Annotated in this window: 47 protein-coding genes, 4 tRNA genes and 1 pseudogene (2 of these 52 running past the window's edge); 29 read left to right on the top strand and 23 right to left on the bottom strand. The window is 59.4% G+C overall.

Annotated elements, in window-relative coordinates:
• From K0P33_RS20285 to K0P33_RS20265, 5 genes are all read left to right on the top strand, one after another.
• On the top strand, positions 1–5 hold the end of the coding sequence (locus K0P33_RS20285; RefSeq protein WP_242150829.1) for an FAD/NAD(P)-binding oxidoreductase. 1,240 nt of this gene lie to the left of the window's left edge; 5 of the gene's 1,245 nt are visible here — the last part of the coding sequence; its start codon lies beyond the left edge, outside the window; it ends in the stop codon at positions 3–5.
• A complete protein-coding gene (locus tag K0P33_RS20280) occupies positions 6–812 on the top strand; it encodes a sulfite exporter TauE/SafE family protein (protein WP_242150826.1) in 807 nt (268 codons plus the stop codon). It abuts the gene before it with no gap.
• Between the two features lie 115 nt (positions 813–927).
• Positions 928–2,406 carry a DASS family sodium-coupled anion symporter gene (locus K0P33_RS20275; RefSeq protein ID WP_242150823.1) on the top strand — a complete coding sequence of 493 codons (1,479 nt, stop codon included), beginning with the start codon at positions 928–930 and terminating at the stop codon, positions 2,404–2,406.
• A 148-nt stretch (positions 2,407–2,554) separates the two neighbouring features.
• Positions 2,555–4,201, top strand: a complete 1,647-nt coding sequence (locus tag K0P33_RS20270) for an MFS transporter (RefSeq protein WP_242150819.1) — start codon at positions 2,555–2,557, stop codon at positions 4,199–4,201.
• On the top strand, positions 4,198–5,352 hold the full coding sequence (locus K0P33_RS20265; RefSeq protein WP_094951351.1) for an HlyD family secretion protein: 1,155 nt from the start codon (positions 4,198–4,200) through the stop codon (positions 5,350–5,352). Before K0P33_RS20270 ends, K0P33_RS20265 begins: the two co-directional genes overlap by 4 nt.
• A 74-nt stretch (positions 5,353–5,426) precedes the next feature.
• On the opposite strand, the pseudogene K0P33_RS20260 reads toward K0P33_RS20265, so the two are convergent.
• The 4 genes and pseudogenes from K0P33_RS20260 to K0P33_RS20245 form a co-directional block, all read right to left on the bottom strand.
• Positions 5,427–6,283 (bottom strand): annotated as a pseudogene (locus K0P33_RS20260) (aldose 1-epimerase).
• Between the two features lie 13 nt (positions 6,284–6,296).
• Entirely contained in the window at positions 6,297–7,172 is an 876-nt protein-coding gene (locus K0P33_RS20255; RefSeq protein ID WP_242150817.1) for an SMP-30/gluconolactonase/LRE family protein, read from the bottom strand.
• Between the two features lie 30 nt (positions 7,173–7,202).
• The gene (locus K0P33_RS20250; protein WP_242150813.1) at positions 7,203–8,027 is read right to left on the bottom strand and encodes an NAD(P)-dependent oxidoreductase; all 825 of its coding nucleotides are present in this window, start codon (positions 8,025–8,027) and stop codon (positions 7,203–7,205) included.
• 199 nt (positions 8,028–8,226) lie between these two features.
• Positions 8,227–9,489, bottom strand: a complete 1,263-nt coding sequence (locus K0P33_RS20245; protein WP_242150809.1) for an OprD family porin — start codon at positions 9,487–9,489, stop codon at positions 8,227–8,229.
• 398 nt (positions 9,490–9,887) lie between these two features.
• On the opposite strand from K0P33_RS20245, the gene K0P33_RS20240 reads away from it, so the two are divergent.
• Positions 9,888–11,195: an IS4 family transposase gene (locus K0P33_RS20240; protein WP_242149530.1), complete on the top strand. Its 1,308-nt coding sequence runs from the start codon at positions 9,888–9,890 to the stop codon at positions 11,193–11,195.
• 1,030 nt (positions 11,196–12,225) lie between these two features.
• Here K0P33_RS20240 and copD read toward each other — a convergent pair.
• The 3 genes from copD to K0P33_RS20225 are packed head-to-tail and all read right to left on the bottom strand — an operon-like array spanning position 12,226 to position 13,914.
• On the bottom strand, positions 12,226–13,083 hold the full coding sequence (gene copD, locus K0P33_RS20235) for a copper homeostasis membrane protein CopD (protein WP_242150806.1): 858 nt from the start codon (positions 13,081–13,083) through the stop codon (positions 12,226–12,228).
• A gap of 3 nt (positions 13,084–13,086) precedes the next feature.
• Entirely contained in the window at positions 13,087–13,452 is a 366-nt protein-coding gene (copC, locus tag K0P33_RS20230; protein WP_094953587.1) for a copper homeostasis periplasmic binding protein CopC, read from the bottom strand.
• Positions 13,453–13,470: 18 nt separating this feature from the next.
• Positions 13,471–13,914 (bottom strand): GNAT family N-acetyltransferase, encoded by a 444-nt coding sequence (locus K0P33_RS20225; protein WP_242150803.1) that lies wholly within the window; start codon positions 13,912–13,914, stop codon positions 13,471–13,473.
• A gap of 143 nt (positions 13,915–14,057) precedes the next feature.
• Here K0P33_RS20225 and K0P33_RS20220 point away from each other — a divergent pair, with 143 nt between their 5' ends.
• Positions 14,058–14,678 carry a TetR/AcrR family transcriptional regulator gene (locus tag K0P33_RS20220; RefSeq protein WP_094953585.1) on the top strand — a complete coding sequence of 207 codons (621 nt, stop codon included), beginning with the start codon at positions 14,058–14,060 and terminating at the stop codon, positions 14,676–14,678.
• A gap of 118 nt (positions 14,679–14,796) precedes the next feature.
• Here the strand turns inward: K0P33_RS20220 and preA are convergent, their stop codons facing one another.
• The 3 genes from preA to hydA form a co-directional block, all read right to left on the bottom strand.
• Complete coding sequence (preA, locus tag K0P33_RS20215; RefSeq protein WP_094953584.1) at positions 14,797–16,071, bottom strand: NAD-dependent dihydropyrimidine dehydrogenase subunit PreA; 1,275 nt, start codon at positions 16,069–16,071, stop codon at positions 14,797–14,799.
• Positions 16,071–17,438 carry an NAD(P)-dependent oxidoreductase gene (locus tag K0P33_RS20210; RefSeq protein WP_242156083.1) on the bottom strand — a complete coding sequence of 456 codons (1,368 nt, stop codon included), beginning with the start codon at positions 17,436–17,438 and terminating at the stop codon, positions 16,071–16,073. The genes preA and K0P33_RS20210 overlap by 1 nt, the downstream gene beginning before the upstream one ends.
• A 164-nt stretch (positions 17,439–17,602) precedes the next feature.
• Entirely contained in the window at positions 17,603–19,042 is a 1,440-nt protein-coding gene (hydA, locus tag K0P33_RS20205; protein ID WP_094953583.1) for a dihydropyrimidinase, read from the bottom strand.
• Between the two features lie 590 nt (positions 19,043–19,632).
• On the opposite strand from hydA, the gene K0P33_RS20200 reads away from it, so the two are divergent.
• The 7 genes from K0P33_RS20200 to K0P33_RS20175 all read left to right on the top strand — a co-directional run bounded on the left by K0P33_RS20200 (position 19,633) and on the right by K0P33_RS20175 (position 27,232).
• Positions 19,633–21,120 (top strand): NCS1 family nucleobase:cation symporter-1, encoded by a 1,488-nt coding sequence (locus K0P33_RS20200; protein ID WP_242150800.1) that lies wholly within the window; start codon positions 19,633–19,635, stop codon positions 21,118–21,120.
• Positions 21,121–21,262: 142 nt separating this feature from the next.
• On the top strand, positions 21,263–22,546 hold the full coding sequence (locus K0P33_RS20195) for a Zn-dependent hydrolase (protein ID WP_242150797.1): 1,284 nt from the start codon (positions 21,263–21,265) through the stop codon (positions 22,544–22,546).
• A 1,579-nt stretch (positions 22,547–24,125) separates the two neighbouring features.
• Positions 24,126–24,761, top strand: a complete 636-nt coding sequence (locus K0P33_RS20190) for a LysE family translocator (RefSeq protein WP_242150794.1) — start codon at positions 24,126–24,128, stop codon at positions 24,759–24,761.
• A gap of 13 nt (positions 24,762–24,774) precedes the next feature.
• The gene (locus tag K0P33_RS20185) at positions 24,775–25,548 is read left to right on the top strand and encodes a 2OG-Fe dioxygenase family protein (protein ID WP_242150791.1); all 774 of its coding nucleotides are present in this window, start codon (positions 24,775–24,777) and stop codon (positions 25,546–25,548) included.
• Positions 25,535–26,482, top strand: a complete 948-nt coding sequence (locus K0P33_RS20180; protein WP_176462950.1) for a diiron oxygenase — start codon at positions 25,535–25,537, stop codon at positions 26,480–26,482. Before K0P33_RS20185 ends, K0P33_RS20180 begins: the two co-directional genes overlap by 14 nt.
• Positions 26,439–26,747 (top strand): 2Fe-2S iron-sulfur cluster binding domain-containing protein, encoded by a 309-nt coding sequence (locus K0P33_RS31440; RefSeq protein ID WP_094951473.1) that lies wholly within the window; start codon positions 26,439–26,441, stop codon positions 26,745–26,747. Before K0P33_RS20180 ends, K0P33_RS31440 begins: the two co-directional genes overlap by 44 nt.
• Positions 26,744–27,232: a GNAT family N-acetyltransferase gene (locus tag K0P33_RS20175; RefSeq protein ID WP_094951474.1), complete on the top strand. Its 489-nt coding sequence runs from the start codon at positions 26,744–26,746 to the stop codon at positions 27,230–27,232. Before K0P33_RS31440 ends, K0P33_RS20175 begins: the two co-directional genes overlap by 4 nt.
• A gap of 64 nt (positions 27,233–27,296) precedes the next feature.
• On the opposite strand, the gene K0P33_RS20170 is transcribed toward K0P33_RS20175, so the two are convergent.
• From K0P33_RS20170 to K0P33_RS20155, 4 genes are all read right to left on the bottom strand, one after another.
• The gene (locus tag K0P33_RS20170; RefSeq protein WP_094951475.1) at positions 27,297–28,724 is read right to left on the bottom strand and encodes a PLP-dependent aminotransferase family protein; all 1,428 of its coding nucleotides are present in this window, start codon (positions 28,722–28,724) and stop codon (positions 27,297–27,299) included.
• 115 nt (positions 28,725–28,839) lie between these two features.
• Entirely contained in the window at positions 28,840–30,258 is a 1,419-nt protein-coding gene (locus tag K0P33_RS20165) for an efflux transporter outer membrane subunit (RefSeq protein WP_242150785.1), read from the bottom strand.
• Positions 30,242–31,408: an efflux RND transporter periplasmic adaptor subunit gene (locus K0P33_RS20160; protein WP_242150782.1), complete on the bottom strand. Its 1,167-nt coding sequence runs from the start codon at positions 31,406–31,408 to the stop codon at positions 30,242–30,244. Before K0P33_RS20160 ends, K0P33_RS20165 begins: the two co-directional genes overlap by 17 nt.
• On the bottom strand, positions 31,398–34,619 hold the full coding sequence (locus K0P33_RS20155) for an efflux RND transporter permease subunit (protein ID WP_242150779.1): 3,222 nt from the start codon (positions 34,617–34,619) through the stop codon (positions 31,398–31,400). The genes K0P33_RS20160 and K0P33_RS20155 overlap by 11 nt, the downstream gene beginning before the upstream one ends.
• 214 nt (positions 34,620–34,833) lie before the next feature.
• Between K0P33_RS20155 and K0P33_RS20150 the strand changes: the two genes are divergently transcribed.
• Positions 34,834–35,244, top strand: a complete 411-nt coding sequence (locus K0P33_RS20150) for a hypothetical protein (RefSeq protein WP_094951479.1) — start codon at positions 34,834–34,836, stop codon at positions 35,242–35,244.
• On the opposite strand, the gene K0P33_RS20145 is transcribed toward K0P33_RS20150, so the two are convergent.
• Positions 35,241–35,402, bottom strand: coding sequence for a hypothetical protein (locus K0P33_RS20145; RefSeq protein ID WP_176462951.1), 162 nt, complete (start codon positions 35,400–35,402; stop codon positions 35,241–35,243). The two genes, K0P33_RS20150 and K0P33_RS20145, sit on opposite strands and share 4 nt — an antisense overlap.
• A gap of 211 nt (positions 35,403–35,613) precedes the next feature.
• Between K0P33_RS20145 and K0P33_RS20140 the strand changes: the two genes are divergently transcribed.
• Positions 35,614–36,276 carry a peptidase C39 family protein gene (locus K0P33_RS20140; protein WP_242150776.1) on the top strand — a complete coding sequence of 221 codons (663 nt, stop codon included), beginning with the start codon at positions 35,614–35,616 and terminating at the stop codon, positions 36,274–36,276.
• Between the two features lie 136 nt (positions 36,277–36,412).
• Here K0P33_RS20140 and pbpG read toward each other — a convergent pair whose 3' ends face one another.
• A complete protein-coding gene (gene pbpG / locus K0P33_RS20135) occupies positions 36,413–37,336 on the bottom strand; it encodes a D-alanyl-D-alanine endopeptidase (protein ID WP_094951481.1) in 924 nt (307 codons plus the stop codon).
• Between the two features lie 208 nt (positions 37,337–37,544).
• Positions 37,545–38,399 carry a bifunctional methylenetetrahydrofolate dehydrogenase/methenyltetrahydrofolate cyclohydrolase FolD gene (folD, locus tag K0P33_RS20130; RefSeq protein ID WP_094951482.1) on the bottom strand — a complete coding sequence of 285 codons (855 nt, stop codon included), beginning with the start codon at positions 38,397–38,399 and terminating at the stop codon, positions 37,545–37,547.
• A gap of 275 nt (positions 38,400–38,674) precedes the next feature.
• Between folD and K0P33_RS20125 the strand changes: the two genes are divergently transcribed.
• The 4 genes from K0P33_RS20125 (at position 38,675) to K0P33_RS20110 (ending at position 39,154) form a co-directional block, all read left to right on the top strand.
• Positions 38,675–38,751, top strand: a tRNA-Arg gene (locus K0P33_RS20125).
• A gap of 32 nt (positions 38,752–38,783) precedes the next feature.
• Positions 38,784–38,859, top strand: a tRNA-His gene (locus tag K0P33_RS20120).
• 57 nt (positions 38,860–38,916) lie between these two features.
• Positions 38,917–39,001: transfer RNA gene (locus tag K0P33_RS20115), tRNA-Leu, on the top strand.
• 77 nt (positions 39,002–39,078) lie between these two features.
• Positions 39,079–39,154 (top strand) — tRNA-His (locus K0P33_RS20110).
• A 57-nt stretch (positions 39,155–39,211) separates the two neighbouring features.
• Here the strand turns inward: K0P33_RS20110 and K0P33_RS20105 are convergent.
• Positions 39,212–39,577 carry a hypothetical protein gene (locus tag K0P33_RS20105; RefSeq protein WP_242150773.1) on the bottom strand — a complete coding sequence of 122 codons (366 nt, stop codon included), beginning with the start codon at positions 39,575–39,577 and terminating at the stop codon, positions 39,212–39,214.
• Positions 39,578–39,721: 144 nt separating this feature from the next.
• On the opposite strand from K0P33_RS20105, the gene tig reads away from it, so the two are divergent.
• The 6 genes from tig (at position 39,722) to K0P33_RS20075 (ending at position 48,271) form a co-directional block, all read left to right on the top strand.
• The gene (tig, locus tag K0P33_RS20100) at positions 39,722–41,032 is read left to right on the top strand and encodes a trigger factor (RefSeq protein WP_242150770.1); all 1,311 of its coding nucleotides are present in this window, start codon (positions 39,722–39,724) and stop codon (positions 41,030–41,032) included.
• Between the two features lie 91 nt (positions 41,033–41,123).
• On the top strand, positions 41,124–41,759 hold the full coding sequence (clpP, locus tag K0P33_RS20095; RefSeq protein ID WP_094951484.1) for an ATP-dependent Clp endopeptidase proteolytic subunit ClpP: 636 nt from the start codon (positions 41,124–41,126) through the stop codon (positions 41,757–41,759).
• Positions 41,760–41,871: 112 nt separating this feature from the next.
• Positions 41,872–43,155 carry an ATP-dependent Clp protease ATP-binding subunit ClpX gene (clpX, locus tag K0P33_RS20090; RefSeq protein ID WP_017136464.1) on the top strand — a complete coding sequence of 428 codons (1,284 nt, stop codon included), beginning with the start codon at positions 41,872–41,874 and terminating at the stop codon, positions 43,153–43,155.
• Between the two features lie 192 nt (positions 43,156–43,347).
• The gene (gene lon, locus K0P33_RS20085) at positions 43,348–45,744 is read left to right on the top strand and encodes an endopeptidase La (protein ID WP_094951485.1); all 2,397 of its coding nucleotides are present in this window, start codon (positions 43,348–43,350) and stop codon (positions 45,742–45,744) included.
• 148 nt (positions 45,745–45,892) lie between these two features.
• Positions 45,893–46,165, top strand: a complete 273-nt coding sequence (locus tag K0P33_RS20080; protein WP_003174819.1) for an HU family DNA-binding protein — start codon at positions 45,893–45,895, stop codon at positions 46,163–46,165.
• 231 nt (positions 46,166–46,396) lie between these two features.
• Positions 46,397–48,271: a SurA N-terminal domain-containing protein gene (locus K0P33_RS20075; protein WP_242150767.1), complete on the top strand. Its 1,875-nt coding sequence runs from the start codon at positions 46,397–46,399 to the stop codon at positions 48,269–48,271.
• Positions 48,272–48,346: 75 nt separating this feature from the next.
• Here K0P33_RS20075 and K0P33_RS20070 read toward each other — a convergent pair whose 3' ends face one another.
• Complete coding sequence (locus K0P33_RS20070) at positions 48,347–49,522, bottom strand: MFS transporter (RefSeq protein ID WP_242150764.1); 1,176 nt, start codon at positions 49,520–49,522, stop codon at positions 48,347–48,349.
• A gap of 119 nt (positions 49,523–49,641) precedes the next feature.
• Here K0P33_RS20070 and K0P33_RS20065 point away from each other — a divergent pair, with 119 nt between their 5' ends.
• On the top strand, positions 49,642–50,541 hold the full coding sequence (locus K0P33_RS20065) for a LysR family transcriptional regulator (RefSeq protein ID WP_094951488.1): 900 nt from the start codon (positions 49,642–49,644) through the stop codon (positions 50,539–50,541).
• An 89-nt stretch (positions 50,542–50,630) separates the two neighbouring features.
• Complete coding sequence (locus K0P33_RS20060) at positions 50,631–51,437, top strand: DUF2242 domain-containing protein (protein WP_242150759.1); 807 nt, start codon at positions 50,631–50,633, stop codon at positions 51,435–51,437.
• Between the two features lies 1 nt (position 51,438).
• Here the strand turns inward: K0P33_RS20060 and aceE are convergent, their stop codons facing one another.
• Positions 51,439–54,099, bottom strand: coding sequence for a pyruvate dehydrogenase (acetyl-transferring), homodimeric type (gene aceE, locus K0P33_RS20055; RefSeq protein ID WP_242150756.1), 2,661 nt, complete (start codon positions 54,097–54,099; stop codon positions 51,439–51,441).
• 145 nt (positions 54,100–54,244) lie between these two features.
• Between aceE and K0P33_RS20050 the strand changes: the two genes are divergently transcribed.
• On the top strand, positions 54,245–54,715 hold the full coding sequence (locus K0P33_RS20050; protein ID WP_094951491.1) for a MarR family transcriptional regulator: 471 nt from the start codon (positions 54,245–54,247) through the stop codon (positions 54,713–54,715).
• 123 nt (positions 54,716–54,838) lie between these two features.
• On the opposite strand, the gene K0P33_RS20045 is transcribed toward K0P33_RS20050, so the two are convergent.
• The 3 genes from K0P33_RS20045 to K0P33_RS20035 all read right to left on the bottom strand — a co-directional run.
• Positions 54,839–55,840, bottom strand: a complete 1,002-nt coding sequence (locus tag K0P33_RS20045; RefSeq protein WP_242150752.1) for a pyruvate dehydrogenase — start codon at positions 55,838–55,840, stop codon at positions 54,839–54,841.
• Between the two features lie 326 nt (positions 55,841–56,166).
• Positions 56,167–57,201: an AraC family transcriptional regulator gene (locus tag K0P33_RS20040; RefSeq protein ID WP_094951492.1), complete on the bottom strand. Its 1,035-nt coding sequence runs from the start codon at positions 57,199–57,201 to the stop codon at positions 56,167–56,169.
• A gap of 4 nt (positions 57,202–57,205) precedes the next feature.
• A protein-coding gene (locus K0P33_RS20035; protein WP_094951493.1) for a carbon-nitrogen hydrolase family protein crosses the window boundary here: on the bottom strand, positions 57,206–57,539 show its end. 797 nt of this gene lie beyond the right edge of the window; the window shows 334 of its 1,131 coding nt (coding positions 798–1,131); the start codon falls outside the window, past its right edge — the gene reads right to left on this strand; its stop codon occupies positions 57,206–57,208.

Raw genomic sequence — 57,539 nt, 5'->3', positions numbered from 1 at the left:
ATTAAATGCTGCTGGCAAGTCTGTTGGGCGTATTGATGGGCCTGGTCATGGGGCTCACCGGCGCGGGCGGTGGCATCCTCGGGGTGCCGGCGCTGGTGTTGGGCTTGGGCTTGACCATGACCCAGGCGGCGCCGGTGTCGCTGCTCGCCGTGGGCGCGGCGGCAGCGGTGGGTGCAATCGACGGGTTGCGCCATGGCCTGGTGCGTTATCGCGCCGCGTTGCTGATCGCCTTGCTCGGCGCGCTGTTCTCGCCACTGGGGGTGTTCATTGCCCACCAACTGTCGGAGCCCGTGTTGATGGGCCTGTTCAGCGCGCTGATGGTGCTGGTGGCCTGGCGTATGTTGCAGCGCGAAAAGGTCGAGGCCGGGCCGAGTGACCATGGTGCCGCGTCGTGGGGCCAGAAGAACTGCATGCTCGATCAGCAAACCGGGCGCTTTGCCTGGACCGCCAAGTGCAGTACTACGTTAGCCGCGCTGGGTGCGGTGACCGGCGCGGTGTCGGGCTTGCTCGGCGTGGGCGGTGGTTTTCTGATCGTGCCCGCATTCAAGCAACTGACCGATGTGCAGATGCGGGGGATCGTCGCCACCTCGTTGATGGTGATCAGCCTGATCTCGCTCATTGGCGTGGCGGGTGCGATGCATGCCGGTGTGAGTATTGAGCATGTAGGCTGGGTGTTTATCGCTGCGAGCATTGTCGGCATGTTGGTTGGGCGGCGCCTGTGTTCGGTGATCAAGGCGCGAACCTTGCAGGTTGGGTTTGCCAGCCTGTGTGTGGTGGTGGCCGTCGGCATGTTGGTCAAGGCGTTGCTCTGAAACAAGGTCTGAAACAAGGCGGTATGCATGGCCAGGGGACTTGATACCCGTCAACACCGCCTGCGGCATTTTGCGTCATGCTCCGCGCCTGATTTGAAGGCTGACGGAGAGCCCCATGAGCGCGCCCGCAACAACCGCTGCATCATTTAAGTTACCCCTGGGCCTGGTGGTCGCCGTGCTGGTGATGGTCGGTGTGCTGCTGTTGCCGCTGCCGGCTGACTTGCCCGTAGCCGGGCATCGAATGCTCGCGATCCTCGCGTTTGCGGTGGTGGTGTGGATCACCGAGGCGGTGTCCTATGAAGCCAGCGCGATCATGATCACCTCGCTGATGGCGTTTCTGCTGGGCACCGCGCCTTCACTGCAAGACCCGGCGCACCTGATCGGCTCCAGCCCGGCGATCAGCATGGCCTTGACCGGGTTTGCCAACCCGGCGCTGGCCTTGGTGGCGGGCGCGTTGTTCATTGCAGCGGCCATGACCCACACGGGCCTGGACCGACGTATCGCCCTGGTCACCTTGACGCGGGTCGGTACCAGCACGCGCGGCATTTTGCTGGGGGCGATTGCGGTCACCATTCTGTTGAGCCTGGTGGTGCCCAGCGCTACGGCGCGCAGTGCCTGTGTGGTGCCGATCATGATGGGCGTGGTAGCGGCGTTTGGTGTCGACAAACGCTCGAATATCGCCGCCGGGTTGATGATCGTGGTGGCTCAGGGCACCAGCATCTGGAACGTCGGCATCCAGACCGCCGCGGCGCAGAACCTGCTGACCGTCGGTTTCATGGACAAGATGCTCGGTGAGCGGGTGTCCTGGATCGACTGGCTGATCGCAGGTGCACCCTGGGCGCTGATCATGTCGGCAGTGTTGCTGGTGCTGGTGCTCAAACTGCTGCCGCCGGAAAGCGACAGCATCCCCGGCGGCAAGGAGGCGGTGGCCCAGTCATTGGTGGACATTGGCCCCATGACCGGCCCACAGAAGCGCTTGCTGGCGGTGTCCGTGTTGCTGTTATTGGCCTGGGCCACCGAAGGCCGTCTGCACAATTTTGATACCACCTCGACGACGTACGCCGGGCTGGTGGTGCTGCTGCTGCCGGGTATCGGCGTGATGACGTGGAAGGATGTGCAGTCGCGCATCCCGTGGGGCACGGTGATTGTGTTCGGCGTCGGCATCAGCCTCGGTACGGCGCTGCTGACCACCCAGGCCGGGCAGTGGCTGGGCTCGCAGGTGGTCGCACACACAGGCTTGGACCAGGTCGGGCCGCTGGGGGTATTTGCGATCCTGGGCGCGTTCCTGATCGTGATCCACTTGGGCTTTGCCAGCGCCACCGCGTTGACCTCGGCGCTGTTGCCGATCCTGATCGCGGTGTTGCAGACCTTGCCGGGGGAGTTCAACCGTTTGGGCATGACCATGCTGCTCGGGTTTGTGATGAGCTACGGGTTCATCCTGCCGATCAATGCGCCGCAAAATATGGTGTGCCTGGGCACGGGGACATTTACGGCGCGCCAGTTTGCCAAGGTCGGGATTTTGGTGACGCTGATCGGCTATGCGCTGATGCTGGTGTTCGCGGCGACTTACTGGAGCTGGCTCGGCTGGATCTGACCTGTAATGTGCTACGCAAAACAAAGGTGATCTCAAGCGGAAGGGGCGGTGCCCGCTTGAGACATGGCAAGATGAACGTCTCTCAGGTTTACTAGTCCCTGAGTAACGGCTTCACCGACCTTGCACGTCGGCTCATCAAGGTCATCGAATGGATAAATACACTCCCCACACCTGGCAGCCCCACGAGCGCCCGAGCCTGCCCGGCTCGCCGTCGACGCCGCTGCACCCCACGCACAAGCGCTGGCTGTTCGCGTTGGTCGGCGTGCTGGTGGCAATCACCGGTGGGCTCGGCAACGCGCTGGTAATCGCCAACCTGCAATACCTGCAAGGCGCCTTGGGCGCGACCACCGCCGAGATGGCCTGGCTGCCCGCCGCCTATGTAATGACCAATGTGTGCATGAACCTGCTGCTGGTGAAGTTTCGCCAGCAGTTCGGCCTGCGCGCGTTTACCGAAGTGTTCCTGGTGTTGTATGCGCTGGTGACCTTCGGCCACTTGTTCGTCAACGACCTCAGTTCGGCCATCGCGGTACGGGCGGCCCACGGCATGGTGGGTGCGGCGCTGAGTTCGCTGGGCTTGTACTACATGATCCAGGCGTTCCCAGCCAAGTGGCGCTTGAAAGCCCTGGTGCTGGGCCTTGGCACTGCGCAGTTGGCGCTGCCGCTGGCGCGGTTGTTCTCTGAAGACTTGCTGCAAATTGCCGAATGGCGCGGGCTGTACCTGTTCGAGCTGGGCCTGGCGCTGATCTGCCTGGGCTGCGTATTCCTGCTCAAATTGCCGCCGGGCGATCGCTTCAAGACCTTTGAAAAACTCGACTTCCTCACCTTCGGCATCCTCGCCACCGGCGTGGCGCTGTTGTGCGCAGTGCTGTCCCTGGGGCGCATCGACTGGTGGCTGGAAGCGCCGTGGATCGGCGTGGCCTCGGCCTGTTCCCTGGTGTTGATCATGGCCGGCCTGGCCATCGAGCATAACCGTGCCAACCCATTGCTGATGACGCGTTGGCTGGGCAGCGGGGTGATGATTCGCCTGGCGCTGGCGGTGGTGCTGATTCGTATGGTGCTGTCAGAGCAGTCCACCGGCGCTGTGGGGTTCATGCAGATGTTGAACATGAGCTACCAGCAGATGCACACGCTGTACGTGGTGATGCTGGCCGGGGCGATTGCCGGGCTGGTGGTGAGTGCGCTGACGATCAACCCGGCGCACCTGCTGATGCCGCTGATCATCTCCCTGGCGTTGATGGCCACCGGCTCGGTGATGGACAGTTTCTCCAGCAACCTGACCCGCCCGGAAAACCTGTACATCAGCCAGTTCCTGCTAGGCTTTGGCGGCACCTTCTTTCTGGGGCCGACCATGGTGCTGGGCACGAAAAACGTGTTGACCAACCCGCGCAACCTGGTGAGTTTCTCGGTGATGTTCGGTATCTGCCAGAACCTCGGCGGCCTGATTGGCGCGGCCTTACTGGGCACCTTCCAGATCGTGCGCGAGAAGTACCACTCCAGCATGATCGTCGAGCACCTGACCTTGCTTGACCCGCGTGTGGCCGCACGCGTGCAGAGCGGCGGTTCGGCGTATGGCGGCGTGATCGCCGACCCTGAACTGCGCAACCTGATGGGCATTCGCAGCCTGGCCACGGCGGCCACGCGTGAGGCGAATGTGATGGCCTACAACGATGTGTTCATGCTGATTGCGATTATCGCGATCCTCACCATGCTCTGGATCTTCACCCGCAGCCTGTGGCTGATGAGTACTACCAAGGCAGCAGCCCCTCCCGTTCAACCCAGCGGCGTTACTTCATGACCGAACCGACTACCCGTACAACGACTACTACCAACGCCATCGCCTCGACCCCGGAAGGCACCACGCCGCCGGGTGCCTCGGTCACCGAGCCGCGCTCGCTGCGGGTGCGCATCATCTCGTCCCTGGGCTTTGCCGCGATTGCTATCGTCGGCGTGCTGATCGTGCTGTATGCCTGGCAATTGCCGCCGTTCAGCAGCGCGGTGGAAACCACCGAGAACGCGCTGGTGCGCGGCCAAGTGACGATTATCGGCCCGCAACTCGCCGGCTACGTGCACGAAGTGCCGGTGCAGGACTTCCAGTTCGTCAAGGCCGGCGACCTGCTGGTGCGCCTGGATGACCGTATCTACAAGCAGCGCCTCGACCAGGCGCTGGCGCAACTGGCGGTGCAGAAGGCTGCGCTGGCCAATGTGGTGCAGCAACGCAACAGCGCCGAAGCCACCATCAAACTGCGTCAGGCCGCGCTGGTCGACAGCCAGGCCCAGGCGCGCAAAAGCACCGCCGACCTGCGCCGTAACGAAGAGCTGATCAGCGATGGCTCGGTGTCCAAGCGTGAGCTGGACGTGACCCGCGCTGCCAATGCACAGACCATCGCCGCCGTGGCCCAGGCCCAGGCCAACCTCGAAATTGCCCGCCAGGACCTGCAAACGGTGATCGTCAATCGCGGTTCATTGGAAGCCGCTGTGGCGAGTGCCGATGCGGCGGTGGAGCTGGCACGAATCGACCTGTCCAATACGCGCATCATCGCGCCGCGTGACGGCCAACTGGGGCAGATCGGTGTGCGCCTGGGGGCCTACGTCAACTCCGGCGCGCAGTTGATGGCGCTGGTGCCGCCGCAGCTGTGGGTGATCGCCAATATGAAAGAAACCCAGATGGACAATGTGCAGGTCGGCCAACCGGTGACCTTCACGGTGGATGCGCTGAATCACCGCACGTTTCACGGCACGGTGCAGCATATCTCCCCGGCGACCGGCTCGGAGTTCAGCCTTTTGCAGGCGGACAACGCCACCGGCAACTTTGTGAAGATCGCCCAGAGGGTGCCGGTGCGCATTACGGTGAACCCGGAACAAGCTGAGATTGAGCGGTTGCGCCCGGGGTTGTCGGTGGTAGTCAGTATCGACACCGCCGGGCGCCTCAAAAACACTGCGCCCTGACACAACACAGATCACAAAAGTGGGAATGCTCTCTGTGGCGAGGGAGCACGCTCCCTCGCCACAAAAGCCTGCCCCTACAACGGACGGTATTTCAGAGTGAAATCCAGGTGGGTTGACTGGTTTTGTTCCAGCAGTTTGAGACCCGGCCTGCCGGGCAAGTGATGCGCATTCACCGGATGACTCACCGGCTCAACACAAAAGAACCCCAACCCCGGCGGGCAGTACAGCAGGAAATAATCGGCACCTGTGGCCTGGCATTCCAGCGCATAGCCCAACTCCGGCTGCTCGATCCGGCAATGCCCATCCCACTGGCAGAACCCATTGTCCACCAGCCCTTCGGCAGGGTTTTCAAGACCTGAAAGTCCCAAGCCTGCGGCACCGGCGCCAATCCCGTCGGCAACTTGGCCGCATCACTCATCCACACCTGCGCAGCCTTGGCCTGTAAGCGCGTACCCGCTCGACGCGGCAAATAGGGATGCAACCCCAGGCCATGCCACGCCGCCGTTTCGGCCAGATGCGTCACGCGTAATGCGATGCTCAGCTCACCGTCGTGCAACCGAAAACGCTGCTCGGCGCGGTAGGCGAACGGCGTGTCGCAGACCACCTCCAGCACCACTTCGTGCGCCGTCTGGCTAACCACCTGCCACGCCTGCTGCCAGGCTGAACCATGAATCGGCAACGGATCTGTGAGGCTGTTCGGCGCCAGCGCCAGCCAGCCGTGAGGGTTATCGAAACCGCCTTGGGCTATGCGGTTGGACCACGGCACCAGCGGGTAACAGCCCAGCTTGCCCGGCAAGCCGGTGTTCATCGCCTGCTCATCACTGTGCCGCAGCAGTGGCTGCCCGGTGGCGCGCACCGCCCAGTTGACGATGCTGCCACCTACGGCCGGGGCCAGGGTGAGGTGGGCCAGGGTGTCTTTGAGTTCAATCACCACAGCACCGCGGCTAGAGGATGAAGTGGGGTTCGGGCAGCCCTTGGACGCCAGGGTTGAGGGCGAACACGCCGCCTGCCAGCGACTGGTCACTCTTGTCATCACGGATCGAGGTGACGAACAGCGTGTCCAGGCGACTGCCGCCGAAGGCGCACATGCTGGGCTTTTTTACCGGCACGCTGAGGGAGCGGTCCAGGCGACCGTCGGGGGTAAAACGGTGAATCAGCCCGGCGTCGTTGGCGCAGATCCAGTAACAGCCATCGGCGTCGACTGCTGCGCCGTCGGGGCGGCCGGGGAGTGGATGCATATCGACGAACACTCGGCGGTTGGACGGGGTGCCGGTCTCGATGTCGTAATCGAAGGCCCAGATCTGTTGCACCAACGGGTGTGAATCCGAGGCATACATCGTGCGGCCGTCGGGACTGAAGGCCAGGCCATTAAGGGTGATGAACCCGTCCAGCTGGGCATGCGGCGCCGCGCCCGATGCGTAGCGGTACAGCGTGCCCTCGGCCGCATTCAAGCCCATGTTCAGCACCATGCTGCCGGCCCAGAAACGGCCCTGGCGATCACAGCGGCCGTCGTTCAAACGCATGTCCGCGCGTGGGTGCTCAACACTGGCCAGAGGCGTGGTGTCGAGGCTGCCGTCGTGGTGCGGGGTGAGTTGGAAAAAGCCGGTTTCCATTCCGGCGACCCAGTTGCCCGCCGTGGTGCGGGCAATACAGGCGAGCATCTGCGGGGCTTTCCACGCGGCGACGTGCCCGCTGGCGGCGCTCCAGCGTTGCAGGCCGCCGTTGGGAATATCCACCCAATACAGCGCGTTTTCCTCGGGCACCCACACCGGGCATTCGCCCACGGCATTACGGGCGTCGACGATCAATTCAGTCGTCATGGTCACTCATTCCCTTGGGTTGCTGTGTGCTCAGTCACCGAACGGCCCCGCCGCGCAGAATGCGCCGCCCTGATAGACCTTGGCCGGGTCATCGGCGGCGACTGGTGGCAGGGTTTCGACCTGGGCGCGGAACACCTCGGAGCTGTCCTTGGGCGCAAAACCCAGGTGCGCGGCGTAGCGATTGTCCCACCAGGTGTCGAGGTTGTCCGACATGCCATAGACCACGGTATGGCCGACATTCGGCGTGTACAGCGCGCGTTCGAGCAGCTGGGTGAGGTCGTCGAAGCTCAGCCAGGTGTGCATCATGCGGCGGTTCTGCGGCTCGGGGAATGAGGAGCCGATGCGGATGCTCACGGTCTCGATGCCGTAGCGGTCGAAGTAGAAACTCGCCATGTCTTCGCCGTAGGACTTGGACAGGCCGTAGTAGCTGTCCGGGCGGCGCGGCGAGTGGGCGTCAAGCTTTTCACCCTGTTTATGGAAGCCGATCACATGGTTGGAACTGGCGAAAATCACGCGTTTCACGCCGTGGCGGCGCGCGGCTTCGTAGAGATGGAAAATGCCGCAGATGTTGGCGCCGAGCACTTCTTCAAAGGAACGCTCCACCGAAACGCCGCCAAAGTGCAGGATGGCGTCAACGCCTTCCACCAGGTGGTGCACGGCGTGTTTATCGGCGAGATCGCAAGGTTGTATTTCTTCGGAAGCATCGGCAGCCGGGGCCATGTTGGCGATGTCCGACAGGCGCAGCACCTGAGCGTAAGGGCGCAGGCGTTCGCGCAAGACTTTGCCCAGGCCGCCGGCGGCACCGGTGAGCAGCAGGCGGTTGAATGGAACAGGCGTGGTTGGGGAGGTGGTCATGAGGGTTCCATTGTTGTTGTAGGTTGTCGTATGACTTGGCGGAAGTATCGTTAGGGAGTCCCTGGCTTGTCAACGCTCTTCCTGACGAGTGAAGATCAAAATGTGGGAGCGGGCTTGCTCGCGAAGGCGGTGGGTCAGTCGGCTTATCTGGGTCTGATACACCGCCTTCGCGAGCAAGCCCGCTCACACATTGACCGAGTCAGAGCAAGGAAATTGGATAACTGACGAAGATCCGATTCTCATCAAACTCATTGTTGCTGAAGTCCCGACGCATCGTCGAATGCCTCCAGCGCACATTCAAATCCTTCAGCGCGCCACTCTGTACCGTGTAGGCCAGTTCTGATTCGCGGCCCCATTCCTTGCCGTCGGTAATCGCCCCGGTGTGCACATTACTGCCGCTGATATAGCGGTTCATCAGGGTCAGCCCCGGGATGCCGAGCACCACGAAGTTGAAGTCATGGCGCACCTGCCAGGATTTTTCCTTGGCGTTATCGTAGCTGGCGTTGTAGCTGTCGTTGGCCAAGGTGCCGCCGCTGGTGCCGTTGACGCGCATCCACAAGCTGTCGCCGCTGAGTTTCTGCAGGCCGACGTAGAGGGTGTTGCCGTTGTAGCGGGCCGAGAGCAGGGCAGAGAGGGTCTTGTTGTCGAGGTCACCGGCCAGAGCGCTGCCGTCTTCCTTGCCGTTGAAGTAACCGAGGTTGGCGCCCAGGGTCCAGTCGCCCACCGGCTGGCTGTGGGTCAGGTTGAAATACTGCTGCTGGTAGATATCCGCCAACTCGGCGTACCACACGCCGACCTGGGTGCGTTTGTCATTGAAGCTGTATTCGCCGCCGCCGAAGTTGAAACGGTCGGAGGTTAACGCGGCTTTGCCGTTCATGAACATGGCTTGCATGCTCGCGTCGTTACGCGGGCTGTTACCGCGAAACTGCCCGCCGTAGAGGGTCAGGCCGGCGATTTCATTGGAGGTGACCTGGCCGCCACGAAAGGTCTGGGGCAGCGAGCGGCCGTCGTCGGAGCGCAGGATCGGCAACACCGGCATCCACTCGCCGACCTTCAGTTCGGTCTTCGACAGTTTGGTTTTCAGGGCCACGCCCAGGCGCCCGAAATTGTCGGCGGGGCGGCCATCGCTGTGGATCGGCAGCAACTGAGTGCCCCCCGTGCCTTTGCCGCCGTCGAGCTTTTGCGAATACAGGCCCAGCACATCAAGCCCAAAACCCACGGTGCCTTGGGTGAAGCCGGATTTGGCATCGAGGATGAAGTTCTGCGTCCACTCCTCGGCCTTGGCTTGCGGGTAAGTGGGGTTGGTGAAGTTGCGGTTGAAGTAGGCGTTACGCAGGTTCAGCGTGGCCTTGGCGTCTTCGAGAAAACCATCGGCATGGGCGCTGAGGGGAAGGGTGAACGCCAGGCTGCCGAGACCGAGAAGGCCGATACGCGAGGAGGAATTGCGGGCGAATTGACTCACAGTGATGCTCCCTTGTGCTTTTGTTGTTTTTATTATTTGTTATGCGTTGTCGTACAACATTTTGCGGGATGTTTACGGGGTTTTCTTGGGGTGTCAAGCGGAAGTTGTACGACGACAGCGGGCGTTTCGATCAAAAGTGGGCACGGTCAATGTGGGAGCTGGCTTGCCTGCGATAGCCATAGGTATCTACATATTTTTTATGGGTTGAATTCTTTGGTTGTCGCGGGGGTGCTGGGTACATATCCGTTATTTGGGTAACGGCTGCTATGGGTTCCGCTCTTACAGCCATGCCTTTCAAGGTCTTGGTTTAAAACATAAACAAATACTTTAGTCAGGATGACGAAACGATGTGGGAAAAGGTTCTAGAACGGTTTGAAAAGCAGGCGCCGGCCAGTGTCATGACCAAGCTGGTATTGGAGCAGGCCGTACCTGCCGAGTGGGTTGACAAGGTGTTCAATGACCACCGACAACGCCAGTACTCCCGTGAGCTCTTGTTTTCAACCGTTGTAGAGCTGATGTCCCTTGTTTCATTGGGCTTGAGGCCATCACTGCACGCTGCAGCGCGTAAGATGGAGGGCCTTTCGGTGAGCGTTGCGGCGCTCTATGACAAGATCAATCGGACCGAACCCGAGGTGCTTCGAGCCCTCATCTCAGGCAGCGCAGAGCGTTTAGAACCAACCATCAAAACGCTCGGCCACTCATCGATACTACCCGGCTGGCAGTTGCGCATTGTCGATGGCAACCACCTACCGGCCACTGAAAAACGTTTAGGCCCTTTGCGCAGCGAGCGAGCTGCGGCTCGCCCAGGGTTTTCCGTAGTGGCCTACGATCCTGATCTGGATTTAGTCGTCGATCTTCAGCCTTGGGAAGACGCCCATGCCAGCGAGCGGGTCAGTGTTCTACCGCTGTTGGCCCGCGCAAGCGCGGGTCAACTATGGATGGCTGACCGACTTTATTGCACGCTGCCTGTCCTGCAAGCCTGCGAAAACACAGGGGCCTCGTTCATCGTTCGCCAACACAGCAAACATCCACGTGTGATCCAGGAAGGCGACTGGCAAGAGTCAGGGACCGTCGACACCGGAACCGTTCGCGAACAAACCATCGAAGTAAAAGGCGGTCGCCGCTGGCGACGCGTTGAGTTGAGCCTGCAAACGGCAAATGACTCAGGTGATTTGGTGATGTGGTTCTGGAGCAATTTGCCCGACACCATCAGCGCTCGACAAATAGCTGATTTATACCGCCGCCGCTGGAGTATTGAAGGGATGTTCCAACGCCTTGAATCGGTGCTCGACAGTGAGATTAAGAGCCTTGGTAGCCCTAAAGCCGCGCTGCTGGGCTTCGCCTCGGCGGTTCTGGCTTACAACGTTTTGTCGGTTCTCAAACGCAGTGTGGAACAGGCGCACCGCGAAACGCAGCCAGCGAGTTGGGAGGCTTCGATTTACCATTTGGCGGTGCACGTTCGCAGCGGTTATGAGGGAATGCAGATCGCATTACCGGCGGAAAACTTCCCTCTCGAAAAGACCTCGCAAGGGTTGGCAGAGCGGTTACTGGCCCTGGCGAGGTTGATCAAACCTAAGGCCGTCGCGAAAAGCCCGCGCGGCCCTAAAATCGCCAAACCCAAGGAGTGGCTGGAAGGTAAGGCCGCACGGGCTCATGTTTCAACAGCTCGGGTGCTTAAGGCTGCCAAGTCGGATAAACAGACTTAAACACTGCTTTAAACGAACTTTTAAACGCAGACCTTGAAAGGCATGGCTCTTACAGCGGGTCACTTTTGGAAAAGAGCCCCAAAAGTAACCAAAAGGGCTCTTGCCCCACCACTCGGCACCTCGCTTAGGCTCGGTGTGCCCTCACTCCGGCTTTGGAGCGGGGGCCGCCGCCATGGGCCATCCTTGGCCCATCGCGGCTAAACCGGCGTCCTGCCGGTTTACCCCCGCTCCAAAGCCTGCGTTCGGCCAGCGTGGTTTAACGGGGCGCCTAAGATCAAGATCAAGATCAAAAGCAAGAGCACGGCGGCCTAGTAGCCGACCTGAGTGGTTAGATCAAAAGCAAAACCGAGGCGGCCTGACAGCCGACCTGATATTTGAAACTGAACTCAATCTAATGTGGGAGCTGGCTTGCCTGCGATGGCATCGGCTGGTTATGCCTGACACACCGAGGTGCTTGCATCGCAGGCAAGCCAGCTCCCACAGAAAAGCAGAGCACTGCGGTGCTGGCAGTCGAACTCGGTCAAAATTGTGGCAGCGGGCTTGCTCGCTCCCACATTGGGATCTCATTACATCAGCTAGATAGGGTGGTGCTCTGCTTCTGCCTTGCTTTTGCTTCTACCACTCAGGTCGGCTACTAGGCCGCCGTGCTTTTGATTTTGATCTTAGGCGCCCCGTTAACCACGATGGCCGAACGCAGGCTTGAATCCGTGGGTAACCCGGCAGGACGCCGGGTTAGCCGCGATGGGCCAAGGATGGCCCATGGCGGCGGCCCACGGATTCAAGCCGGAGTGAGGGCATGCCGAGCCTAGGCGAGGCACCGAGTGGTGGGGCAAAGACCTTTTGCTTACTTTTGGGTCTTTCCAAAAGTGAGCCGCTGTAAGAGCGGAACCCTAAGCAGCCGTTACCGCAGCAACGGATATGTACTCATATCTACCTAAAAAACCCTAGCGCAACACAAAAAGTTGCGCAGATACCCACGGCCATCGCAGGCAAGCCAACTCCCCCATGGATTGCATTTCAACAGAGATTTTTAGTTGGCCATGACCATCGGCGCAAGTGTGCCAAGCAGCGAAACGGCGGCGACCGCGCAAACACCCAATACCCACTCCAGCATCACACTGGCCTTCAAACTGCCCCGGCGCTCTTCGCATCGTTCAATACGTAGCCGGTTCAGCAACGCCAGCGCCAACATGCCCAGCACCAGCAGCACTTTGATCAACAGAATCAGGGCAAAGCCATTGAACAAGGGCGTGGGCCACAGTTGCCCGGTCAGCACGCGCACGTTGATCAAGCCAGTCACCAGCAACCCCGTGACCAAGCCATAGCCCACGCCGCTGAAGTGCCGGAGGATCGGCTCCAGTGCGAAACGCTCAGGCTGCCTGAGGATCAACACCAGCAACAGCAACCCACCGAGCCAGGCGCCGACGCACACCAAGTGCACCACCTGGTTGAGGATCAGCAACTGCCCGCTCAACCCATTGAGCATGGCGCCGTGGCCGACCGGTGCTAATGTCGCCAGCAGCAGGGCGATCAACGGCAGGCGCAGCGCCGGCCAGGGTTTGATCAGCACGATCACCAGCAACAGGTTCAGCAACAGATGCCAGACCCACACCTGGCCAAAGAAGGTTTTGCCCAGCACCAACTTTACGGTCGCCGGTTGCAAGGCCGCCTCCCAACTGCCGGCCATGCTGGCGGTAATCAATAACAGCCAGGCCACGCCGGAGATCAGCCCCAACCAGGCCAGCATGCGGGTGATGCGGTGCAGTTGCCGGTCCAGCGCGGGGTGCGGTTCAGCGCCCAACAGCCAGGGCCTGAACACACAGGCCCCGAACATCAACAACACGACGATGAAATGCAGGAAGCGGCACAGCACCAGCAGGGTCGCCATGGGTTATTGGCCGACCTTGAAGCTGTATTCACCGTTGCTCTTGTGAGTGTCGACTGACACCGCATTCCACACCACTTTGTAGTTGCCGGCGGCCAGTGGCGCGGCCGGCGTGACTACCAGGGTTTTCTTGTCGGCGTCCGGGGTTTCCAGGCCTTTGATCGCGATTTCGGTGCCGTCCTTGCTCAGGGACACCTTGGTGAAGGTGGCTTCGACGCCTTCGCTGAAGGTCAGGCGCAGGTCGGCGGGCGCGGCGACAGTGCTGTCGGCGGCGGGCGTTTCGCTTTTCAAGTGGGCATGGGCAAAGGCGGCCGAAGCACCCAGCAAGGAGGCGAGCAGGGCGACGGTGGTCAGGGTTTTCTTGATCAACATTGTTCAATACCTTCAGGTTTAGAGAGTCGGTAAAGCCATGTGCAGCAAGGGAAAGGGTCTGCCTTCGCCATCCAGCGGCGAACGCGCGACCTGGATAAAACCATAGTGCAGGTAGAAACCCACGGCCTGCGGGTTTTGTTCGTTGACGTCCACCGTCAGCGTGTCGTGGCGCGCGCGGGCGTGGTCGAGCAATTGGCGGCCGACGCCCTGGCCACGGCGGTCGGGGTCGATAAACAACATTTCCACGTTGTGCCCGCCAGTGCCGATAAACCCGGCGATACCGTTCTGGTCTTCATAGACCCAAACGTCGAGGGCCGGCATCGGCAGGTAGGCGTCGCGCACCACGGGCAGCAAACGTTGAATGTCATCCTCGGGGAGGAAGTCATGGGTGGCCCGTACCGAGCGCTCCCACAGTGCTCCCAGCACTGGGTCGTCGGCGGCCACACGCGGTCGAATAGTCATGGCAATGATCCTTCAAGGGGACCGCGATCCTAACCAATCCGTTTTGCAGGGGAAAGCTTCGCGTAAGAAGTTTCACTATGGGCTGTCGCCGCGATCTAGAGCGGATGGTAGTCTTTAATCCAAGTTGTTGTCAGGGAGCCCTTATGGGCAATCACAAGATCGGAATTCGTCGCGTCAACGTCGAAAAAATCCTGCTGGCGGCGGAGAAAATCTTCGCCGAGAAGGGCTACGGCAGCACCGCCATGGCCGATATTGCTGAAGAAGTGCAACTGCCGCGCTCCAACCTACATTACTACTTCACCACCAAAAGTGAGCTGTACAGCGCGGTGCTGTTCGACTTGCTGGAGCTGTGGAAGCAGGATGCCCTGAGCTTTGAAACCTTCGATGACCCACGGGTGGTGCTCAGCAGCTACATCCGCGCCAAGATGCAGCGCTCGCGTACGCGGCCGTATGGCTCGAAAGTCTGGGCCAACGAAATCATCCACGGCGCGCCGACACTCGGTGAGGCGCTGGATGAAAGCCTGTACGACTGGGCCAAGATGAAGGAAGCGAAAATTCGCCAATGGGTGGAAGATAAACGCATCCTGCCGGTGGAACCGTCGAGCCTGCTGTACATGATCTGGGCGTCGACCCAGCACTATGCGGACTTTGATCACCAGGTGATGATTTTGAATGATCACCAGCCGTTGTCGGACATGCAGTTCGAGAAGGCGATTCAGACGGTGACCGCAGTGATTTTGCGTGGAATTGGGTTGGAGCCTTAACGGTGTGGTGAGGCTTAGGGCCCCATCGCAGGCAAGCCAGCTCCCACAGGGGAATGCATTCCAAGTGTGGGAGCTGGCTTGCCGGGCCGCCGCATCGCTGCGATAGCGGTCTAAAGGACTACACAGCCTCCCGATACGGATTACGCGGATCCTGTGTCCAATTCAAAAACGGCTTGCCCGTCTCCACCGGCACCATCTCGATGCAATCGGCCACCGGGCAGGTGATCTGGCACAAATTGCAGCCCACGCACTCATCGTCAATCACCTCGTATTTATGCGTGCCGTCTGCCTGTTTCAAACTCGAGATGGCCTGGTGCGAGGTGTCCTCACAGGCAATATGGCAACGCCCACAGCCAATACAGGCCTCCTGATCGATCTTGGCGATCACCTGATAGTTGATATCCAGGTACTTCCAATCGGTCGTGTTGCCTACCGCGCGGCCGGAAAACTCCTGCAAGCTTTTGTAGCCTTGGCTGTCCATCCACCGCGACAGCCCATCCTTCATCTCTTCCACAATCCGAAACCCATGCAACATGGCCGCCGTGCACACCTGCACCGCGCCGCAACCCAGTGCGACGAATTCCGCTGCGTCGCGCCAGTTGCCGATGCCGCCAATCCCGCAGATCGGCAGGCCTTGGGTCTGCGGGTCGCGGGCGATTTCCGCGACCATGTTCAGGGCAATCGGCTTGACCGCCGAGCCGCAATACCCGCCATGGGTACTTTGGGTGCCGACCACCGGCAGGGCGACCATGCGCTCCAAGTCCACGCTGGTGATCGAATTGATGGTGTTGATCAGCGACACCGCATCCGCACCGCCGCGATACGCCGCACGTGCCGCCACGCGGATGTCAGTGATGTTTGGCGTGAGCTTGACGATCACCGGCAACGAGCAATAGGTCTTGCACCAGCGCGTCACCTGTTCCACATACTCCGGCACCTGGCCGACGGCCGCGCCCATGCCGCGCTCCGGCATGCCGTGGGGGCAGCCGAAATTCAGTTCGATGCCGTCGCAGCCGGTGGCTTCCACCAGCGGCAGGATGTTTTTCCACGACTCTTCAACGCACGGCACCATCAGCGACACAATCAGCGCGCGGTCCGGCCAATCCTTTTTCACCTGGGTGATTTCCCGCAGGTTGATCTCCAGGGAGCGGTCAGTGATCAGCTCGATATTGTTGATGCCCAGCACTTCGCGGTTGGCGCCGTAGTGCGCTGAGTAGCGTGACGACACGTTGACCGCCGCCGGGTCTTCACCGAGGGTTTTCCACACCACGCCGCCCCAGCCGGCCTCGAAGGCGCGGACTACGTTGTAGGCCTTGTCGGTAGGCGGCGCCGAGGCCAGCCAGAACGGATTGGGTGCTTTGATACCGGCGAATACAATCGAGAGATCGGCCATTACGCAGCCTCCACATTCAGCATGAGTTGGGCGTGCATGGCTTCAGCTGCCAGCTTGCCGTGTTGCACCGCCTGCACGGTGAGGTCCTGGCCGAGGCTGACGCAATCGCCGCCGGCATAGACGCCTGGGATGCTGGTTTGCAGGTGTTCGTCGACAAAGATGCGTTCGCCCACGCGGTGCAGTTGTTGAGCCAGCGGGTCGTGCAGGGCCTCGTTATCGAAACCTTGGCCGATGGCCTTGAAGATCGCATCGGCGGCCAGTTCGAAGGTCTCGCCAGTGGGGTGCAGGCGACCATTTTCCATGCGCGTACGGGCGAAGCGCATGCCGCGCACGCGGCCTAGATCATCCAGCAACACTTCTTCGGGTTGTGCCCAAGTCAGCAGGCGCACCTGGTTGGCCTTGGCAATGTCCTGCTCATGCCCGGTGGCGCCCATGTCGGCCAAGCCGCGGCGGTACACCAGGTTCACATCGCGGGCGCCGAGGCGGGCCATTTGCACGGCCATGTCGATGGCGGTGTTGCCGGCGCCGAGCACAATGCAACGGTCGGCCAGCGGCAGTTGCGTGAGGTCATCGGCCTGGCGCAGTTCGCGGATGTAGTCGGTGGCGGCGAGCAGGCCGGGGGCGTCCTCAAAGGGCAGGCCGAGCTGTTTGCTCGCGGCCAGGCCGAGGCCGAGGAACACGGAGTCGAATTGCTGGTGCAGTTCGCTCAAGGTTAGGTTGTCACCCAGGCGCTGGCCGTGGCGGATTTCAATGCCGCCGATCTGCAGGAGGAAATCCAGCTCCTTCTGGGCAAAGTCATCCACCAGTTTGTACTTGGCGATCCCGTATTCATTCAGGCCGCCGGCCTTTTCCCGTGCTTCAAACATCACCACGTCATGGCCGTGCAAGGCGGCGCGATGTGCACAGGCCAAGCCTGCCGGCCCGGCGCCGACCACGGCGATGCGCTTACCGGTCGGCGCAGCGCGCTGGAACGGGTGCTCGCTGAAGTGCGCGTTGTCGATGGCGTAGCGTTGCAACAGGCCGATCAGCACCGGCGCGCATTCTTCGGCGTTGTTACGCACGCAGGCTTGCTGGCACAGGATTTCGGTGGGGCAAACCCGCGCGCAGCTGCCGCCGAGGATGTTGGCCGAGAGAATCTTCTGCGCCGCACCTTGCACGTTTTCGGTGTGGATATTGCGGATGAACGAGGGGATATCAATCTCGCTGGGGCATGCAGTCACGCACGGCGCGTCGTAGCAGTACAGGCAGCGCGAGGCCTCCAATTGCGCCTGGCGGGCGTTGAGCGGCGGCGCCAGGTCGGTGAAATGGCTGGCGAGTGTCGGCCCATCTTCTTGGGGATGGGGGAGGTGGGTCAGGGTCTGGATCACGGTTTTGGCCTCACGGTTATTGAGGTGTTGCCTCTGATGGGCGATCGTTCCCATGCTCTGCGTGGGAATGCCTCACCGGACGCTCTGCGTCCGCTCTCAGGGCGCGGAGCACCCCCGGCTGCATTCCCACGCAGAGCGTGGGAACGATCATGTGCGCTGTATGTTCAGCGCTTTACAGCAGTGGGCCTGGAATGCTCCGCCCGCTTGCTCAACTGCTCAAACACCGACGGGTACGCCGGGCGTTCTACATACCGCCCGGCCCCACGTTCGGCGCGCAGGTCGCCATCGGCCCAGACCAGTTTGCCCTGGCTGATGGTGTGGCTCGGCACGCCGCGCACGGTCTTGCCTTCGAAGATGTTGAAGTCGACTTTTTGATGGTGGGTCTTGGCCGAAATCGTGCGCGTACCGGCGGGGTCCCACAGCACCAGATCCGCGTCCGCGCCTACGCGGATCGCACCTTTACGCGGGTAAAGGTTGAAGATCTTCGCGGTGTTGGTGGAGGTCAGCGCGACGAATTCCTGCATCGACAGGCGCCCGGTGTTGACGCCTTCGTCCCACAGCAGCGCCATGCGGTCTTCAATGCCGGCGGTGCCGTTGGGGATCTTGCTGAAATCGTCACGGCCGGCGGCTTTTTGCTCAGCGCAGAAGCAGCAATGGTCGGTGGCGGTGGTGTGCAGGTTGCCCGATTGCAGCCCGTGCCACAGCGCTTCCTGGTGCCCGCGTGGGCGGAACGGTGGGCTCATCACGTAGCCGGCGGCGGTTTGCCAGTCGGGGTGTTGGTAAACGCTGTCGTCGAGCAGCAAGTGGCCGGCGAGCACTTCGCCGTACACCGGCTGGCCCTTGCCACGGGCGTAGGTGATCTCATCCAGCGCTTCCTTGGTGGACACGTGCACCAGGTAGAGCGGCGTGCCGATGGTCTCGGCGATGCGAATCGCGCGGCTGGCTGCTTCGCCTTCCACCTGGGAGGGGCGTGACAGCGGGTGCGCTTCCGGCCCGGTGATGCCCTGGGCCATCAGCTTGCGTTGCAGGTGATACACCAACTCGCCGTTTTCTGCGTGCACGGTGGGCACCGCGCCGAGTTCCAGGCAGCGCTCGAAGCTGGCGACCAGCGTGTCATCGGCGGCCATGATCGCATTCTTGTAGGCCATGAAATGCTTGAAGCTGTTGATGCCGTGGTGGCTGACCAACTCGGCCATTTCCTCGCGCACCTGCTCGCTCCACCAGGTGATCGCCACATGAAAACCGTAGTCGGAGGCGGACTTTTGCGCCCAGCCGCGCCACTGGTGAAAGGCTTCCATTAACGACTGCTGCGGGTTGGGAATCACGAAATCGATGATCGAGGTGGTGCCGCCCGCCAGGCCCGCCGCCGTGCCACTGAAAAAGTCTTCACTGGCCACGGTGCCCATGAAGGGCAGTTGCATATGGGTGTGGGGGTCGATGCCGCCGGGCATCAAGTATTGGCCGCTGCCGTCGAGTACTTCAGTGCCGGCGGGAATATCCAGATCCGTGCCAATAGCGCGAATTAGACCGCCTGCGCATAAAACATCGGCGCGGTAACTTTCATCATGGGTAATAACGGTGGCGCCACGGATCAACAGCGACATGTCGAGTTCCTCACAGGCTTGACCGGCTTGTGCCAGTTCTAAGTGTTGTAATGCTGCTTGCCGATAGTTGGTTAAAACCTGTCATCGGTGACAGGAATAGAAACTAGCCCGAGTTTTTCGAATGAGCAAGAAGATTTTTATTAAGCTTATAACGTATTTAACTCTATGATTTAAAACAATAAAAACTGTAAATCACCAAAATGTAGCGACCGCTCACCATTTTGACGCACTTGACAGGTTCTGGTTTTGAGCAACATTTCTTATTGCAAATCAGACGCTTGAGACATGCCTCTTGACGGGGCCGGTAAATAAAAATAATTGTGTTGCACCAGATTGAGTCCTGACGGTTCTGGAACTTGCGCGTTATTTAGCCTGAGTAACGCGCCAAGTACCGAAGGCTCAATCGCAAAGCTGATAAACATCAGCGAGTTATAGATGCGGTGCGGGTTCAAGGTGGGTGGTCGGCACGGTTATTGAGTGCAGTGGCGGCTGGCCGGGCCCGTGATGTCATGTTGTTTACGAGGTACTCCGGCCATTCTGCGCAACGCGTGGGATGAGCAAAAATAATTCGAAAAAACCGTGGAGCGGCCATGCAACAGAACAGATCGCAAGTCATTGAGCGTAACGGCCTGTACGAACTCGACGCCGGCCCCGACGTCCTCGACAGCCCTCGCTATAACCACGACATGGCACCGACCAAGGTGCACGAACGCACCTGGAACAAGTGGCACATCACCGCGCTGTGGGTCGGCATGTCGATCTGCGTGCCCACCTACACGCTCGGCGGGGTGCTGACCGCGTACTTCGGCTTGTCGGTGGGCGAGGCGCTGATGGCGATTTTGCTGGCCAATATCGTGGTGCTGATCCCGCTGACGCTTAACGCGTTCCCTGGCACCAAGTACGGCATTCCGTTTCCGGTACTGTTGCGTTCGTCGTTTGGCATCCTCGGTTCCAACGTGCCGTGCCTGATTCGCGCGCTGGTGGCGTGCGGCTGGTTTGGTATCCAGACGATGTTTGGCGGGCTGGCAATTCACTTGTTCCTGGGCTCGATTTTCGACGGTTGGAAATCCCTCGGCGGCACCGGTGAAGTGATCGGTTTCATGATTTTCTGGTGCCTGAATTTGTGGGTGGTGCTGCGCGGCGCCGAGTCGATCAAGCGCCTGGAAACCTTGTCCGCGCCCTTGCTGGTGGCGGTGGGGATTGGCCTGTTGGTGTGGGCAATGCCGAATGTATCGCTCAGCGAGCTGATGGCGATTCCACCCAAGCGGCCCGAAGGTGCGAGCCTCACCGGGTACTTCATGGCGGGGCTGACCGCGATGGTGGGGTTTTGGGCGACCTTGTCGTTGAACATTCCCGATTTTAGTCGTTACGCCAAAAGCCAGAAGGACCAGATTCTCGGGCAGATTTTCGGCCTGCCGTTGACTATGTTCCTGTTCGCCGCCCTCGGCGTGATCATGACCGCCGCGTCGGTGAAACTGGTGGGCGTCAGCGTCTCCGACCCGGTGACCTTGATCGGGCATATCCAGAGCCCGGTGTGGGTCGCCATCGCCATGCTGCTGATCATCATCGCCACCTTGTCCACCAACACCGCCGCCAACATCGTCTCGCCCACCAATGACTTCCAGAACATTGCGCCCAAGCTGATCAACCGCACCACTGCGGTGATCCTCACCGGCCTGGTTGGGCTGGCGCTGATGAGCCATGAACTGCTGAAAAAACTCGGGCTGATCGTCTCGGACGTGAGCCTGGAGACCGTGTATTCGAATTGGTTGCTGGGCTATTCAAGCCTGCTGGGGCCGATTGCCGGGATCATGGTGGTGGACTACTTCATCACCCGCAAACAGCAGTTGGACCTGGGCGGTTTGTACCGTGATGACGTGTACCCGGCGTGGAACTGGAGCGGCTTTGTCGCCTTCGGCGTGCCGGTGGTGCTGACCTTGTTGTCACTGGGCAGTGATGCGTTCAGCTGGTTCTACAGCTACGGTTGGTTCACCGGTTCGGCGTTGGGTGGCGTGTTGTATTACGGCCTGAATGCCAAGCGCGGCGTCAGCCCAGTCACCGCCAAATCACCTTTGTAAATACGGTCAATGTGGGAGCTGGCTTGCCTGCGATGGCATCACCTCGGTTCGGCAGAAATACCGAGCCGCCCGCATTGCAGGCAAGCCAGCTCCCACCGTTGAGCGAGTCAATTCATAAGAAACGTAGCCTGAGGAGATCCCCATGAACGCTGCCCTGGACGTTCTGCAATCCACCCATCAGCACATCAACCGCGACCGCTTGTGGCAGTCCCTGATGGACCTGGCCAAACTCGGCGCCACGCCCAAAGGTGGTGTGTGCCGCCTGGCCCTCACCGACCTCGACCGCAAAGCCCGTGACCTGTTTGTGAAGTGGTGCGAGGACGCCGGCTGCACCGTGACCATCGACGGCATCGGCAATATCTTCGCGCGTCGCCCAGGCCGTAATCCCAACCTGCCGCCGGTGATGACCGGCAGCCATATTGACACCCAACCCACCGGCGGCAAGTTCGACGGCTGCTTCGGCGTACTGGCGGGTGTGGAAGTGTTGCGCACGCTCAATGACCTTAAGATCGAAACCGAAGCACCGCTGGAAGTGGTGGTGTGGACCAACGAAGAAGGCTCGCGCTTCCCGCCGTGCATGATGGGCTCAGGCGTGTTTGCCGAGAAATTTACCTTGGCGGACACCTTGGCCAAGGTGGACGTGGACGGCGTCAGTGTAGGCGATGCATTGAATGCGATCGGCTATGCGGGCACACGTCCTGTGAGTGGGCATAAAGTCGGGGCTTACTTCGAAGCGCACATCGAACAAGGGCCGATTCTTGAGGACGAGAAAAAAACCATCGGTGTGGTGCTGGGCGCCCTTGGGCAGAAGTGGTTTGACCTAAAACTGCGTGGCGTTGAAGCCCATGCGGGGCCGACGCCGATGCACCTACGCAAGGACGCCCTGGTAGGCGCCGCAGCAGTGGTGGCGGCGGTGAATGCGGCCGCGTTGGGGCATCAGCCGCATGCGTGTGGCACTGTCGGTTGCTTGCAGGCCTACCCCGGCTCGCGCAACGTCATCCCCGGTGAAGTGCGCATGACTCTGGACTTGCGTCACCTGGAACCGGCGCGCTTGGATTCGATGATTGCCCAGGTGCGTAAAGTGATCGACGAGACCTGCGCTAAACACGGTTTGAGTTTTGAAATGGAGCCCACCGCCGACTTCCCGCCGCTGTATTTTGACAAAGGCTGCGTGGACGCTGTGCGGGATGCGGCGAATGGGTTGGGCTTGTCGAACATGGACATCGTCAGCGGGGCAGGGCACGACGCGATTTTCGTTGCCGAACTCGGCCCGGCGGGGATGATTTTTGTGCCGTGTGAGGGAGGTATCAGCCATAACGAAATCGAGAACGCCGCACCGGATGACCTGGCCGCCGGGTGTGCGGTGTTGTTGCGGGCGATGGTGGCCGCTTCGGCTGCGATTGCCAGCGGCAAACTCGCTGCCTGAAACGCGAGATCGTTCCCACGCGCAGTGGGGACGATAATCTGTTTGTGTTGCGCTAAGTTTTTGACGGGTTTTTTAGGTAGATATGAGTACATATCCGTTGCTGCGGTAACGGCTTCGTAGGGTTCCGCCCTTACGGCGGGTCACTTTTGGAAAAGAGCCCCAAAAGTAACCAAAAGGGCTCTTGCCCCACCACTCGGCACCTCGCTTAGGCTCGGTGTGCCCTCACTCCGGCTTGAATCCGTGGGCCGCCGCCATGGGCCATCCTTGGCCCATCGCGGCTAACCCGGCGTCCTGCCGGGTTACCCACGGATTCAAGCCTGCGTTCGGCCATCGTGGTTTAACGGGGCGCCTAAGATCAAGATCAAGATCAAAAGCAAGAGCACGGCGGCCTAGTAGCCGACCTGAGTGGTTGAAGCAAAAGCAGGGCAAAAGCACAGCAGCACACTCTCTGTCTGATGTACCGAGATCCAACTGTGGGAGCGGGCTTGCTCGCGAAGGCGGTGGGTCAGTTACACATGAGCTGACTGACCCACCGCATTCGCGAGCAAGCCCGCTCCCACAATTTTGACCGAGTTTAGCTGCCAGCACCGCAGTGCTCTGCTTTTCTGTGGGAGCTGGCTTGCCTGCGATGCAAGCACCTCGGTGTGTCAGGCATAACCAGCCGATGCCATCGCAGGCAAGCCAGCTCCCACATTAGATTGAGTTCAGTTTCAAATATCAGGTCGGCTGTCAGGCCGCCTCGGTTTTGCTTTTGATCTAACCACTCAGGTCGGCTACTAGGCCGCCGTGCTTTTGATCTTGATCTTAGGCGCCCCGTTAAACCACGCTGGCCGAACGCAGGCTTTGGAGCGGGGGTAAACCGGCAGGACGCCGGTTTAGCCGCGATGGGCCAAGGATGGCCCATGGCGGCGGCCCCCGCTCCAAAGCCGGAGTGAGGGCACACCGAGCCTAAGCGAGGTGCCGAGTGGTGGGGCAAGAGCCCTTTTGGTTACTTTTGGGGCTCTTTTCCAAAAGTGACCCGCTGTAAGAGCGGAACCCTACGAAGCCGTTACCGCAGCAACGGATATGTACCCAGCGCCCCCGCGACCACAAAAGAATTCAACCCATAAAAAGATGTGTAGATACCTATGCTGCGATGGGTCCCTACAGCTCAACGCCGTTGTTGCGTCCGTGCCTCGCCGCAACCATCGACTACCTGATCCACCTCCCTCCACCATCCGACAACCCCCCATCCCCACACTGCGTTGGACCTTCGACCTCAAAAGCCAGTGGAGCCATCACCCGGACGTTCTCACGGACATAGGGTGGCGCTTTCGGGGGCAAGCCTTGCTCCCGATTAGGCCAGAAAAGCCCCCCGCGCTGCCGCCCCCAGACCTCATCGACCCACCCTGGTACAGATTCACAAAAAAACACCATACAGATGGCCTGAAGCGCAACTGTGCACTAAAGAATTAGGTGTTCTGAATCTTAATTGTTCGCTCGCTACAGCCAAGAATAGCCCATGGATTGAGTAAGCGAGATAGTCGAGGCCATGCGCCGGCAACTTCATTCATTAAGAAAATCAAACCAGAGTTAACTTATGACTGTTTATGCGTGGTTGTCGTTCATCCTAATTACTATGGTTCAGGCAGGCTCGCCGGGACCCTCCACGGTATTCCTGGTTAATAATTCAATAAAATATGGGCCGTTAAAAGCGATTGGCGTGCTGACCGGTGATGTGTTCGCCATTTTGATAATGGGGTTGATCTCGTCATTCGGAATTGCCACGTTTTTTGCCAATCATCCCGCCATGTTTAATGGTTTGAAGTTTGCGGGTGCGGCCTACCTTATTTATCTGGGGGTCGGTGCGTTCAAGAAAAGCAGGTCTGCCGCGCCGGCTGCAAGTACCGACGTGCCCACCGCCAAGTTGCCGTCGTTGACACGGCAGTGGGTGCAATCTTTTTTGATCGGGATCAGTAATCCCAAGGCGCTGGTTTATTTTACTGCGTTATTACCGCAATTCGAAAAAAGTGGCGCTCCGGATTTACAGTTCTTTGCGTTTCTCGTTGTGCTCAGTGCTTTGATAAAGTTTTCCATATTGTCGTGTTACGCCGTTGTCGCGATTCGCATCGCTTCGAAATTAACATCGCCTTCCGCCAGTAGAATCGGATCGAAAGTAGTGGCTGTATTCTTCGTGTTTTTTGGTGCGGCATTAGGGCTCTCAATCATCCATTGAAGGATAGGTACATATGAGGTATGAAAACTCGGCAGCAGGTTCACTGTTGGGGATGCACAGCACCTGCGACGTGATTGAACTGCAACTCAAGCACGCCGGCTATTGGGTGGGTAACTATTTCAACTACTTCATCACACTGGCGCATCGGTCTGATGATTGGAGAGCGTTCCTTGACACCTGGGATGGCCTGCCACCGGATGAATTTATGGCGGACGGTGGCAAGTATCGGCGGCGGCGTTTTACCGAGCTTCGTTACAATGTCCAGAGTGATGAGATCGGTATATTGCCGCATAAACCTTTTTTTCAGGATACGTATAATAATGCCCTGAATGGTGGCGTCGATCGGCATTTCGAACCGATCACGCCGTACATCGCCACGCATCCGTTCATAAAACGCATGATCCGGGATTATGTCGCCATCTTTACCCGTTACAGGGATGTGGCGGTTTGGCAAGTGTACGTGCACCAAGTCAGAATCACGTCGTCCCGAGGCGTTGCGGGTTTTCCGACACCCGAAGGTATTCATAAAGATGGCGTGACATTTTCTAGCCTGTTTTGTATCAACCGGACTGAAAACTGCGTCGGTGCCGAAAATTTCATTTATGACAACGATAAGAACGTGCTCGAGCGTTTCACCCTGACGGGTTACGGCGACCTGGTGATATTCGATGATTCCAAGGTGTATCACAGTGTCAGTCAAATGAATGCGTCAGACGATTGCACCGCGTCGAGGGATATGTTGTTTCTGGAATTCACCGCGCAAGGGGGCGAGCATGTTGCGTCATAGTTCTGTGAATATCGAAGAACGCAATTACTCAAAAGAAATGATTGAAAGTATAAGCACTCGTTGGCCGTTCGAAGCCGAGGTCATGCGGTTCAATGAAGTTTCAGCGTGCTCATTCAATATGCATGTCCCGGACTTTATCCCGGAGATGGTGCCCTTTTCGATATTCGACGAGTGGCGAGTATTGGAGCCCCAGGATCAAAGCGATTTGTTGTCGGCGGGTTGGATCATCTACCAAAGCAACACGATTTTCATTGAAACCGACTTGGTCACGCCGGCGTGCATCGAGGTGATCAGGTCGCGACAGGACAACAGTGTCGGCCCCGAGATGGCCCGTTCGATGGCTGAAGCGATGACCGACGAGGGCTACCATACCCTGTTGGCGGTACTCACCTGCGACGCTGTGCGGGCGAATAGACAGCTGCCGTTGTTCCCCACGGACTTTCATCTTGTCAGTGTTATGAGTACGTATATCAATGGCCTTGATTGCGAATGGAAGCGCCGAGTCGCGCGCATCGCGACGGCGTGCTGTACCGAAAACCACATCACCGACTACCTGGACCTGCTGGCCAATGCTTCGTCCATTCAGCCGATGTTTCTGGCGGCAGTGAATGCCCATGCCAAAGATGAGTGGAACCACGGCTCGCAGTTCGCGGTATTGGCCCGGGATATCTATTGGGCGCTTTCCAGCGAAGGCCAGAAGGTATTCAAGGACACCGTTGAGTTGGTCGCGAAGAATTTTTTCCGGGCTGACCTTAACGCGTGGATCACGGTGATTGACCAGTTGGATCGTCCTTCACTGGCGGATGTGCGTACAGCGATCATCAATAATTCGGTTGAGCTGCAAAGGGCCGTTGAGTTTACAAACAATAATCGCGGCCTGATGAAACTGTATGAAAACCTTGAATGGGAGTGGGCCGGCTATGAAAGCAGATAGTTTTATGCTCACGTGCGCGACCCGGCACGAGCCCATCGCCAGCGCGGTATTTTCCCTGGTCAATGCCTGTGAGCGGATGGGCCTTGTGCGCACACGCTGCCGCCAAGGGCGATGCGGTTCTTGCCAGGTGAGGTTGATATCCGGTGAATACAGTGAGTTGACCCCCATGCTGGCGCTCACGGAAAAAGAGCGAGGCGGCAATGCGATTTTGCCTTGTGTGTTGGTTCCGCTTTCGAACATCGAAGTTGAGGCTTGGTACACATGAGTGAGACGGTTTATTTGCGGCGCGATAACTTCATCATTCGTAAAGCGACGATAGACGATGCGGTGGCGATCAGGAAAATGGTGTTCAAGACATTTGTCGAATACGGCATCGCGGCCGATCCCGACGATGACGACCGCGACATCATGTGCTTTGGCGTGCCCAAGGAGAATGTTGTGGAGCTGGTCACGGTGTTTGATGGCATCCCCGTGGGGTCGGCCATTTTGACTGCGTGCGGGGAGGGCAGGGTCAAACTCACCAAGTTTTACCTGGACAAAAACTATCGTCGGTTTGGTGCCGGTGTGGCCATGCTCAACACCGCCGTCGCTGCCGCAAAATCCATGGGCGTTAAGGAGGTGTTCCTGAAAACTCGAGCGCTGTATAAAGAGGCCGTTCAACTGTATGAGTCGACCGGTTGGGTCAGGGGCGAAGATCAGCCTGGCCCAGGCCCTGAGCGCCTTTATTCGATTAAGTTCTCTGAGCAGTGAAAGGCTTTACCCAGCCATGAGCTGAAACAGACAGGCCCTTGAGGGCCTGTTTGTTACGTGCAGGCTAACGCAGCATATGCGAGACGTTCAAGTCGGATACGAGCTGCCCCATCGTTTTTATCGCGTGCTCTGCACGCTCATTCAGCAGGCCGCCGTAATTGATACGAATGCAGTTTTCATATTTACCCGACGAAGAAAATATTTTGCCGGTAGCAATCTGCACGTTGTGCTTCATCAAGCGATCGCTGAGTTCATAAGCCGACACCCCGTCCGGCAATTCAATCCATAAGAAATAGCCGCCTTGCGGCCGGCTGACGCGAATGCTGGAGTTGAAATACTTGGAGATCCAGTTCGTCATCAACTCCCTGTTGGCTTTGTAATTGGTGCGCATACGTCGAAGGTGGATCTGATAGAGCCCTTTGCTCATGAACTCGGCAATTGCCCTTTGATTGGCGGTCGCGGTAGCACCGGAGCTGATGTATTTGGTGTGCAGCACCTTGTCGTAGAATTTGCCTGGCACCACCCAGCCGACCCGCAAGCCGGGCGCCAGTGTTTTTGAAAAAGACCCGCACAGAATGACCTTGCCTTCAGTGTCCAGGGACTTGATGGTTTGCGGGCGCGGATACGAGAACGTCAGGTCGCCATAGGTATCATCTTCGATGATAAAAAAGCCGAAGGTTTTGGACAGCTTTACCAGGGTTTCCTTGCGCTCATTGGGCATTACATAACCCAGCGGGTTATTGCAATTGGGGTTGACCAGTACCGCCCGAATAGGCCATTGCTCGGCGATAAGTTCCAGCGACTCCAGGTCAATGCCCGTCAATGGATGGCTAGGCACCTCGATGACTTTTATACCGCACACCTTGAGTGTCTGGATCGCGCCGTGAAAACTGGGCGACTCCACGACGACGATATCGCCTTGGCTGCAAATAGAGCGTATGGAGCACATGAGTGCTTCCTGGCAACCGGTGGTAATGATGATCTCGTCGGGGCCGATAAGACAGCCGGAATCAATGATCAACCGGCTGATCTGTGTTCTTAACTCCAGGTTGCCCTTGATGTTTTCATAGTTGAGCCCGTCTTTTTGCCAACGCTTCGCTTCGTGGCTCAGGCTTTTCATCAAGGGTTTGAGTGTCGGTGTGTCAACGCTTGGCATGCCTCTGCCCAATTGCAGGACCCCTTCGTCAGGGGTGTTGGCCGTCACCTTGTAGATTTCATCCCATTCCAATATATCCAGGGGGGTTCTTTCGGAAGCACGCATCGTGGGCAATAGATAGACGTGCTGTTTGCGGGTGACGAAATGCCCGGATTTGGGGGCTGGTGACGCCAGCCCTTCCTCCTCCAGGAGTCGGTATGCCTGTTGGACCGTGCCCAGGCTGACCCCGTGTTCTGCGCTTAATATGCGCACGGAAGGGAGTCGCTGCCCTTCCTGGTACATGCCCATTTCAATTCTGCTACGCAGTAAATGGGCCAAATCTGAATACTTTGCCACTGATCCCTCGCCGCTGCTTCGCTACCCTTGCCATGGGCGCATAGTCCTCCGCGGCACCGTCTGTGGCAAGGGCCGCAGCAGCAGTGACGTGCCTGTGGTTGGTAGTGCTTGTGGTTCACGCATTCGGGCGCCAACCGCCGCCCAATGCCGTCACCAACCCCACGCTCGCCTGCAACTGCCGCGTCTGCACGGCCTGCAACGCCCTTTGCGCCTGCAACGCCGCCGTCTGTGCGGTCACCACGTCGAGGTAACTCACGGCCCCCGCTTGATAGCTATTCATCGCCAGCGACTGCGTATGTTGCGCCGCATCCGCCGCCGCCTGTTCATCCTGGGCTTGCTGCTGCAAATCCCTTAGCTGCGCCAGGTTGTCCTCCACTTCGCGCACGGCTTTGAGCACATGGCTGCGGTACTGCGCCGAAGCCTCTTCAAACTCGGCTTTGGCCTGGCGCTCATTGGCACTCAAGCGCCCGCCATCAAAGATCGGCAAGTTCACCAACGGCCCCAGCGCCCAATACCGATTGCCGGCGGACAGCAGATTGCCCACCCCTTGCGTCTGCCCGCCTATCAGCCCGGTCAAGCTGAAGTCCGGATACCACGCCGCTTTGGCCACACCGATATTGGCATTGGCGGCAAACACCCGCCGTTCCGCCGCCGCAATGTCCGGACGGCGTTGCAGCAGGTGGCTCGGCAGCTGCGAAGGAATTCCCGGCAGCGCAATCAACTGTTGGCTCGCAGGCACGCTGAAGTTGCTGGCCGCCACACCCACCAACTCACCAATGGCATGCTCGGTGAGGTTGCGTTGCCCGCGCACTTCATCCAGTTGCGCCTTGGCTTCGGCCAGTTGGTTTTGCGCCCGGGTCAGGTCGAGTTCGGACGCAATCTGGCCTTCGTAACGGCTGCGTGTCAGTTGCAACGCCTGGCTGAAATCATCCAGCGAGCTATTGAGAATCCGGCTCTGCGCATCCAGCCCATTGAGCTGCACATACAGCGTCGCCAACTGATGTTGCAGGCTCAGGCGCGCCACGGCCAAATCATCGCCGGATGCTTGCGCCTGGGCGTCACCCGCCGCGACCTGGTTGCGGATCTTGCCCCACAGGTCCAAGTCGTAGCTCAACGAAAACCCGGCGGTATTGCTGTTGTACACCGACGGCTGCGTGTCCCCACGCAGCGGTCGCGAGTCCGATTGCCGCTGGCGCAATGGCTGTGCACTGGCGGTGATCTGCGGGAACAAACCCGCGTGCAATTGGCTGGCATACGCCTGGGACGCATCGAAATGCGCCAGCGCCGCCGCCAAATCCGGGTTGGCCTTGAGCAACTGCTGTTGCAGGTCATTCAGGTGCGAGTCGTTGTAGAGTTTCCACCATTCGGGCGCGAGTTGGTCGCAGGGTTGCGCGCTGTGCCACGGGCCGTCGCTGGTCTGTTCGCGATAGCCCGCCGGCAGGTCAACCGACGGCACCTTGTAGGTGGGCGCCATCGAGCAGCCCTGCAATAGCAGCAGCACCAACGCCGCCAGGGGTTTAAGCCTTGGGCGCATGTACACCTCCGGCGTCGGCCAGTTGCACGGGGTCGCCTTCGCGCAGGGCGTCCGGCGGGTTGTCGACCACGCGGTCGGCGGGTTTCAGGCCTTGGTCGATCACCAGGCGTTCGCCGAGGTCGAGGCCGATGTGGATGTCTTGCAGGTGCACGTGGTTCTGCGTATCGAGCACCGCGACTTGGGTGCCTTGGGCACGGAAGATCAGCGCGCTGGCGGGGATACTCACGCCGTGGGTGTCCGCCGGAATCGGCAAGGTCGCTTCGGCGTAATCACCGGGCAGCAACTCGCCGTTGGGGTTGTCGACGACGAACTGCGCGAGCAGCGTGCCGGAGCGGCGGTCGATGGCGGTGGAGTCGCCGATCAGGCGCGCCTTGAAGTGCTCGCCGGGGTGTTCGGGCACGGTCAGTTCAGCCTTCAAGCCTGGGTGGATCACCGCCGCGTAGTTCTGCGGCACCGGCACGTAGAGACGCAACTGGTGGGTGTCGGCGATGTTGAACAGTTCCGGGTCGCTGTCGGTGTCGGCCTTGATCAACTGACCGATATCGGTGTTGCGTGCGGTGATGGTGCCGGCGAATGGCGCGCGAAGGGTCTTGTAGCTTTCCAGTGCCGACAGCCGTGCATAGTCGGCCGCGGCCGCTTCGGCATTGGCTTTGGCAGCGGCGGCGTTGGAGGTTTTTTCATCGGCTTCCTGACGCGACACCGAGTGGCTGGCCAACAGGTTTTGCCAGCGTGTGGCGGTGGTCTCGGCCAGGCGTGCGTTGGCCTGTTCCTGCACCAGGCGCGCGTGGGTCTGCGCCAGTTGCTGGTCAAGGTCCGGGGTGTCGATTTCGGCGAGGATTTGCCCGGCTTTGACTTGGGTGCCGATGTCGGCTTTCCAGTCTTTCAAGTAGCCGCTGACGCGGGCGTGAATCGGCGCCTTGCTCCAGGCTTCAAGGTGCGCGGGCAGGCGCAAAGTGTCACCGGCCACGTTCTGTTTCGGCTGGAACACCATCACTTGCGGGACGGCGGCGGTTTCGGTCCAGGCGGTGACCGATTGTTCGTGCATCGTGCGGGCGTGCAGGCCGTTGGCGACCAACAGGGCGGCCAGTGTCAGGCCGCCGATACCCATGAGCATCAGACGCTTGCGCGAGGGTGTGTGATCAGACGACATGTGAAGTTTCTCCAGCAGCTGCGCGAGTAGGGTGACGACCGTGGACCAGGCTGAAGACCACGGGTACAAATAACAGGGTGGCGACGGTGGCGAAGATCAAACCGCCGATCACCGCCCGGCCAAGGGGTGAGTTCTGCTCTTCGGACAAGGCCAGCGGCAACATGCCGATGATCATCGCCAGGGCCGTCATGCACACCGGCCGGAAGCGGGTGTAGCCGGCTTCCATCGCGGCCTTCAACGCGTCGCCATGTTCGGCCAGGCGTTCACGGCAGAAGCTCACCACCAGGATCGAGTTGGCGGTGGCCACGCCCATGCACAAGATGGCCCCGGTCAGCGCGGGCACCGACAGCGAGGTGCCGCTGAGGAACAGCATCCACACGATCCCCGCCAGCGCCGCCGGCAAGGCAGTGATGATCACGAACGGGTCGGCCCAGGACTGGAAGTTGACCACGATCAGCAGGTAGATCAGCACCACGGCGCCGAGCAAGCCGAAGCTCAAACCACTGAAGGCTTCATGCAGCGCATCGATCTGCCCATGCAGGCTGATCACTGCACCTTTGGGGCGCATGGCGGCGGTGTCATCCAGCACCTTTTGCACGTCGCGGGCTACGCCGCCAAGGTCGCGGCCTTGCACGTTGGCGTACAGGTCCAGGGTCGGTTCGATGTTGTAGTGGGTCACCACCGCCGGGCTTTGCACACGAGAGATGGTGGCCACACCGCCGAGGATCTGCGACTGGCCATCGGCACCGGTAACCGGCAGGGCTTCCAGCGACGGCAGGCTGTCGAGGCGGTATTGCGGCGTTGCCGCGACGATCGAATACGACACACCGTTGGCTGGGTTGAGCCAGAAGGTCGGGGCGGTTTGCGAGCTGCCGGCGAGGGAGGCGACCATGCTGTTGGTCACGTCCCGCTCGGTGATACCCAGGCCGTTGGCGCGCATGCGGTCGACGTTAACTTGCAGCGATGGGTAGCCGGTGGACTGCTGGATGCGCAGGTCGGCAATGCCCGGTACGTGTTGCAAGCGACGTTCAAGTTCCACCGCATAGGCGCGGTTTTCTGCATCGCTGCGCCCGGAGATTTTCACGTCCAGCGGGGCTGGCGCGCCGAAGTTGAGGATCTGGCTGCTGATGTCCGCCGGCAGGAACGCAAAGTGGCTGCCGGGGAAGCTTTCCGGCAAGGCTTCACGCAGTTTTTTCACGTAGTCGGCGGTGGGCGCGTGGTCCTTTTTCAGGCTGACTTGAATGTCGCCATCCTGCGGGCCGATGGTGCCGCTGCTGCTGTAGGCCATGTCGATGCCGCTGAGCGGAATGCCGATGTTGTCGACGATGGTGTCGAGTTCTTCGGCGGGGATCACTTCGCGAATCCGCGCTTCAATCCGGTCGAACGCCGCCGCGCTTTCTTCAATCCGCGTGCCCAGTGGCAGGCGCACGTGAAGGGCGAGGGCACCGGCGTCGGTGGCCGGGAAAAAGTCCTGGCCCAGGCTTGGCAACAGCAGGAACGAGGCGAGCACGCAGGCCAGGAAGCCGACGATAAAGCGCTTGCGATTGCCCAGCGCGAGCATCAGCAAGCCATGGTAGGTGTCGCGGATATTCGAGAAGTGGCGCTCGAACCCTTGCTGAAAATTCAGCACCGATTGCAGCACGGCATTGCGTGGTTTTTTGTGCTGCTCACCCTCGTGGTGGTTGATGAATTCATCTTCCGGGTGGTGCCCTGCGCCCGGTTCCGGTGTGTGCGGCTTGAGCAGGAACATCGCCAGCGTCGGCACCAAGGTGCGCGAGAGGATGAACGAGCTGGCCATGGCAAAAATCACGGCCAGGGCCATTGGCCGGAACAGGTAACCGGCGATGCCTTGCAGCAGGAACATCGGCACGAACACGATGCAGATGCACAGCAGCGAGACGAACGCCGGGCCGACGATTTGCGCGGCGCCGTCGAGGATCGCGGTCTTCACCGCCTTGCCTTGTTCCAGGTGCCAGTTGATGTTTTCGATGGTCACCGTGGCATCGTCCACCAGAATCCCCACCGCCAACGCCAGCCCGCCGAGGGTCATCACGTTGAGGGTTTGCCCACTGACCGCCAGCAGCGCAATGGCCGAGAGCACTGCCAGCGGAATTGAGGCGGCGATGATCAGGGTGGAACGCCAGCTGCCGAGGAACAGCAGGATCATCGCACTGGTCAGCAGTGCGGCGATGATGCCTTCTTGGGCCACGCTGCCCACTGATTGTTTGACGAACACCGAGGCGTCACCCAGCAGCGAGGTCTTCAGCGACGGTGGCAGGGTTTCGTTGATGCGCGGCAGCATCTGACGGATACCGTCGATGATCGACAAGGTGGAGATGCTGCCGTTTTTCAACGCTGGCATCAGCACCGCGCGGTGGCCGTCGACGCGCACGATATTGGTCTGTGGCGGCGAGCCGTCACGCACGTGGGCCACTTGGCCGATGGTGATCAGCGCGCCGTCGACGGTCTTGATCGGCAGGTCGTTGAGCTCATCAATCGCCTTGGGGCTGTTGTTGAGCAGGATCGTGTATTCGTAGGGGCCGAGTTTGGCGGTGCCCACTGGGATGATCTGGTTTTGCAGGGCCAGGGCGTTGCCTACGTCTTGGGCCGACAAGCCTTTGGCGGCCAGGGCTTGCGGGTCGAGGTCGAGGGTGATCTGGCGCTGCTTGCCGCCCATGGGCGTGGGCATGGCCAGGCCGGGCAGGGCGCTCAGCGGCAGGCGGATGTTGTTCTGCACCAGGTCGCGGATCTTGGCTTCCGAGAGGCTGGGGCTGGAGAACGCCATTTGCAGGATCGGCACCGTGGAGGCGCTGTAGTTGAGGATCAGCGGCGGCGTGATGCCCGGTGGCATTTGCTTGAGCACGGTTTGTGACACGGCGGTCACTTGCGCGTTGGCGGTGCGGATGTCCACGCCGGGCTGGAAGAAGATCTTGACGATGCCCATGCCGGGCAGCGATTGCGATTCGATGTGTTCGATGTCGTTGACGGTGGTGCTCAGGGAGCGTTCGTAGGTGTAGATCACTCGACCGGCCATGGCGTCCGGCGACAGGCCGTTGTACTGCCAGACCACGGCGACGACTGGGATGCCGATGTCGGGGAAAACATCCGTCGGGGTTTTCAGGGCCGCCATCGGCCCGACGATACAGATGAATATGGCCAACACGATAAACGTGTACGGCTTTTGCAGTGCGGTCTTTACCAGCCCGAGCATGCGTGAACCTCCGAGGGAGCAGAATTGCAAACCCCGGCAGTCTTGCCCGACCCACCTAACACGCGCCTTTCAGCCAGGTGAAGGAACATTTAGTTAACGGCTGAAGATCGTTTCATATGTATTCATTTGTTCTACAAAGGGCTGCTCTCCAAGCTTGTCTCCATCGGACGCGACACATTTGAGATCCGCACATTGTTAATTTTGGAGCCCTGCCATGTCACTGAAACCCCTGTTGTTGATTCCCGCCCTCGGCGCTGTTGTGTTGTTGTCGGCGTGCGCCGGCCCCATCCCCAAAGCGGACCCGAGCGAAGCGTGGATTGGTTTGAAAGAAGAGGCGCCGAACGACCTGATGGCCGAGCGCGTGGATGGCAAGCGGGTGGATGACGGGCGCTTTTTTGAAGTGACGCCGGGGGATCATCGTCTGGATGTGACGTTATTCGAAGAAGAGCCGGGCGACGATAACCAGCAGGACTGCCAGGGCCGGGTCGAGTACAAGCACTTCCAGGCCGGTGAGCACTACACATTGATTGAATCGAGCCTGGGCACCACCGTGCGCGCCGTCCTCAAGGACGGTCACGGCAAGGAAGTCGCGGCGACTCGAGACTTCAATTGCATGCCTGGCTAAGCATGGTGCACCGCGGCCTTATGCGGCTTGGCCGGTGCGCAGGGGTTGACGTGGGGGTGATGGTGCCGCCGGGTCACGCGCATGACCCCCCACAGCATGGCGCCGGCGACCGCCAGCCAACCGCAGACCAACAGGAAAATCGTTGTTGCAAGGCTCATTCGGGCCTCCTTTCGCCCCGCACGGGGCACACACAGTCTTCTCAATGGACAGTCTAGCTACCCGGCGGTTGCCTGCTATTGACCAATGGTCGAGTGCATCCAACTTGTTTGCTCTATCCAGCGCATTTTACTAACGCCTCGGGCTATACCCGCGTGGCTGAGCATCCTATGATCAGGGCCCTTACCGGCAGTTGATCAAGCGAGTAAAACATTGCGGTTACGGTCGAACGTTAAAACCTCCCTGCTGCTGGCGTGCGCCCTGGGGCTCGCGGCGTGTTCCGGGCACCCCTCGAAATTGACGGGCCTGCCGGAGCGTGTCGAACTCAATGGCGTGCCGACCTTTCGCAGCGAGGCTTACCTGAGTGGCCCCTCGGCGTTAGCCAGCATGCTGTCGCAACAAGGCATTGTGATGACACCCGGCTTGCTCGATAAGCCCCTGCAGTTGCCGGGCGGCGAGGCGGACCTTGAGCGCAACATGCAGGTGCTGGCGCGTGAATACGGGCTGATGGTGTATCCACTGGATACCCAGCTGACGGCGGTGCTGGCGCAGGTGGCGGCGGGTTACCCGGTGATGGCGCGGATCAACCCGAGCGTCTGGTCCGGGACGCGCTACGTCGTGGTGGTGGGGTTCAATCAGCAGAAAAGTACAGTGCTGCTGCGCTCAGGCATGGAGCGGCGGCTGTTGATGAGCTTCAGCGATTTTGAGTCGGCCTGGAAGAGCGCCGGCCACTGGGCAATCCTGACCCAGCGCCCGAGCCAATTGCCGGCCAATGTCGATGCGCAGCGCTGGCGCGAGGCAGCCAATGCTACCGCGCAAGCCGGGCAGGAGCAGGCGGCGGCGCAGGCGCTCAAGGTGTTGGCGGAAAGAAAATAATGTGCGAGTGGGCTGGTGTGGGAGCCGGGCTTGCCCGCGATGCCGGCAACTCGGTTTTTCAGGTGGACCTAGTTGATGCCATCGCAGGCAAGCCAGCTCCCACACAAGCCAGCTGCCAGATTAGATCTGCGTTGTTTTAGCGACTTACCTGCGCCGCATTCGGGCGATTCTTCAAGTTCTTATCAGCCTTGTAGCGCAGTGCGACGTCCGGCACCGAACCGCCCTTGCCGGTCTCGACCCAGCTGCGAATGCGGCTGGCATCGGCAAAGTGGGTGAACTTGCCGAAAGCATCCAGGATTACCAGCGACACCGGACGGTTACCCATGCTGGTCACCAGCACCAGGCAGTGGCCGGCTTGGTTGGTGAAACCGGTCTTGGTCAGCTTGATATCCCAGTTGTTGCGGTTGATCAGGTGGTCGGTGTTGGAGAAACCCAAGGTGTAGTTGGGCTTGCGGAACGACACGGTCTTTTCCTTGGTGGTGCTCAACTGGCTCAGCATCGGAAACTTGCGCGCATAGGCCAGCAACTTGCTCAGGTCACGGGCGGTGGACACGTTGTGAATCGACAGGCCGGTAGGCTCGACATAGTGCGTGCTGGTCATGCCCAGCGCCTTGGCCTTGGCGTTCATCGCCGCGATAAACGCTGGGTAGCCGCCCGGGTAGTGGTGGGCCAGGCTGGCGGCGGCGCGGTTTTCCGACGACATCAGGGCAATCAGCAGCATTTCTTTGCGCGGCATTTCACTGCCGATTTTCACCCGGGAGAACACGCCTTTCATTTCCGGCGTGTCCTTGATGTTGATGTCGATGTATTCGTCCATGTTCTGCTTGGCTTCCAGCACGATCAGGCCGGTCATCAGCTTGCTCACCGAGGCGATCGGCACCACGACGTCGGGGTTGCTGGAATAGATGACTTTGTTGGTCTGCAGGTCGACCAGCATGGCGCTGCCGGAAGCGATTTGCAGTTTGGAGGTATCACGCGGCGCCAGGGTGGTTTCGGCGGCGTGCGCAAAGGTGCCTGTGAATGCAAAAAATAGGCTGACGATAGAGAGACGAATTTTCACGCGGATGAACTCGCTAAAATAGTAAGGAAATACCGTTGGGAAACGGGTTATATGACAAATGCCGTTACATTTTATGAGTATGGATGAAGAACTGTCGAATGTTCTTCTAGAACCGGACGAAAGTGCTTAAAAACTAACAAAAAACAGTTTTTTTGCGGGCAATAAAAAGCCCTGCGATAAGGCAGGGCTTTTTCAGTACCGCTGGTTATTAGCCGTGCAGGGTCTCTGCCGCATACAGCGTATTTTCCAACAGGCACGCGCGGGTCATCGGGCCGACACCGCCTGGCACTGGAGTGATCCAGCCGGCGCGGGGCAGGGCGGTTTCGTACACGACGTCGCCAACCAGTTTGCCGTCTTCCTGGCGATTGATGCCGACGTCGATGACGATGGCGCCTTCTTTAATCCACTCACCTTTGACCAAACCGGGTTTGCCGGCGGCGACGACTACCAGGTCGGCGCGGCCGACGTGGCCGGCCAGGTCTTTGGTGAAGCGGTGGGTGACGGTCACGGTGCAGCCGGCCAGCAGCAGTTCCATGGCCATTGGGCGACCCACGATGTTGGAGGCGCCCACCACCACCGCATCGAGGCCGTACAAGTCGACGCCGGTGCTTTCCAGCAGGGTCATGATGCCTTTCGGCGTGCAGGGGCGCAGCAGCGGGATACGCTGGGCCAGGCGGCCGACGTTATAAGGATGGAAACCGTCGACGTCTTTGTCCGGGCGGATGCGCTCCAGCAATTTGGAGGCATCGAGGTGCTCGGGCAGTGGCAGCTGCAGCAGGATGCCGTCGATGCTCGGGTTGTCGTTGAGGCCGTCGATCAGGTCGGTCAAGTCTTTCTGGGTGGTGCCTGTAGGCAAGTCGTAGGCTTTGGAAATAAAGCCGACCTCTTCACAGTCTTTACGCTTGTGCGAGACATAAACCTGAGAGGCAGGATCGCTGCCGACCAGGATCACCGCGAGGCCAGGCGTGCGCAGGCCTTGCTGGCTACGCTCGGTGACTCGTTTGGCGATCTGCTGGCGCAGGCTGGCGGCGATTGATTTGCCGTCGATAAGTTGTGCAGTCATTACGCGTGATTAACCATCGAGAGGGGGAAGAAAAGTGCGCGCATTCTCGCACGCCATGACGTGAGGGCAAAGGCGCTTGGTCTGCAAATTGCCCTAACCCCTTAAATAAAATCAGTTTTTTTCAAAAAAGATTTGACGGGTATCAAGGCCCTCTATACTATTCGTCGCACTTGTCGGGCACAGCCTAGCACTGGTTAAGAAGGTCGAGCAGAATTGTTGTACTGCAAGGCTGGAAGCATTTAGTTTGTAATCTTCAAAGAGTGCAGATTAATAAGGCGCCCGTAGCTCAGCTGGATAGAGCATCCGCCTTCTAAGCGGATGGTCGCAGGTTCGAGTCCTGCCGGGTGCGCCATTAGGCAGCTTTGGCACAAGTAGCGCTAGATGGTGGGCGTAGCTCAGTTGGTAGAGCACGGGATTGTGACTCCCGTTGTCGAGGGTTCGATCCCCTTCGTCCACCCCATATTTTTAAAAGGCGCCAGATTAATCGTCTGGCGCCTTTGCTTTAAGAGCTTCAAGCGCGGATGTGGTGGAATTGGTAGACACACTGGATTTAGGTTCCAGCGCCGCGAGGCGTAAGAGTTCGAGTCTCTTCATCCGCACCAATTAAAACGTTGTGCCGCCGTCAGGTGGTGCAGGGTTCAACAAAGAAGATGTTTGAGTTCTTTGTTAATGCAATATGGTGGGCGTAGCTCAGTTGGTAGAGCACGGGATTGTGACTCCCGTTGTCGAGGGTTCGATCCCCTTCGTCCACCCCATATTATTAAAAAGCGCCAGATCAATGATCTGGCGCTTTTTTTTGTGTCGGATATTTCCTATCGCTTGTGCGGTGGATCTTGACGCCAAGAAAAAACAAGCATTCTCAATGCCTTGGCGTTAGAATCGTTGCCGGTTTTGAGCGTGTAGAACTGATCCGAGGCTATATGAGGGTCAGTGCAGCTATTTAATAGCGAATAACGGCGCAGTACCTGAAAAAGGGCTGTGCCGTTTTTGTTTAAGTGTTTTGAGTTTCGAGGGTGGGGCGTTTCGTCGTATTTGTGTTTCTCGATGCTGCTGCCGTGCCCTACGGCCTTGCCTGCAAGGCCGGTCGCCGAGGGTGTGTGTCCACGCCCTTCTATATAGAAGGGTTGATGCAGAGCCCTGGCGTGATGAGCTGTATTTGCTAACGGGATGAGGTGCATGCGTGCACTTGAACCTATAAATGGTCTGCTGTTTTTCCACCCGTTTTCAGTAGGGTGACTTCTTGAGTTTGACCCACTAGAATGCATGCCCTTGATTCTGGGGTCGGAAACGGCCGGCTAACGTCTGTGCAACGAGGAATATCCATGCAAGTTTCTGTTGAAAAACCTACTGCTATCGAGCGCCGCCTGAGCATCACCGTGCCGGCAGAGCGTATTGAGACTGCGGTCAACAAGCGTCTGCAGCAGACTGCCCAAAAGGCCAAAATCGCTGGTTTCCGTCCAGGCAAAGTGCCAATGAGCGAAATCAAGCGTCGTTTTGGTGCCGATGCGCGTCAGGAAGCGATTGGTGACGTGATCCAGGCTTCTTTCTATGAAGCGGTTGTCGAGCACAAGCTGAACCCAGCCGGCTCGCCTTCGATCGAGCCTAAGTCTCTGGAAGCTGGTAAAGACCTGGAATACGTCGCTGTATTCGAAGTGTTCCCAGAGTTCACCGTTGCCGGTTTCGAAGGCATCGCTGTTGAGCGCCTGAGCGCTGACGTGGCGGATGCCGATCTGGACAACATGCTGGAAATCCTGCGCAAGCAGAACACGCGTTTCGAAGTGGCCGATCGCGCTGCCCAGAACGAAGACCAACTGAACATCGATTTCGTTGGCAAGGTTGACGGCGAAGTATTCGCTGGCGGCTCCGCCAAGGGCACTCAGCTGGTGCTGGGTTCCAACCGTATGATCCCAGGCTTTGAAGATGGCCTGGTTGGCGCCAAAGCCGGCGAAGAGCGCGTTCTGAACCTGACGTTCCCTGCTGACTACCAGAACCTGGACCTGGCTGGTAAAGCCGCCGAGTTCACTGTGACTGTCAACAGTGTGTCCGAGCCTAAGCTGCCAGAACTGAACGAAGAGTTCTTCGCTCAATTCGGTATCAAGGAAACCGGTATCGAAGGCTTCCGCACCGAAGTTCGCAAGAACATGGAGCGCGAGCTGCGTCAGGCCATCAAGTCCAAGGTCAAGAACCAGGTCATGGACGGTCTGCTGGCCGCCAACCCGATCGAAGTGCCTAAGGCCCTGCTGTCCAACGAAGTGGATCGCCTGCGCGTTCAAGCGGTTCAGCAGTTCGGTGGCAACATCAAGCCTGACCAACTGCCGGCCGAGCTGTTCGAAGAACAAGCCAAGCGCCGCGTTGTGCTGGGCCTGGTTGTGGCTGAAGTGGTCAAGCAATTCGACCTCAAGCCTGACGAAGACCGTGTTCGCGAAATGATCCAGGAAATGGCTTCGGCCTACCAGGAGCCTGAGCAGGTTGTGGCTTGGTACTACAAGAACGACCAGCAGCTGAACGAAGTGCGTTCGGTTGTGCTTGAAGAACAAGTTGTGGATACTGTTCTGCAGAAGGCTAAGGTGACCGATAAAGCGGTCTCTTACGAAGAAGCAGTCAAACCGGCGGAAGCAGCACAAGCCGACTGATTGTCCAACTCGTTGGAAATACAACCATAAGCCAGCCTCGCGCTGGCTTATGCGTTTTCAAGACATGACTATTTGGGAGTAACTGCAGAGCATGTTCCTTAATTCCTATATTCAGCAGAACTCTGATGTCCAGGCCGCTGGCGGCCTGGTCCCGATGGTTGTCGAGCAATCTGCTCGTGGCGAACGCGCCTATGACATCTACTCGCGCCTGCTCAAGGAGCGAGTGATCTTTCTGGTCGGCCCTGTAGAGGACTACATGGCCAACCTGATCTGCGCGCAACTGCTGTTCCTTGAAGCGGAAAACCCGGACAAGGACATCCATCTTTACATTAACTCTCCGGGCGGTTCGGTAACGGCGGGCATGTCGATCTACGACACCATGCAGTTCATCAAGCCAAACGTATCGACCACCTGCATCGGTCAGGCCTGCAGCATGGGCGCGTTCCTGCTCACCGCGGGTGCCGAGGGCAAGCGTTACTGCCTGCCTAACTCGCGCGTGATGATTCACCAGCCTCTGGGCGGTTTCCAGGGCCAGGCGTCGGACATCGAGATTCACGCCAAGGAAATCCTGTTTATTCGTGAGCGCCTCAACACATTGATGGCCAAGCACAGCGGGCACACCCTGGAAGAAATCGAGCGTGACACCAATCGTGACAACTTCATGAGCGCCGAAGCTGCGCGCGACTATGGGTTGATCGACGCAGTGATCGAAAAGCGCCCCGCTTAATATAAGCACCTCAAAATAGGGCTGGTCGGCATGTCCGACCACCGGCGGGCTTGAAAAAGCCCGCATAAGCCTTCATCTTGTGTTGCAAGCCTATCGGATTTGGATCGAACGAATGACTGACACCCGCAACGGCGAGGACAACGGCAAGCTGCTCTATTGCTCCTTCTGCGGCAAAAGCCAGCATGAAGTGCGCAAATTGATTGCCGGCCCCTCGGTGTTTATCTGCGACGAGTGCGTCGACCTGTGCAATGACATCATCCGCGAGGAGGTGCAGGAAGCCCAGGCCGAGAGCAGCGCGCATAAATTACCTTCGCCTAAAGAAATCAGCGGCATCCTTGATCAGTACGTGATTGGTCAAGAGCGTGCAAAGAAGGTTCTGGCCGTAGCGGTGTACAACCACTACAAGCGCTTGAACCAGCGTGACAAGAAAGGCGACGAAGTCGAACTCGGCAAGAGCAACATCTTGCTGATCGGTCCTACAGGCTCGGGTAAAACCTTGCTTGCAGAAACCCTCGCTCGTCTGCTGAATGTTCCGTTCACCATCGCCGACGCCACCACCCTCACCGAGGCTGGCTACGTGGGTGAAGATGTCGAGAACATCATTCAGAAACTGCTGCAGAAGTGCGACTACGACGTAGAGAAAGCCCAGATGGGTATTGTCTACATCGACGAAATCGACAAGATTTCGCGCAAGTCCGACAACCCGTCGATCACTCGGGACGTTTCCGGTGAAGGCGTGCAGCAAGCTCTGTTGAAACTGATCGAAGGCACGGTTGCTTCCGTACCGCCACAAGGCGGCCGCAAGCACCCGCAGCAGGAATTCCTTCAGGTTGATACGCGCAACATCCTGTTCATCTGTGGCGGTGCGTTCTCCGGTCTGGAGAAGGTTATTCAGCAGCGTTCCACGCGTGGCGGCATCGGTTTCGGTGCGGAAGTGCGCAGCAAGGAAGAAGGCAAGAAGGTGGGCGAGTCCCTGCGTGAAGTCGAGCCTGACGATTTGGTCAAGTTCGGTCTGATCCCGGAATTCGTTGGCCGTCTGCCGGTCCTGGCCACGTTGGACGAGCTGGATGAGGCTGCGTTGATTCAGATCCTCACCGAGCCGAAAAACGCCCTGACCAAGCAATATGCCAAGTTGTTCGAGATGGAAGGTGTAGACCTCGAGTTCCGTACCGACGCACTCAAATCAGTGGCCAAACGGGCACTGGAGCGCAAGACCGGTGCACGTGGTTTGCGTTCGATCCTCGAAGGCGTGTTGCTCGACACCATGTATGAAATCCCCTCGCAGTCCGAGGTGAGTAAAGTGGTGATCGACGAAAGCGTTATTGAGGGCAAGTCCAAGCCACTGTATATCTACGAAAACAGTGAGCCGGCTGCCAAGGCTGCACCCGACGCGTAAGCGTTTAGTCGTCGCAGTACAAGCAAGGGGCCTTTCGGGGCCCCTTGTTTTTTTGTGGTCGGTTTTTTTCGGCAGTTATTTTAAATTCGCGTTTATTCATGCGTTTAACTGCTGGCATTGAGCTTGTTTTTTTTGCAAGCAGCCCCCATCTTGGTTTCAAGCTTACTTTTCAACTGTCATAGAGGCGAAATCATGAAGACAACCATCGAATTGCCTCTCCTGCCGTTGCGTGATGTCGTCGTCTATCCGCACATGGTTATCCCGCTGTTCGTGGGGCGCGAGAAGTCTATCGAAGCCCTCGAGGCTGCGATGACGGGCGACAAGCAGATCCTGCTGTTGGCCCAGAAGAATCCAGCTGATGATGATCCAGGCGAAGACGCCCTGTATCGCGTCGGTACCATTGCTACTGTCCTGCAATTGCTTAAGTTGCCCGATGGCACCGTCAAGGTGCTGGTAGAAGGCGAGCAGCGCGGCGCGGTGGAACGTTTCATGGAGGTGGATGGCCACCTGCGCGCCGAAGTGGCGCTGATCGACGAAGTCGAAGCCCCTGAGCGCGAATCCGAAGTGTTTGTGCGCAGCCTGCTCTCGCAGTTCGAGCAGTATGTGCAGTTGGGCAAGAAAGTCCCGGCTGAAGTCCTGTCGTCCCTCAACAGCATTGATGAGCCAAGCCGCCTGGTTGACACCATGGCTGCGCACATGGCACTGAAAATTGAGCAGAAGCAAGACATCCTCGAAATCATCGACCTGTCGGCCCGTGTCGAACACGTGCTGGCACTGCTGGATGGCGAGATCGACCTGCTGCAGGTTGAGAAGCGCATCCGTGGTCGTGTGAAGAAACAAATGGAGCGCAGCCAGCGCGAGTACTACCTGAATGAGCAGATGAAGGCCATTCAGAAAGAACTCGGCGACAGCGAGGAAGGCCACAACGAAATCGAAGAGCTGAAAAAGCGTATCGACGCCGCCGGCCTGCCGAAAGACGCCCTGACCAAGGCTAACGCAGAGCTGAACAAGCTCAAGCAAATGTCGCCGATGTCGGCCGAAGCCACCGTGGTGCGTTCCTACATCGACTGGCTGGTGCAAGTGCCGTGGAAGGCCCAGACCAAAGTGCGCCTGGACTTGGCTCGTGCCGAAGATATTCTCGACGCCGACCATTATGGCCTCGAAGAAGTCAAAGAACGCATCCTCGAATACCTCGCCGTGCAAAAGCGTGTGAAGAAGATTCGTGGCCCGGTGTTGTGCCTGGTGGGTCCTCCTGGTGTCGGTAAAACGTCCCTGGCTGAGTCGATTGCCAACGCCACCAACCGTAAATTCGTGCGCATGGCCCTCGGTGGTGTGCGCGATGAAGCGGAAATTCGCGGCCATCGTCGGACTTACATCGGTTCGATGCCGGGAAGATTGATTCAAAAGATGACAAAAGTGGGTGTGCGCAACCCTCTGTTCCTGCTCGATGAAATCGACAAAATGGGCAGCGACATGCGTGGCGATCCGGCCTCGGCATTGCTCGAAGTCCTCGACCCTGAGCAGAACCACAATTTCAACGACCATTACCTGGAAGTCGACTACGACCTGTCCGACGTAATGTTCCTGTGCACCTCCAACTCCATGAACATTCCGCCAGCCTTGCTGGACCGGATGGAGGTGATTCGTCTGCCGGGTTATACCGAAGACGAGAAGATCAACATCGCTGTCAAATACCTCGCGCCCAAGCAAATTTCGGCCAACGGCCTGAAAAAGGGCGAGATCGAATTTGATGTCGAATCGATCCGTGACATCGTGCGTTACTACACCCGCGAGGCCGGTGTACGGGGCCTTGAGCGCCAGATCGCGAAGATTTGCCGTAAGGCGGTCAAAGAACACGCACTGGAAAAACGCTTCTCGGTGAAGGTGGTTGCCGACTCCCTGGAACACTTCCTGGGTGTGAAAAAATTCCGTTACGGCCTGGCTGAGCAGCAGGATCAAGTAGGGCAGGTGACTGGCCTGGCGTGGACCCAGGTGGGCGGCGAATTGCTGACCATTGAAGCCGCGGTGATCCCGGGCAAAGGCCAACTGATCAAAACGGGTTCGCTGGGCGATGTGATGGTCGAATCCATCACGGCCGCGCAGACCGTGGTGCGCAGCCGCGCGAAGAGCCTGGGGATCCCCCTGGACTTCCACGAGAAGCACGACACCCACATCCATATGCCGGAAGGGGCAACGCCCAAAGACGGCCCTAGCGCTGGCGTAGGCATGTGCACGGCCCTGGTGTCGGCATTGACCGGCATCCCTGTGCGCGCCGATGTGGCAATGACCGGCGAAATTACCCTGCGTGGCCAGGTATTGGCCATCGGTGGTCTGAAAGAGAAATTGCTCGCTGCGCACCGGGGTGGAATCAAGACCGTGATCATTCCTGAAGAGAATGTTCGCGACTTGAAGGAAATTCCGGACAATATTAAGGCGGATCTTCAGATTAAACCGGTTAAATGGATTGACGAGGTCCTGCAAATTGCGCTGCAATACGCGCCGGAGCCCTTGCCGGATGTGGCTCCGGAGATTGTCGCTAAGGACGAAAAACGTGAGTCTGATTCCAAGGAAAGAATTAGCACGCATTAATGCGAATAAGCCTGGGGGCTTCCTTGACAGCTTTTTAGAGCCCTTGTTATAAAGCGGCTCTTAAGTGTCTGTAGGCCATTCAGCACTGGTTTTTGCTTTCACCAAAAAACTTAGAATCATACTCAATAGATATATAAGGGGACTTAGAGTGAACAAGTCGGAACTGATTGATGCTATCGCCGCATCCGCTGATATCCCGAAAGCTGCTGCTGGCCGTGCGCTGGACGCAGTAATCGAATCCGTCACTGGCGCTCTGAAGGCCGGCGACTCCGTAGTGCTGGTAGGCTTCGGTACTTTCTCTGTGACTGACCGCCCAGCGCGCACTGGCCGTAACCCACAGACTGGCAAAGCACTGCAAATCGCTGCTGCCAAGAAACCAGGTTTCAAAGCCGGTAAAGCCCTGAAAGAAGCCGTTAACTAAGCTTCGTTCAAGCCTTACCTACCCGGGTCGGACGCAGGTCTGGCCTGGCAGCGGAGCGGCAGCTGACCCAAGTATCCATCGGGTCGCCACGCCGGGGGTGTGGGTTCAAACCCCCGTCCGCTCCGCCAGTTACGAGAAGGCGCATCCTCGGATGCGCCTTTCTTCTATCCGGACTCTACCCACGCTCCACGGTTGCCTAATTCTTGAAGATCAACCGTTTCTGGGGGACGCATGCTGCAGAATATCAGGGACAATTCACAAGGCTGGATTGCCAAAACTATTATCGGGATCATCGTCGCATTGATGGCGTTCACCGGTATCGAGGCTATTTTCCAGGCTTCGACCAACAACACGCAGGACGTGGCCAAGGTCAACGGTGAAGAAATCACCCAAACCGAATTGAGCCAGGCCGTCGACATGCAACGTCGCCAGCTGATGCAACAGCTGGGCAAGGATTTCGACGCTTCTCTGCTGGACGAAAAACTGCTGCGCGATGCGGCCCTCAAGGGTCTGATCGATCGCAAGCTGTTGCTGCAAGGCGCGGCTGATTCCAAGTTCGGCTTCTCTGAAGCGGCCCTGGATCAGGTGATCCTGCAGACTCCGGAATTCCAGGTGGATGGCAAGTTCAGCGCCGAACGCTTTGACCAGGTGATCCGTCAACTGGGCTACAGCCGCATGCAATTCCGTCAGATGTTGACCCAGGAAATGCTGATCGGCCAGGTTCGCGCAGGTATCGCCGGCAGCGGTTTCGTCACCGACGCCGAAGTGCTGGCATTCGCCCGTCTGGAAAAACAGACCCGCGATTTCGCCACCGTCAACATCAAGGCCAACCCTGCGGCGGTGAAGCTCACCGACGACGAGGTCAAGGCTTACTACGACCAGCACGCCAAAGAGTTCATGACCCCGGACCAGGTGGTTATCGACTATCTGGAACTGAAGAAGTCTTCCTTCTTCGACCAGGTCACTGTCAAGGACGAAGAACTGCAGGCTGCCTATCAGAAAGAAACCGCCAACCTCGCTGAACAGCGTCGTGCCGCGCATATCCTGATTGAAGTCAACGACAAGGTCACCGAGGCGCAAGCCAAGGCCAAGATCGAAGAAATCCAGGCACGCCTGGCCAAGGGTGAGAAGTTTGAAGCCCTGGCCAAGGAGTTCTCCCAGGATCCAGGTTCGGCCAACAATGGCGGCGACCTCGGTTTTGCCGGCCCAGGCGTCTACGACCCGGACTTCGAAACGGCGCTGTACGCGTTGAACAAGGATCAGGTTTCGGCGCCTGTACGCACCACGTTCGGTTGGCACTTGATCAAGCTGTTGGGCGTTGAAGCACCCCAAGTGCCATCGTTTGCCAGCCTGAAAGACAAGCTGACCCGCGAGCTCAAGACCCAGCAAGTTGAGCAGCGCTTTGTCGATGCCTCCAAGCAATTGGAAGATGCGGCATTCGAAGCTTCCGACTTGGCCCAGCCGGCGTCTGACCTGAAGCTGACCGTGCACACCTCCGCGCCGTTCGGTCGTGAAGGTGGCGAAGGCGTTGCAGCCAACCGCGCCGTGGTCACCGCAGCGTTCAGCCCGGAAGTGCTGGATGAGGGTGCCAACAGCACCGCCATCGAGCTGGACCCTGAAACCATCATCGTGCTGCGAGCCAAAGAGCACCTGAAGCCTACGCAACTGCCACTGGAAAGCGTCTCTGCCGCGATCCGTGCGCAGATGACCAAGGAACGCGCCAGCGCGGCTGCCAAGGCTCATGCTGACGAGTTGATCGCCAGCCTGCGCGATGGCAAGACCCCGCTGAACCAGCCGATCGATGGCCAGGCGTGGAAAGTCACTGAAGCGGCTACCCGTAGCGCCGAAGGGGTCGAACCTGCCGTGCTGCAAGCCCTGTTCCGCATGCCTAAGCCTGCGGCCAAGGACAAGCCGACCTTCACCACCGTGACCCTGGCTGACGGTAGCCTGGTGATCGTGCGCTTGAACGGCGTGAACGAAGCGGCTGCGCCGACGGACGAAGAAAAGGCGCAATACCGCCGCTTCCTCGCTTCGCGTATCGGCCAGCAAGACTTTGCTGCGTTCCGCAAGCAGTTGGAAACCAAGGCTGACATCAAGAAATTCTGATGTTGGTGATCGCTCCCACGCTCTGCGAGTGTGGGAACGATCAGCCCCCGGTCTTTTCAGACCGGGGGCTTTTTTTTAACCGCGATTCAGGCTACCGGCCAAGGCCAACAGCATCAGCAGCACAACCGCCCAAGCAAAAGCGCCGACGCCCCAGCCCTGAAGCAACACACCACCGGCCAACCCGCCACCGGCGATGCCCAGGTTCCACACAGTGACCAGCATCGACTGGGCCGCATCCGCCGACGCTCCCGCGGCCTTGGCCAATGCCGTTTGCAGTAACGCCGGCAACCCACCAAACGCTAGGCCCCATAACGCCACGGCGCCGTAGATGACCACGGGCGAGGTGATCCAGAACGCCAATGCCAGCGCGACCAAGCCAAACAGCGCACAACTGATCACCAGCAGCACGCGCAACCATCGATCAATCAGCACACCGGCCAGCCAGATGCTCAACAACGCAGCAAGGCCAAACACCAGCAGCACGCGATCAATATCGGCAACTATCCCGGCGGGCTCGAGCAGTGGCGCGATGTAGGTATAGAGAATGTTGTGGGCCAGTACGTAGGTAAACGTCACCCACAGCACCGGACGAATGCCTGGCAAGGTCAGCACTTTGTGCAGCCCCAAGCGTTTTCCTGCCGGTTCGCCGGCGAAGTCCGGGAGCTGCCAGCGCGCCCAAACCAGTAGTAATAGCGTCAGCCCCGTCATGATCGCAAAACTCAGGCGCCAGCCGACGGCAGTACCGAGAAAGGTGCCCGCCGGTACACCCAGTGACAATGCCAACGGTGCGCCAAGCATCGCCACGGCAATCGCCCGGCCTTGCAGGTGTGGCGCGACCATACGGCTGGCATACCCGGCCAGCAGCGCCCAGAGCAGCCCGGCAAAGACCCCGGCGAAAAAACGCGCCACCAGGGTCAAGCCGTAATGGGTGGAAAGCGCCGTCACGCTGTTGACCAAAGCAAAGCCGGCGATGGCGATCAGCAGCAACGGCCGGCGCCGCCAGCCCCGCGTCAGCAGTGTGAGGGGAATGGCCGCGAGCAATGAACCGAGGGCATACACGGTGACCAACTGGCCCACCCATGCCGGCGAAACGCTTAACCCGTCGCTCATCTGCGGCAATAGCCCGGCAGGCATGGCTTCGGTGAGGATGGTGATAAACCCGGCCGCGGCCAAGGCCAGCAAACCACCGAGTGGCAGTGCGTCACGCTGGGTTGCAGAGGGGGAATCGGTCAGTGAAGGGCTGTTGCTCATCGCGTGCTATCCATGAAAAAGGGCAAGCAGGCAGAGTAGGGGGCTGTTGCTTACGGAAAAACAGGCTAAGGTTCCGAACTTATCGGACATTGATGTCCGCAATCTTCAAGGGTAGGGCGATGGACAGTTTGGGTAGCCTCTCGGTTTTTGTGCAGGTTGCGGAGACTCGCAGCTTCACCGCGGCTGGCCGCGTGCTTGGGGTGTCGTCTTCGGCCGTGGGCAAAAGCATCGCGCGCACCGAAGAGCGCCTGGGCGTGCGCCTGTTTCATCGCAGTACGCGCAGCATTACTTTGACCAGTGAAGGCGCGCTGTTCCTCGAGCGTTCGCGGCGGATTCTCGCTGAGGTCGAGGCGGCCGAGCAGGAGTTGACCGAGGCCAGCGCCACGCCTCGGGGCAAGCTGCGTATCAGCTTGCCGCAAGTACGCGGCCTGTTGATGCCGGTGCTCAGCGACTTTATGCGGGCTTACCCGGACATCGAGCTGGATGTGGACTTTTCCGACCGCATGGTCGACGTGATCGAAGAAGGCTTCGACGCGGTGATTCGTACCGGCAAGCCGGAAGACTCGCGTTTGATGGCGCGTCACCTGGGGCATTACCAGTTGGTATTGGTCGGCACTCCGGAATACTTCACTCGATATGGCACTCCGCAACAGCCCCAGGACTTGAACGGTCACGCCTGCCTGCGCCACAAATTTTGCGCCACCGGCAAGTTGGAACCCTGGCCGTTGCGGCACGTACCCGGCTCAATGGAACCCACACTGCGCGCACCGCTGGTCAGCACCACCATCGAGTCCCTCAACCATGTGGTGCACGAAGGGTTGGGCATTGCCTGCCTGCCGGATTTCATGGTCAATCAGGCGGTGCGTGAAGGGCGTTTGCAGCGGGTGCTGGACGATTATCTTGAGCACCGTGGCAGCTTCTGGATGTTATGGCCATCAAGTCGCCATGCCTCGGCCAAGCTGCGCGTGTTTATTGATCATATGTGTGCCGGGCTTTTTCCTGCAGGCGCTGTCCTGTAGGCCTGTGACGTTTTACCGACAGGAATGCGCGCGCCAAGGCCTCGTTCTGTTGCACAATACCGCCCGGACTGTTTTCCTCAGGATTTTCGATGTCGACATCATTTCACTTGCGTAGCCTCGGGCTGGCGCTGGTGCTGGCGGGCGCCGCGGGCTGCTCGTCACCCAAGACCGCTATTTACGAACATGAGAATTTCGACGACTCCGGTACGTTCTCCCGTGATTACCCGGTCAGCGACGTGGCGGCCTGTGAAGCGGCGCGCCGTGCGCTGTTGAGCCAGGGCTACATCATCACCAGCAGCGATCCGAAGCTGGTGGTCGGTAACAAGAGCTTCCAGCAGACGGGCGAAACCCACCTGCAGATCAGCTTCAACGTGGTGTGTGCCGATGATGGCAAAGGCGCTAAGCATTCGACGATGTTTGCCAATGCCTTGCAGGATCGCTACGCGCTGAAGAAGGTCAACAACTCCGCGAGCCTGGGTGTCGGCGTGTTGGGTTCGGTGTCGATGCCGATTGGCTCCACCGATGACTCGATGGTGAAGGTCGCGAGCGAGACGGTCTCAGCGCCAAAGTTTTATGAGCGTTACTTCGCGCTGGTGGACGTGTTCCTGCCGCAGGAAGTGAAGAAGGCCGAGCATATTCCTGAGAAGCCCAAGGCTGAACTCGGTGTGCCGGAACCCAAGGCGGCTCCGGCCGCCGAGAAGGTCGAGGCACCGAAAGAAGCACCGGCAGCGCCTGCCGCCTCCGAACCCCTGGCACCGCCAGTGGAGGCGGCGCCGATTGCCCCGCAGGCAGAACCTTCACCTGCACCTGCACCGGCGCCAGCGGCAGCGCCGACCAATCCGGTCTTGCCGGCGCCAGCAGAAGCCATTCCACCACTGCCGACACCTGCGCAGTAACTCAGACCGCTACGGGGTTCGCCTTGTCGACGTTGATCCCGTAGCGGCTGATCGCCTCACTGACGTTCTCGCGTCCGATCAGCCCGTCATCCGCTAACGCCTTCAGGGTCGCCAGCACAATGAAGTGGCGGTCCACTTCAAAGAATTCGCGCAAGGTTTCCCGGGTATCCGATTGCCCGAAGCCATCGGTGCCCAACGCCACAAAGCGTCGGCCGTGAACGAAAGGGCGAATCTGGTCGGCAAATAATTTCATGTAGTCCGTGGCGACCACCACCGGCCCGGTTTGCCCGGCCAGGCATTGCTCGACATAACTGGTGCGCGGCTCGTTCTGCGGATGCAGCAGGTTCCAGCGCTCCACCGCGTGCCCGTCACGGCGTAGCTCGGTCAGGCTGGTCACACTCCACACATTGCTGTGGATGGCGAAGTCCTTGTCGAGCAATTCGCTGGCGGCAATCACTTCGCGCAATATCGAACCACTGCCCATCAGTTGCACCTGCGCTTGCGGGTGGCTGCTCAGTGGGTACATGCCCTTGAGAATCCCCTCCTCAACGCCTTCGGGCATTGCCGGGTGCGCGTAGTTTTCATTGAGCAGGGTGATGTAGTAGTAAATGTCCTCCTGCTCGACATACATGCGCCGCATGCCCTCGCGAATAATCACTGCCAGCTCGTAGGCAAACGTCGGGTCATACGAGACGCAGCACGGGATCACCGACGACAAGATGTGGCTGTGGCCATCGTCATGCTGCAAACCTTCGCCCATCAACGTGGTGCGCCCGGCCGTGGCGCCGAGCAGGAAGCCACGCGCCCGTGCGTCGCCCGCCGCCCAGGCCAGGTCGCCGACGCGCTGGAAGCCAAACATCGAGTAGAAAATGTAGAACGGCACGGTCATCAGGCCGTGGTTGCTGTAGGACGTACTTGCCGCGATCCACGAGGAAATGGCGCCGGACTCATTCAGGCCTTCCTGCATGATCTGTCCGTCCTTGCTCTCCTTGTAGTAGCTCAATTGCCCGGCGTCCTGCGGCGTGTAGAGCTGGCCTACAGCCGAGTGGATGCCGATCTGACGAAACAAGCTTTCCATGCCGAAGGTGCGCGACTCATCCGGCACGATGGGCACGATCAGTTTTCCCAGGTGCGGGTCCTTGAGCAGCGTGCCGAGGATCCGCACGAATGCCATGGTGGTGGAGATCGCGCGTTCGCCGGTGTCTTTGAGTTGGGTTGCAAAGGCACTCAGTTCGGGGATCTGCAAGGACTGTACGGCAGTGTGCCGCGCGGGCACATAGCCGCCCAAGGCCTGGCGTCGAGCGGCGAAGTAGCGAGCTTCTTCGCTGTCGGCCGCGGGCTTGAGGTAGGGGATTTCGTCGAGTTGGTCATCCGCCACTTCCAGCCCGAAGCGGTCGCGGAAGGCTTTTACCGCCTCGGCGCCCATCTTCTTCAACTGATGGTTGATGTTCTGGCCTTCGCCAGCTTCACCCATGCCGAAGCCTTTCACCGTCTTGGCCAGGATCACCGTAGGCTGGCCTTTGTGGCGCACGGCGGCCGCGTAGGCGTTATAGACCTTATCTGGGTCATGGCCGCCGCGTGAGAGTTTCCAGATTTCGTCGTCGGACATGTCCGCAACCAATGCTAGCAATTCGGGGTATTTGCCGAAGAAATGTTCGCGCACATAGGCGCCGTTCTGCGATTTGTAGTTCTGATAGTCGCCGTCCACGCATTCCATCATGCGTTGGCGCAGCAGGCCGCTGTGGTCCTTTTCCAGCAGCGCATCCCAGCCACCGCCCCAGATCACCTTGATCACATTCCAACCGGCGGCGCGGTACAGGCTTTCGAATTCCTGGATCACCTTGGCATTACCGCGCACCGGGCCGTCCAGGCGTTGCAGGTTGCAGTTGACCACGAAGATCAGGTTGTCGAGTTTCTCGCGGCCGGCCACGGAAATCGCGGCGAGGGATTCCGGTTGGTCCATTTCGCCATCACCGAGGAACGCCCAGACCTTGCGGCCTTGGTGCTGTTTGAGGTCACGAAACTCCAGGTAACGCATAAAGCGCGCCTGGTAGGCGGCGGTGATCGGACCCAGCCCCATGGACACGGTGGGGAATTGCCAGAAGTCCGGCATCAAGCGTGGGTGCGGGTAGGACGACAACCCTTCGCCACCTGCCTCGCGGCGGAAGTTGTCCAGCTGCGCTTCGCTGATGCGGCCTTCCAAGTAGGCGCGGCCGTAGATGCCAGGGGAGGAATGGCCCTGGATGTACACCAGGTCGCCGTCGAAGCTGTCGGTGCGCCCACGGAAGAAGTGGTCAAAGCCTACGTCGTACAGCACAGCGGCTGACGCATACGTCGCGATATGCCCACCCACTCCGGAATGTTTGCCTGCACGCAATACCATCGCCATCGCGTTCCAGCGGATAAACGCATTGGTGCGCCGCTCGATGGCCAGGTTGCCGGGGTAGGGCAGTTGGCGGTCAACGGGGATGGTGTTGACGTATGGCGTAGTCACCCGCCCGTAGAAGTCGCCATGGCGCGCAACGTCGAAATCCAGCAACTGATCAATCAGGTAGTGGGCGCGCGGGCGGCCTTCGGTGGACAGCACCGATTCGATGGACTCCAGCCACTCGCGGGTTTCCTGTGGATCGTCGTCCAGTCTTACTGCGTTATTGGGGGTCATGTGAGGCTCCAGGGTAGGCGGATTTCAAGCGGCAAGCTCCTTGTGGGAGCAGTGCAAATGTAATTGCAATTGCAACGACATGCCTGAATCTAGCCCGGGATGAGCTACTATTGCAACCTTCTTGAAATTCCTCGGATGGTGTTGCATGTCGTCGAAAGAGCCTGATGTATGGTTCCGTTTTGTCAGGGCCCACAGGACGGTCATCCGTGAAATCGAACGCCGCTTGGCCGAGGCTGACCTGCCGCCGTATGCCTGGTATGACGCGCTGTGGGGCCTGGAAAGCGGCCCCGAGGGCACTCGCCGCATGCACGAATTGGCCGATGTGCTGGCGATCGAGCGCTACAACCTGACGCGCCTGGTGGACCGCCTGGAAAAGGACGGCCTGGTGGTACGTTCGCGGTCTGACGGCGACGGCCGTGCGGCATTTGCCTCGATCACCGACGCGGGTCGTGTGTTGCGCAAAAAGATGTGGAAGATCTACGAAAGCACCGTGGACGAGTTGTTCCTGTCGCACATCGAGCCTGAGCAGCGCCAGTTGTTTGCCGATACCTTGGAGCGTGCAGCGGGGTTGGCGGTGGAGGCGGGTGTGCAAACCCGCAGTCGACGCAAGATCTGAGGCATACGAGGAACCCATGTGGGAGCTGGCTTGCCTGCGATAGCGGTACATCCGCATCAGATACAGTGCCTGACACGCTGCTATCGCAGGCGACCCAGCTCCCACAGTTGACGGTTTTCCCATTCACTTGAGTGGATACCGGTTCATCGCCTGTACCACCTGCTGTGCATCGATAGCCCCTTCATCCGCCAACGCCCTCAACGCACACACCACAATCCAATAACGGCTGGGCGCAGACGCCTGCACCGAGCCTGCGCCCAGCGCTACAAAACGCGCGTCCACATACCCCGCTAACTGATCGACAATCGGCTGCGGGTAACCGGTGACGGCAATCACTGGCGTGGTACTCCCGGCCAGGCAATCACGTAAATGGCAGCTTTGCTTGGGCGCCGTGGGGTGCAGCCGATTCCAGCGTTCAGCCGCTGCCGCTTCGCGGGCCAGTCGCGTGTAGCTGGGGCAGCTCCACACCGCTGCCGTGACGCCCCAGTCCTGTTCCAGCAAGTGCGCGGCGTGCACCACTTCGCCCAATGCCCGTCCCGCGCCGAGCAATCGCACATCCCCTTGGCGACGTTGGATTGGGTACATCCCTTTGAGCGCATCTTCACGATCCTGTGCATCGAGCGTCACTGCGCTTTGCTGATCATGCAGCGCCAAGTAATAAAACCCCGGCTTGCCGTCGACATACAGCGTGCGCAACCCCGCCAGCACAATTGCGCGGGCTTCCTCGCCCGAGGCCGGGTCATACGGCGTGCAACGTGGATGGGCCGCCAGCCACAACGGCAATGACGGTTGAGCGCCCTTGGGCCACGCAGACGGTTGATTTTCGATGTCGTTGCACAGGATGCCACGCTGCGCGGTTTCGTCCGCCAGGGCACATAACTGCGCCGACGACGCCGCGCTGTGCAGGTACAGCAGTGGTTTTTCCCCAGTATTGCGCGCGAACCAGCTAGGCCAATTGCCCACGCGCCGGCTGCGTGACTGGCCCCGAATCACCCAGGCTTGTCGGCTGAACTCCAGGGTATTGGCCATGTGCATGACCGTGTACAGCGGCGAGCTGCGCGAATCTACGGCTGTGTTGAGTGCGTCGATGCACAGCTGCGCGGCGTTTGCGGTAGAGGCGGGCATGGGGCGAGGCTCCTGGCAGCAGAAGTTCGTACCCTAATGGAAAAGTAATTGCACTTGCAATGATTGCAATCGCGCATCAACACCCAAATGCTAAATCAACCCAACGTTGCTACGTTTAATCAGCACGTGCAGGAACGTCATGGCGCAGACATTTTTTTGTCATCGCGGCACTTTAGGCTGGCTGTGCAGGTCATTTATTGGCAGCCGCTTTAAACCCACAAGGAGTCCACCATGGACGATTACCAAGAAGAACTGCTGGAGTACCACGCGTTTGAATTGGATCCGCTGGATCCGGTCGATGACGCAACTGAGCTGTAATACCGACTTCAGGCGGAATGCCGCTGACTGCGGCGAAATTCCCCTGGGGTCTGGTTGTTCCAGCGCCTGAACGCCCGTTGAAAGGCTTGGGCTGAGGCAAAACCGAGCAAGTAGGCGATCTCGCCGAACGCCAGTTCCGTATCGCGAATGTAGGTCATGGCCAAATCGCGGCGGGTATCGTTGAGAATCGCGCGAAACTGAGTGCCTTCTTCGGCCAGTTTGCGGCGCAGCGTCCAGGTTGGCAGCTTCAAGCGTGCCGCCACTTCTTCCAGGTCGGGTTCCCGGCCGCCATTGAGCATCGGCCCCAGCAACCGGGTAATGCGCTCGCGCAGGCTGCGGGTGCGGGTCAACTGCTCCAACTCGTGTTCACACAACTTCAACAACAGCTGCCAGGTACTCGGGCAATGCTGCGGGTTACGCAGTGCCAACGTCTGTTGGCTGAGGCGCAATTGATTGGCCTCGGCGCCGAAGTGCACCGGGCTGTCGCCCAGTACGCTGTACTGCTCGCTGTACTCGGGGGCTTGGAATTCGATGTCGATGCGCTGCGCTTGCAGCGGTTGCTGAGCCAGGCTGGACAATTGCTGCAACCAGCCGGCGATAATCGAATCCACCACAAAACGGTTGTAGGCGTTGTACGGGCTGATGGAATAAAAGCGCAGCCAGGCGCCTTCGGCATCCTCATGAAAACTTGACTGCCCGCGATAGTTGGAGCCGTACAGCGCTTCAAAGCGGGTCAGCGTGCGCGCGGCTTCACGCACAGTGGGGGCTTGGGCGGCGGTAACACCCGCGAGGCCTGCCTGGCTCAAGCGGCTAAGCTGGCCCATGCGCAGGCCCAGGCTGGGGTCGCCGGTCAGTTGGATGGCCGCGTGGCCCAGGCGCATATAGCGCGGGATCGACAAACGCGCGCCGGCTTCGGCAAGGCGCGCCGGGTCGAGACCGTATTGCAGCAAAAGCGGTTGCGGGTCCAGGCCATGACTTTGAATGGCATCCGCCAGGGTGTGCACGAAGCCCACCGACAGATCGCCAAGGCGCACCGGCTTCAAGGCGCTACAGCCAGATATTCAGCAGGCGCGCACCACGGGCACCGCTGTCGGCGTTGATTTGCCCGTTGCTGCTGAGGAAGCTGTGCCCGGCGGTGCCCAAATCCCAGAACTGCCCGCGCAGGAACACGCTCATGCCGGCGGTCGCCTGGCTGATCGGCTGTTGGCTGATCAGGGTCAGGCGGCGCCAGGCTTCGCCTTCGCTGAGTTCTTCGGGCTTGAGGCTGATTTCGGGCGGCGTCGAGACGCTTTTGAAGCCGCGCCATGGGCGGTCCCAGGTGTCGCGGCCAATGACAAAGGCCGGCACCGCGACCAATTGCGCGCCTTGCTCATTGAGTTTG

Source organism: Pseudomonas sp. ArH3a (assembly GCF_022648765.1).
Classification (GTDB): domain Bacteria; phylum Pseudomonadota; class Gammaproteobacteria; order Pseudomonadales; family Pseudomonadaceae; genus Aquipseudomonas.
This window is presented reverse-complemented; position numbering and strand designations above follow the sequence as displayed.

What these genes read in the sequence shown, in the direction of transcription:
- clpX (WP_017136464.1), top strand. Translation starts at nt 41,872, where the DNA reads ATGACTGACACCCGCAACGGCGAGGACAACGGCAAGCTGCTCTATTGC.
- K0P33_RS20150 (WP_094951479.1), top strand. Translation starts at nt 34,834, where the DNA reads ATGTCACTGAAACCCCTGTTGTTGATTCCCGCCCTCGGCGCTGTTGTG.
- K0P33_RS20195 (WP_242150797.1), top strand. Translation starts at nt 21,263, where the DNA reads ATGAACGCTGCCCTGGACGTTCTGCAATCCACCCATCAGCACATCAAC.
- K0P33_RS20075 (WP_242150767.1), top strand. Translation starts at nt 46,397, where the DNA reads ATGCTGCAGAATATCAGGGACAATTCACAAGGCTGGATTGCCAAAACT.
- K0P33_RS20275 (WP_242150823.1), top strand. Translation starts at nt 928, where the DNA reads ATGAGCGCGCCCGCAACAACCGCTGCATCATTTAAGTTACCCCTGGGC.
- clpP (WP_094951484.1), top strand. Translation starts at nt 41,124, where the DNA reads ATGTTCCTTAATTCCTATATTCAGCAGAACTCTGATGTCCAGGCCGCT.
- K0P33_RS20105 (WP_242150773.1), bottom strand. Translation starts at nt 39,577, where the DNA reads ATGCACCTCATCCCGTTAGCAAATACAGCTCATCACGCCAGGGCTCTG.
- K0P33_RS20185 (WP_242150791.1), top strand. Translation starts at nt 24,775, where the DNA reads ATGAGGTATGAAAACTCGGCAGCAGGTTCACTGTTGGGGATGCACAGC.
- K0P33_RS20270 (WP_242150819.1), top strand. Translation starts at nt 2,555, where the DNA reads ATGGATAAATACACTCCCCACACCTGGCAGCCCCACGAGCGCCCGAGC.
- K0P33_RS20250 (WP_242150813.1), bottom strand. Translation starts at nt 8,027, where the DNA reads ATGACCACCTCCCCAACCACGCCTGTTCCATTCAACCGCCTGCTGCTC.
- K0P33_RS31440 (WP_094951473.1), top strand. Translation starts at nt 26,439, where the DNA reads ATGAAAACCTTGAATGGGAGTGGGCCGGCTATGAAAGCAGATAGTTTT.
- K0P33_RS20280 (WP_242150826.1), top strand. Translation starts at nt 6, where the DNA reads ATGCTGCTGGCAAGTCTGTTGGGCGTATTGATGGGCCTGGTCATGGGG.
- K0P33_RS20160 (WP_242150782.1), bottom strand. Translation starts at nt 31,408, where the DNA reads ATGTCGTCTGATCACACACCCTCGCGCAAGCGTCTGATGCTCATGGGT.
- K0P33_RS20200 (WP_242150800.1), top strand. Translation starts at nt 19,633, where the DNA reads ATGCAACAGAACAGATCGCAAGTCATTGAGCGTAACGGCCTGTACGAA.
- K0P33_RS20165 (WP_242150785.1), bottom strand. Translation starts at nt 30,258, where the DNA reads ATGCGCCCAAGGCTTAAACCCCTGGCGGCGTTGGTGCTGCTGCTATTG.
- lon (WP_094951485.1), top strand. Translation starts at nt 43,348, where the DNA reads ATGAAGACAACCATCGAATTGCCTCTCCTGCCGTTGCGTGATGTCGTC.
- folD (WP_094951482.1), bottom strand. Translation starts at nt 38,399, where the DNA reads ATGACTGCACAACTTATCGACGGCAAATCAATCGCCGCCAGCCTGCGC.
- tig (WP_242150770.1), top strand. Translation starts at nt 39,722, where the DNA reads ATGCAAGTTTCTGTTGAAAAACCTACTGCTATCGAGCGCCGCCTGAGC.
- K0P33_RS20240 (WP_242149530.1), top strand. Translation starts at nt 9,888, where the DNA reads ATGACCAAGCTGGTATTGGAGCAGGCCGTACCTGCCGAGTGGGTTGAC.
- K0P33_RS20145 (WP_176462951.1), bottom strand. Translation starts at nt 35,402, where the DNA reads ATGAGCCTTGCAACAACGATTTTCCTGTTGGTCTGCGGTTGGCTGGCG.
- hydA (WP_094953583.1), bottom strand. Translation starts at nt 19,042, where the DNA reads ATGTCGCTGTTGATCCGTGGCGCCACCGTTATTACCCATGATGAAAGT.
- K0P33_RS20265 (WP_094951351.1), top strand. Translation starts at nt 4,198, where the DNA reads ATGACCGAACCGACTACCCGTACAACGACTACTACCAACGCCATCGCC.
- K0P33_RS20220 (WP_094953585.1), top strand. Translation starts at nt 14,058, where the DNA reads ATGGGCAATCACAAGATCGGAATTCGTCGCGTCAACGTCGAAAAAATC.
- K0P33_RS20255 (WP_242150817.1), bottom strand. Translation starts at nt 7,172, where the DNA reads ATGACGACTGAATTGATCGTCGACGCCCGTAATGCCGTGGGCGAATGC.
- preA (WP_094953584.1), bottom strand. Translation starts at nt 16,071, where the DNA reads ATGGCCGATCTCTCGATTGTATTCGCCGGTATCAAAGCACCCAATCCG.
- K0P33_RS20070 (WP_242150764.1), bottom strand. Translation starts at nt 49,522, where the DNA reads ATGAGCAACAGCCCTTCACTGACCGATTCCCCCTCTGCAACCCAGCGT.
- K0P33_RS20045 (WP_242150752.1), bottom strand. Translation starts at nt 55,840, where the DNA reads ATGCCCGCCTCTACCGCAAACGCCGCGCAGCTGTGCATCGACGCACTC.
- copC (WP_094953587.1), bottom strand. Translation starts at nt 13,452, where the DNA reads ATGTTGATCAAGAAAACCCTGACCACCGTCGCCCTGCTCGCCTCCTTG.
- K0P33_RS20180 (WP_176462950.1), top strand. Translation starts at nt 25,535, where the DNA reads ATGTTGCGTCATAGTTCTGTGAATATCGAAGAACGCAATTACTCAAAA.
- K0P33_RS20155 (WP_242150779.1), bottom strand. Translation starts at nt 34,619, where the DNA reads ATGCTCGGGCTGGTAAAGACCGCACTGCAAAAGCCGTACACGTTTATC.
- copD (WP_242150806.1), bottom strand. Translation starts at nt 13,083, where the DNA reads ATGGCGACCCTGCTGGTGCTGTGCCGCTTCCTGCATTTCATCGTCGTG.
- K0P33_RS20190 (WP_242150794.1), top strand. Translation starts at nt 24,126, where the DNA reads ATGACTGTTTATGCGTGGTTGTCGTTCATCCTAATTACTATGGTTCAG.
- aceE (WP_242150756.1), bottom strand. Translation starts at nt 54,099, where the DNA reads ATGACCCCCAATAACGCAGTAAGACTGGACGACGATCCACAGGAAACC.
- K0P33_RS20225 (WP_242150803.1), bottom strand. Translation starts at nt 13,914, where the DNA reads ATGACTATTCGACCGCGTGTGGCCGCCGACGACCCAGTGCTGGGAGCA.
- K0P33_RS20060 (WP_242150759.1), top strand. Translation starts at nt 50,631, where the DNA reads ATGTCGACATCATTTCACTTGCGTAGCCTCGGGCTGGCGCTGGTGCTG.
- K0P33_RS20050 (WP_094951491.1), top strand. Translation starts at nt 54,245, where the DNA reads ATGTCGTCGAAAGAGCCTGATGTATGGTTCCGTTTTGTCAGGGCCCAC.
- K0P33_RS20175 (WP_094951474.1), top strand. Translation starts at nt 26,744, where the DNA reads ATGAGTGAGACGGTTTATTTGCGGCGCGATAACTTCATCATTCGTAAA.
- K0P33_RS20065 (WP_094951488.1), top strand. Translation starts at nt 49,642, where the DNA reads ATGGACAGTTTGGGTAGCCTCTCGGTTTTTGTGCAGGTTGCGGAGACT.